This is a genomic window from Natrialba taiwanensis DSM 12281, assembly GCF_000337595.1.
Classification (GTDB): domain Archaea; phylum Halobacteriota; class Halobacteria; order Halobacteriales; family Natrialbaceae; genus Natrialba; species Natrialba taiwanensis.
The window spans coordinates 57,139-114,248 of record NZ_AOIL01000069.1 but is presented as its reverse complement, the minus strand read 5'-3'; the positions used below and the strand labels follow the sequence as shown (position 1 = coordinate 114,248).

Here is a 57,110-nt window from a genome sequence, read left to right as displayed (position 1 = left end):
CGACGTGTTCGTCGGGGTCGGCGGCACCGTGGACTTTCCCGAAGGTGTGGCCGCCGGCGATGAGCGCGGCCGTCTCCTCGTCGCTCATCGCCATCAGGCCGAACGACTCTCGAATCCGCTCCGCCGACTTCTCCGGATCCGGCTCGCTGTCCGGGCCTTCCGGATTCACGTAGATGAGCCCCATCACGGTGGCGGCGAGCGTCCCTTCGAGGTCGCCGTCCTCGTCGAAGCGGTCGGATCCTTCCCACTCGTCTTCGGGCCCCCAGTCGACGGCATCGTCGGGCTGGTATTCGTCCTCGCGTCCGCCGGCGAAGCCGAACGTCTCGAATCCCATCGATTCGAGGGCGACGTTACCGGCCAGAACGATCAGATCGCCCCACGAGAGCTTGCGGCCGTACTTCTGCTTGACCGGGGCAAGCAGCCGGCGCGCCTTGTCGAGGTTCGCGTTGTCGGGCCAGCTGTTGAGGGGCGCAAAGCGCTGTCGACCGCCAGCCGCGCCGCCGCGGCCGTCGCTGGTGCGGTACGTGCCAGCGCTGTGCCACGCCATGCGAATAAAAAGAGGGCCGTAGTGGCCGTAGTCGGCCGGCCACCAGTCCTGCGACGTCGTCATGATGTCCTCGATGTCTGCCTTCACTTCGTCGAGGTCGAGTTTCTCGAACTCCTCGGCGTAGTCGAAGTCCTCGTCCATCGGATTGGACGTGGGGACGTTCTGATCGAGGAGGTCCACGTTCAACCGGTTTGGCCACCAGTCTCGGTTTGACTTAGTCATCAGTGTGTAATTGCTACGTTCGCCTATTAAGATTTGCTAATCCGGTATGATGTCTTCGCTACGACCCAAGCAATCTTCTGAACAGAGGAATTTTTATCAGTGGTCTATTCGCACTGTGTCTTCGGGACAACCACTGAGACTGGTACTGGATGAGCGTCGATACGATCGGCTGTTTGAAAACCAAGATACCTCCCGCGATCGCTTCGAGGGAACGATCGGTGTGGCAAACGAAACTGTCGATTCCGGTTCCTCCCGAGAGAGTTCTCGAAACCGAAACGTGGATTCTCGGACCGGTCGGCCGGCCGCCCGTCTACTCTTCTTCCTCCGGAAGATCATCCGCGTTGCGGTCTGCACGCCGGCCGACGTCAACGCGGTAGTGTGAGAGAATGTCCCGTCCGAGTAAGACCGGGTAATCCATGTGGTCCCGATCTTCGACGCTCGCCGTCACGGTGTGTTGGTTCCCGCCGATGCCAACGACGACGTCGACGACCGGACGGCTCCGCGTGGTCTTGCTGCTGCCGGATTTGACCCGCGTAATCGACTTGATCGGCCCGGCTCCGATCTCGGCTGCGAGGCCGGTGTCGATACTCGTTCTGGTCGCGCCCGTGTCCGATTTCGCCAGGACCCCCGTCGACCCGCTCGTTCCCGAGAGGATAACTTCCTCGGTGTAGCCGATCACTGTCGGCTCCGTTTCGGGTTGCGTTTGCCTGATCGGTTGTGCGCCCGGCTGGGAGTCGTCGAGTTCAGTTGCGAGTTCGTCGACGCGGTCCTGGTCGACGGTGCCGCCGGCGTGTTCGATGGCGAGTTTGGCGATGTAGGGGGCGGGGCTGATCCGGGTGGCTTCGTAGAGGCCTTTGAAGCCGGCCGTCGGGTTTACTTCGAGGACGTACCAGCCGTCGTCGCTTTCGACGAGGTCGACGCCGGCGTAGTCGAGGCCGATGGCGTCCGCGGCGCGGGTGGCGAGCCGTTGAGCGGGTTCGGGGAGGTCGTCGGTTGCGTCCTCGACGGTGCCGCCGAGGGCGACGTTCGTCCGCCAGTCGTTGTCGGGCGCGTAGCGGTACATCGCCCCGATGATCGTGCCGTCGACGACGTAGATGCGTACGTCGCGGTGGCGTCGATCGTCGCGGTCGATGAGTTCCTGGAGGAACGCATAGCGGTTGCCGACTTTGGCGTTCACGGGATCGCCGGGGCCGACTTTCCAGGTGCCGCCGCCGTGGGTGCCGATCGCCGTCTTATAGACTGCTTCGTCGCCGTATCGATCGCGGACCGCGTTCAGTTGGTCGCTGCTGAGGGCGAGGACGACGTTGGGGACCTGCACAGCAGCCGTTGCGAGTGCCGTCGCTGTCGAGAGTTTGTGCATTGCAGTGAGCACCGTCGCCGGGTCGTTGAGCATCGGGACGACCTGGGCGAACGTGTTCGCGAGACCGAGTTCTTCGGCGGGTTGTTCGGTGTTCGAAAGGAGCATTCGGTTGGCGATGACATCGACGGCGGGTTCGAGGTCGACGCGGCCATCCGTGACGCTGATCGAGGTGTTTTCGTGGCGGAGCCACTCGGTATCGTGTCCGAGTTCATCGACGGCGTTGAGTATTGCTTTTGTCTCCTTGCTCGTGTGAAGACTCAGTACGCCGACAGTGACGGGCTCGGCAGCGGCCATACCACTTCCACACCAACGGACGGGAAAAGTATTGGCTGGCGCTGTTCGCAGTGAGAGAGTCGTGCAGGCGTGACTACCCGCCGTATCACATTGCTGTCTCACCGGATCGCTGCACGGACCTCACGTGGATCGACGAGGCCGCTCACGACGGCGAGAACGGCCCACGTGGCCGCACCGAGTGCGACTGCACCACAGAGCATTACCAGGTTCGACACCATCGGCGTGACGAGCAAGACGGCGACCGCCATCACGCCGGTAATGACACAGATCAGGCCCATCGACCGCCCGAGCCGATCGAGGTGGAGCGAGAGTTCGGCGTGAACGATGTAGAGGTTCACGGCGACGTAGACCGTGTGGGTGATGACGGTTGCAATCGCGGCTCCGACGACGCCGAGCATCGGGATGAGAAGGAGGTTGAGGCCGAAATTAGCGGCTGAGGTCCCTCCCTTCGCGATGGCACGAGCGCGTGCGCGACCGAGGTAGTCGAGACTGTCGCTGGTCAGGTTCGTAATCGCCTGCAGGACGACGAACCCGGCGAGGACCTGCAAGACAGGGACGGCACCGGCGTAATCGGCACCGAAAACCATTCTGACGAACGGCCCGGCGACGATCACGAGACCGGCTGCGGCCGGCACGTACAGGAGCATCGTCTGTACGAGCGAGGTTTCGTAGATCTGTCGGGCCTGTTCGAGTTGGTCCGCGGCCTTCTGTTCCCCGAAGTTCGGCGAAATCGTAAAGCCGAGCGCCTCCGCGGGTGCGAGGACGAAGTCCGTAATCTGCTTGCCGAGCGTATAGAAGGCGACCGCGGTCGGCGTCAGGAGCGCCCCGACCAGTACCGTGTCGATTTGCTTGTCGATGACGTTGGCGCTTCGCGTCGCCGTCAGCGGAACGCTGTACTTGAGGAGGCGACGCGACAGTCCGGGTTCGAACTCGTCGGCCGGCTCGTACGTGCGGTAAAACCGTTCGTAGAGGATGGTTATCCCGACCGCGGCGGCGATCGTATAGCCGATGACGTAACCGAAGAGCGCGCCGAGCGCGCCGAAGCCTGCGAGAACGAGCGCGATGACGAAGGCGAACCGAGCAACGCCGGCGATCGCCTGAACCGCAGCGCTATAGCCCAGTGCGTTGAATCCCTGGAACGCAACCTGCGAGAAGGCGTTGAACGAGTTCACCACAATGTAGAGCGCACCGATAGCGAGGAACGAGGCGACGCCGGGATTGCCGAGAACGGCGGCGAGGTCGTCGTAGACCAGTAGGAGAACGAGGGCGACGACGCTAACGACACACAGTTTGGCGATGATCGTCGTCCGGAGGAGGTGGGGTATCTGTCCGGGGTCTCGCTCGCTGTATTCGGAGATATACCGGGCGCTCGACTTGCCGAGTCCGATGTCGGCGAACAGTTGGATGACGGCGAGGATACCGATCACCCAGTAGAGCGCGCCGTAGCCGTCCGGATCGAGCAGAAACCGGGCGAGGACGAACATCAGCAGGGCGCTCGAGACCATATAGATGGCCCGAGCGACGAGCGTTGCCTTGAATCCGCGGACGATGTGATTCTGTGTCTCTGAGCTCATGGAACTGATCCGGTAATCCCGATGTGCAGTAGGCGAGAGGCTGCGTCAAGCGGTCGAGCGAGTCCGACGAACCGGTTGCAGTGGCGCGACCACAGCCGAGTACGCACTGCGTGTCCGAATGCGAGAGGTGCCAATTGTAATGCACAGACAACAGGAGTAGGCTCGGCGTACCGACCGGAAAAGAGACCAGCGTGACGGCTCTCAATCAGTAGTCCGGCGCACAATCCACACGACCCACCGCGAGTTCCCCTCCAATCACGAGTTCTCCTGCGGCCGAGTTCACCGCACTCAGATCACGGATTACGACTGCTGGTGATCACAGATACGACGCATCCCAGCGCGTCGCCTTCCGCCGATTCCCGCAGACGTTACACTCGATCTGTCCCATCGAACCCATCGCGTTTTCGAGCGAATCGCAGTTCCCGCAGAACCAGCCGTACTGCGTCGTCCGCTCCTGGTCCTCGTAGGCGACGTAGAACGGCGACTTCGATCCGCGGGCCGCCTCGCCGTAGTTGACGTAGACCGTCGTCCCGTCGATATCGAGTTCATCGACAGTTCCCCACCCCTCGTCGCCAAGATCTTGTTCGACGTAGACGTTCTCGGTGAACGTCTCTTCGCCGATGTCGACCTCGCGCTGGCCGGCCTGTTCGAACCCGTGTTCCCGGTAGAACTCGTTGCCGCCCTCGTTGTCCGCGAGGACGAAACACTCGATCTGATCGGCCCCCGAATCGAGCAGTTTCTCGCGAGTGCGGACGAGCAGGCGGACGCCGGTGCCGCTGCCGCGCGCAGCCGGGTCGATATGAAGCCAGAGAATCCGCCCGGTGCCGTACTGCTGGCCGACGAGGTCGCTCTGGGAGTAGCCGACGAGTTCGTCGTCGCGTTCGACCACCAGGATGACCGCATCGTCGCTCTCGAGTTCGTCGGCGAAGCCATTGCTGTACCACTGGTCGATGGCGTCATCGATCGTCTCGCTGTCGAGAAAGTCGGTATACGTCGAGTGCAGTGAATCACGTGCGATCGATCGAATCGTCTCGACATCGTCGATAGTTGCTTCGCGCAGTTCCATGCGCGAGTGTATCATGACCTCGTATAAAACGTATGCCCCGGCTTGAACAATGTCTCCACTGCGCGCCAGTACGGACGAAGATTCACGTCACTGCCGGTCGAGAAACGCCCATGGGAGGCGACACGCCGACCGATGGCTCGTCGAACACGGATACGGACACGGAGCTGAACTCGTCGGCGGCGACGGGGGGAGATGGCACCGCGGCTGAGAGCGATGATGCGTTCACATACAACGGTGGCCGAGTCGATCCCGGTGAATCGGCAAACATCCGCTATGGAATCAGCGAGACGTATCTGGGAGATCCGATCAGGGTGCCGGTGACGATCATCAACGGGGCGAAACGGGGGCCGACGGTCTGTCTCTCCGCTGCGGCTCACGGGGACGAACTCAACGGGATCGAGGTCGTCCGCGAGGTCGCCCACGACTGGGATCATTCGGAGTTACACGGAACGCTGGTTTGTCTGCCCGTGATGAACGTCCCCGGCTTTCTCGCCCAGGAGCGGTACTTGCCGATTTACGATCGGGATCTCAACCGGTCGTTTCCCGGTCGCGAGGGGTCGACGAGCGCCCGGCGAATGGCATACCAGATCTTTACGAACTTCATCGAGCCCTGCGATCTGGGGATCGACTTTCACACATCCACTCGCGGGCGAACGAACATGCTACACGTCCGAGCAGATCTCGATAACCCAACGGTCGTTCGGCTCGCGAACGCGTTCAGTTCGAACGTCATCATCGGCGGCGATGGCCCTTCTGGAACGCTCCGCAGCGAGGCGACTGAGGCCGGCATCCCGACCATTACCGTCGAGATGGGGGAGGCCCACCGGTTTCAACGCCGCCTGATCGATCGCGCTCTGACCGGCGTCGCAAGCGTCCTCGCCGAGTTCGGCTGTCATCGCGAGTCCGCGGTTCACTGGCCCGGCTGGCGGGTCGTTATCACCGACGACGACGAGAAGACGTGGTTGCGTGCGGATGCGGGCGGAATCGTCGATATGAAACACGGACGCGGCGCGCTGGTCGAAGAGGGCGACGTAATCTGTACGATCACCAATCCGTTCAAGGAGGAAGACGATATCGTCGCCGTCGAGGCCCCGTTCACCGGGCTCATCGTCGGCGTCCTCGAGAACCCGGTCGTGTATCCCGGGAATCCGCTCTGTCACCTCGTCGGCCTCGAACGCGACACGCGCACGGCATTAGAGCGCGAACAGCGGACCGAGCGGTCGCGGTCGGAGCTGCGGTAATCGAGATCCACGACCGTTCGAGAGGTGAACTCGGGTGCGAGTGAATTCGGATGGCCGTAGAAAGGGAGACGGGACGAAGAGGCAATGAGAGCGATAAAAGTAACTTCTATACCCCCGCGGTCTAACCGTCCACATGAGCGTATGAGTCAGTCTTACAATCGCGGCCTCATCGAGGACTTCGGTCGCTGGAAGGAGTTCTCGGCCGGCATGTGGGCGTGGATCTTCCACAAGTTCACCGGGTGGATGCTTATCGGCTATCTCTTCACCCACATCGCCGTGCTGAGTAGCGCCATCGCAGCGGCGAACGGAGAAACGATGATGCTCGCCGGAGAACAGGTCAACGCATACACCGGGACGATTCAGGGCCTCGAGGGGCTCTTTATCGTTCGCATACTCGAGGTCGGACTGCTGGCGGTCGCCGTCTTCCATATCTTGAACGGAATCCGACTCCTGATGGTCGATCTCGGTATCGGTCTCACTGCACAGGATAAGAGTTTTTACGCCTCGCTCGTTCTGACGGGTGCCATTACCGTTGCGAGCGTGCCGACCTTCCTCTCGGGGGTGGGCCTCTGATGGCGGAACGGTACTCTTCGTTCACGCCCGGCGGCACGGCGTGGTTCCTCCAGCGCGTCACGGCGGCGTTTCTGATCGTCGTGCTCGCGTTCCACTTCTTCCTCTTGCACTTCGTCAACCACGCCGCCGAAGTCACTTTCATGGGAACCCAGCAGCGAATGGACCACATCGGCTACTTCCTGACGATGGTCCTGTTCCTCGTCGCCGGTGCCTTCCACGGCGTCAACGGCGTCTACAACGCCCTCGTCAACCAGGGGCTGAGCGGCACCCCAAAGAAGGTTGTGCTCGCAGTGCTTAGCCTCGCAGGACTCGCGCTCGTCGCACAGGGAACCTACGTTGCGCTCGTCATGGCGGAGATGATCTAACATGAGTACCCAGCAACAAGAGCCGGAGAGCCAGGAATCGCCACAGGACCCGGAGATGAAAGGCACCGAGTCGCCCCAGCAGCGGCGACTCCGAGAAAAACAGGAGGGTATGGTCGAGGACCAGGCCGAAAAGGAGACCGAGGTCGAGGGTGAGACGGTCCACCTCAAGGTCTTCCGGTACGATCCGGAGGTCGCCGACAAGCAGGAACCTCGCTTCGACGACTTCCACGTCCCCTTCGAGAAGGGGATGACCGTCCTCGACGCGGTCATGTACGCCCGCGACGAGTTCGATTCATCGCTGACGTTCCGTCACTCCTGTCGGCAGGCCGTCTGTGGGTCGGACGCGTTCTTCGTCAACGGCAAACAGCGACTCGGCTGCAAGACACAGATTTCGGACCTACAGCAGCCGGTTCGCATCGAACCGCTGCCCCACCAGGAGGTCGTCAAGGACCTGGTCGTCGACATGGACCACTTCTACGACCAGATGCACGCCGTCGAGCCGTACTTCCAGAACGACGACACGCCCGACTCGAGCGACCTGGAGGAACAGCGCCAGTCCCGCGAGAACCGCGAGAAGGTCAAGATGTCCACGCGGTGTATCTGGTGTGGCGCGTGTATGTCCTCGTGTAATATCGCCGCGGGCGACAACGAGTACCTCGGGCCGGCAGCGATCAACAAGGCCTACAAGTTCGCGATGGACGATCGCGAACCCGAGGACGTCAAGGAGCACCGACTCCGCATCCTAGAGCAGGAACACGGCGTCTGGCGGTGTCAGACCCAGTTCTCCTGTACCGATGTGTGTCCGAAGGACATCCCGCTGACCGAGCACATTCAGGAGCTCAAGCGGGAGGCAGTCAAGAAGAACCTGAAGTTCTGGTAATATGTACGAACACGACGTCATCGTGGTCGGCGCTGGCGGCGCCGGCCTCCGAGCCGCGATCGCAGCGAACGAGGCAGGAGCCGACACGGCGATCGTCTCGAAACTCCATCCGGTCCGCAGCCACACCGGCGCGGCGGAAGGTGGGATCAACGCCGCACTTCAGGAGGGCGACGACTGGGAACTCCACGCCTACGACACGATGAAGGGGTCCGACTACCTGGCCGACGCGCCGGCGGTCGAGACCCTCGCCCAGGACGCTCCCGAGGACACCATCACGCTCGAACACTGGGGCATGCCTTTCTCCCGCGAGGACGACGGCCGCGTCTCCCAGCGCCCGTTCGGCGGCCTCTCGTACCCTCGTACCACCTACGCCGGCGCGGAGACCGGTCACCACCTGCTGCACACGATGTACGAGCAGGTCGTCAAACGCGGCATCCAGGTCTACGACGAGTGGTACGTGATGAACCTGGCAACGACCGACGAGGACGACCCCAACGACCGCCAGTGCGAGGGCGTCGTCGCCTACGACGTGCAGTCCGGTACCGTGGAGGGATTCAAGGCCAACCAGAGCGTCATCCTCGCGACCGGCGGCCCCGGCCAGGCCTTCGATCACACCACCAACGCCGTCTCCTGTACCGGCGACGGCCACGCAATGGCATATCGTGCGGGCGCGCCGCTCGAGGACATGGAGTTCATCCAGTTCCACCCGACCTCGCTCCCATCGACCGGCGTCCTCATCTCCGAGGGTGTCCGCGGCGAGGGCGGTATCCTCTACAACAACGAAGGCGAGCGGTTCATGTTCGAGCACGGCTACGCGAACAACTCCGGTGAACTCGCCTCCCGCGACGTCGTCGCCCGCGCCGAACTCACCGAGGTCAACGAGGGTCGGGGGATCGAGGACGAGTACGTTCACCTCGACATGCGCCACCTCGGCGAGGAGCGAATCATGGACCGACTCGAGAACATTCTGCACCTCGCGGAGGACTTCGAGGGGGTCGACGGCCTCATCGAGCCGATGCCGGTCAAGCCCGGCCAACACTACGCGATGGGCGGTATCGAGGTCGACGAAAACGGACAGACCTGCGTCAACGGCCTCTACGCGGCCGGCGAGTGCGCCTGCGTCTCCGTCCACGGTGGAAATCGCTTAGGTGGCAACGCGCTGCCCGAACTCATCGTCTTCGGCAAGCGTGCGGGCCGTCACGCCGCCGGCGAGGACCTCGGCGAGCCCGAGATTCGGACCGGCTACGGCGACGACGTCGAGGACGAAGACGACACCGAGTTACCGGTTGCTCCCGGTGCGGCCGGACTCGATTCGTCTGACGCCGTCGCCGACGGTGGCGTCGCAGCCGAGACGGGAACGCTCGAGCGCGCCGTCGAACGCGAGCGAGAGCGCGTCGATCGCCTGATGGAGCGCGACGAGGGCGTCCAGCACGCCGAGATTCGCGCAAAGCTCCAGAAAGCGATGACCGACTACGTCAACGTCTTCCGGACCGAAGACGGCATCAAGAAAGCGCTGAAGATCATCCGCGAGTGCCGCGAGGAGTACCAGAACGTCTACGTCGACGATCCATCGCGGACGTTCAACACCGACCTCCAGCACACGATCGAGACGCGCAACCTGATCGATGTCGCCGAGACGATCGCACTCGGCGCACTCGTGCGAAACGAGTTCCGCGGCGCACACTGGCGACAGGAGAACCAGATCCGCGACGACGAGAACTGGCTCAAACACACGCTCGTCTCCTGGGACGACGGTGCGCCCGACATCTTCTATCGCCCGGTCATTCTCGAGGGCCAGGACAAGACCTACGAGCCGAAAGTGCGCAGTTACTAACGGCTCACGGCTCGCTGCGGTTTTGCCCGCAACCGATGCGCTGAACTCGCTTTTCCGTTTTTCTGTTCTTCCGTTCTCCAATTCCCGTTTCACGTTTCCGATTCCCGTTTTCGATTTTCCCGGTCTCGACGCCCACCAACCACCAGAGCTAAGGCACCCGCAAGGCTATCCTGGGCCGGTATGTTGCTGTCGGGGACCGTCGTCGCCGACGCCGACACCGTGATTCCGGACGGTGCCGTCGTCGTCGAGGACGACATCATCGTTGCCGTTGGAGACCGTTCGACGTGTCGCGACCAGTATCCGGGCCACGAGCACCACGCCTGTGACGTGCTCGTGCCAGGCACAGTCGGCGGACACGTTCACTCCGTCCAGAGTCTCGGTCGCGGCATCGCCGACGACACCGAACTGCTCGAATGGCTCTCCGATTACGTCCTCCCGATGGAGGCCTCCCTCTCGGCCGACGGGATGCGCGCCGCCGCCGAACTGGGATATCTCGAACTGATCGAGAGCGGGACGACGACCTGCATCGACCACCTCTCCGTCGCTCACGCCGACGAAGCCTTCGAGGCGGCCCGCGAGTTCGGTATCCGCGGTCGACTCGGGAAGGTGCTGATGGACAAGGATTCACCGGCCGGCCTGCTCGAAGAGACCGACGCGGCACTCGAAGAGAGCGAACGGCTCATTCGACGGTATCACGGCGTCGACGACGGCCGTATTCAGTACGCCGTGACGCCACGATTCGCCGTGAGCTGTACCGAGGCGTGTCTCCGCGGCGCGAGAGAACTCGCGGACGCCTACGACGGGGTGATGATCCACACGCACGCGAGCGAGAATCGCGGCGAGATCGAAACTGTCGAGGACGAAACCGGCAAGCGAAACATCCACTGGCTCGACGAGGTCGGGCTGACCGGTGCAGATGTCGTGCTCGCTCACTGCGTTTGGACCGATGAGGGAGAACGCGAGGTGCTCGCGGAGACTGGGACCAACGTCACCTACTGCCCGTCGTCGAACATGAAACTCGCAAGCGGGATCGCGCCGGTGCTCGACTACCTGGACCGCGGGATCAACGTCGCGCTGGGGAACGACGGGCCGCCGTGTAACAACACGCTCGACCCGTTCACGGAGATGCGACAGGCCAGTCTACTCCAGAAGGTCGACCATCTCGATTCCGAGGCGCTGCCGGCTAAGACGGTGTTCGAGATGGCAACAGTCAACGGTGCGCAGGCGGCCGGCTTCGACTGCGTCGGGAAACTCCGCGAGGGCTGGAAGGCGGACATCGTCGGTCTCGAGACTGACATTACCCGCGCGACGCCGCTTCACGATGTCCTCTCACACCTCACGTTCGCCGCTCACGGAGACGACGTGCAGTTCACGATGGTCGATGGGGAGGTCCTCATGCGGGACGGCGAGGTGCTCGTCGCCGACGCCGACGCGATCAGGAACCGAGCCCGCGAGTTCGCGGCCGAGATGGATGTCACCGCGTGACGAATAGTCGTTCGACAGTCGACGTGAACTAGCGCCAGAAACCGATCGAGTCGAGAACGGAGGCTGAGGCTGGTTGCGGTAACGACGTTGTAGCCGAGAGAGATTCCGACGATACCCACGAGACCGGGGAGCTCGGTCGGGACCGGAATCGGTACGTCGACCAGTGCGAAGAACGCGCCGGTGAGTGTACCGGTGAGCAGTCCCAGAACGACGAGTTGGAAGTCAATATTGGTGTGAACGGTGGATGCGACAAAAGTACGCTGGCTTCTGCTCGGACCAGCGTTTTCTCCGTCGACGCGATATTCCCCGTTCTCGTCCTACGTATTTCGACGAACGACGATACTCAATTTTAATATCGTCGAACAAGGGATGGTGTAGTATGCAACTCAGCGAACGATCGACGGCAGATGTCTCGATCCCGGACGAGTTCGATTCGGCCCAGGCGAAAGTCGTCTATCTCTATTTGCACGTCTGGCCGGAATCGACAGCCGACGACCTCTGTGCGGCATTGAGTATTAACAAGGGGACCGTTCTTTCGATCATCCGGACGCTTCGCAAGCGCGGCTACGTCGAGCGGGATGAGGGCCAGTATCGGCTCTGTTGACGGCTATAATTGGCAGTGGGTGGAAACCGGACGCTGATCGATCAGGGAAGCGCCTAGAGTTCGATCCGCTCGACCAACTGATCGTGGTTCTCGTTCGTGTTGACCGCGACGATACGGATCTCGTCCTCCAGCCCCGAGTCGCGGAGTTTTGCCTTGAGGAGATTGTCCACCTGATAGACGCCGGCGGCGTTGGTCATCGCGATTTCGACCATCACCGGACTGGTTTCACCTTCGTAGAGCGAAACGCGGCTGATCGCCTGACTCGAGAGCGTGTTGATCCCGCGACCGCCGTGTTCGTAGGGGATGCGCGAGCGGCCGCTTTCCATGTCCAGCGCGTCGGCGACGCGGATGATGCCGGCCTCGGTCGTCAGCGGCGTCTCGGCCGTGTGGTGACAGAGGATCGCGTGCAGAACCTCCCCCTTCATGCGGACCTGTTCGGCGAGCTCGTAGAACTCGGGGAGGATCCGGTCGAGAATGTCGGCAGCGAGCGGAATCGAGTAGTAGACGTGTTCGTCCCGATGGACGACGTGGCCGATGTCGTGCAGCGTCGCCGCGAGGGCGATGATCACCGATTCGTCCGCCTCGGCGAGTCCTTGCTGGCGTGCGCCGTTGAAGTCGACGTTGCCCGCTTTGAGGAGGTCGTACAGACAGAGTGCGCGGTTGCGAACGATCTCGATGTGCTTCTGTCCGTGATCGTTGTACCGCATCCGGTCGACGGCGTTGACGTTCTGGGCCTCGAGATACGTCTGGATCTCCTCGTCCTCTTCGATGCGTTCGAGGACCGTATTCAGTTTCTCGTCGGGGAAGTTGTGCTCGCTCTCGGGAACGTAGACACGGCTTCCGTTATCGTCACCAGCAGTATCACTCATACCATCCACGTCGGTTGCAGGCTAAAAAAGCGCTACGCCGGTTGCCGATTTGGTGACGACGCGCTTAGGCGACGTCCTCGACAGCCGCCTCGACCTCCGCGTATTCCGGTTCGACGCCCGGATCGTCGCTGACCCAGGAATACGTAATTTCGCCGTCTGCATCGACTACGAACACCGAGCGCTTGGCGACACCGTAGACGCCGAGATCGTCGAAGTCCATCGCGATCCCGTACTCGTCGATGATCTCCTTGTTGAAGTCACTGATCAGGCCAAACTCGAGGTCGTTCTGCGCGCGGAACTTGTTAAGCGCGAACGGCGAGTCACGGCTGATCCCGTAGACCGACGCGTCGAGTTCATCGAAGGCAGACAGCCGATCCTGGAACGTACACATCTCCTCGGTGCAGACGCCCGTGAACGCACCGGGGAAGAACGCAAGGACGATCGGTGCCTCCTCGTCGAGTTCAGCCGAGAGACTGAACTCGTCGACATCGCCGTTTGCGAGCGGTGCGGTAAAGTCGGGTGCGGCATCACCAGTTGCTGGCATCGTCACCACCTTATGTACAGGCAGGAAAGACAGTTTCGTTCGCGGACCGAAACCACATGGCAGATTGTGATGAGTTCCGTGAGATACCGTTTGCATAGATCATCCGCTTTCTCACCGGTACAACACTGAACAGACTGGAGAGAGTTGCTTACTGACTCTCAGTTTCTTTCTTACCGGCTGCTCAGTGCGATTCACTGGACAGAACCCGTTGTGAATACTGGTGGTGATCGCTGGCTGAATTCATCAGAGAGTGACCTGTTGGCGGTCCCTGCAGGACTGGGAGGTCCAAAAAGGTTATAATTGCCAGCGGGTAAGCCACGCATAGAGATGGTAGCCGAAATCGCACCGCTGTTCGCTCCTGTTCCAGGGGGCCCAGAACTACTGATCATCCTTTTCATCGCCATTCTGCTGTTCGGGGCGAACAAGATCCCGCAACTAGCACGCTCGACCGGCGAGGCCATGGGCGAGTTCCAGAAAGGGCGTGAGAAGGTCGAAACAGAACTCGAAGAGATGCGCGACGGTGACTTCGAGGGCGACCTCGACGACGAGGACGACGATTTCGTCGACACGGAGCCGGTCACCACTGAAGACGACGAGACGGAGACGGAAACCAGCACAGACACCACGACCAACTAACCGTCTTTTGCGGGGCGTGTGGCCTAGCGGAGAGGGCAGGAGGTTCCTAACCTTCTGATCGTGGGTTCGAATCCCGCCACGCCCGTGCAGCAAGGAACAAAGTGACGAGTGAACCGGCATGGCGGGATTCTTGAACCCTGCAAGTCGCAGCGCCGAGCGAAGCGAGGTGATCGTCTTGCTCCGGTTCGAATCCTGCCACACCTGGTCTATACCTGCCCGGCCGGCCTATACAAATGACTAACTGCCGTGTTGAGATATCGATTCTACGCACAGCGGCGCGTCTCAAGTACGAACCCCGCCACCTCACTCAACGGCTACCACAGCGTCTCTCCGGACGTCTCTACCGATCCGACCAACCGAGTTCACCCCCCGACTCCGACTGTTCGCGCCGATGCGACGGTCCTTCACCGCGCAGTCCATCCGCCATCGACCGCCAGACACGACCCCGTGACGTAACTCGCCGCTGAACTCGCGAGGAAGACGACGGGGCCGGCGATCTCTTCCGGATCGGCGAACCGATCGAGTGGGGTTCGATCGAGGATCGATTGGCGGAGGCGGTCGTTCGACTCGAGTTCGGTGGTCAGGTCGGTCGAGACGTAGCCGGGGGCGACGGCGTTGACGCGGACGTCGGGGGCCCAGTCGAGTGCGAGGCTCTTCGTGAGTCCGACCAGGCCGTGTTTGGAGGCGACGTAGGGATGCTGGCGCGGGAGGCCAACGAGTCCGCCGACGCTGGCGACGTTGACGACTGCGCCGCCGTCGTTTTCGTGGAGGGACTGGGCTGCAGCGGTTGTCACCTCGTAGGCACCGGTGAGGTTGACGCCGAGTGTCCGCTCGAAATCCGCGGTCGAGACGTCTTCGGGTCGGCCGAGTGCGTCGTCGGGGTTGAAGCCGGCGTTGTTGACGACGACGTCGACGCTGCCGAACTCGGCTTCGGCTCGGTCGACGGCGTCCACAACGGCGTTCGGGTCGGTAATATCTGCGGTGACGGGAAGGGCGTCGCCGCCGTCGGCGGCGATTTCCTGAGCGACTGCTTCGAGTTCAGGTGTCGAGCGAGCGGCGGGGACGACGGCAGCGCCGGCGGTTGCGAGTTCGAGTGCGATGGCGCGGCCGATGCCGCGGCTCCCGCCGGTAACCAGTGCGACGGTGTCGTCGAGGTCGAACGGGGTTGTCATGGGGTCTCATTTGTAGTCCTGTGCGGGGCGTATATCAAACTGGCTTCGGCTCCGAGGTGAGCAGTCGATTCCGAAAACATATGACATCTAACAACTGTGCGAGAGAGACATACCGACGAGTTCCGAAAGGAGACACCCGGATCGCAGTACATGTTGATTCCTTGACTGCCCAAGTTATCAGATATGGTAATGAGCGGATGAATTTTTTGAAGGGTGACTGAGAGGGTAGGTGCAATGGCTATTGACGAAGCCGACCAACCGGATGCAAAACAGGCGTCTGCGGCTGGGGCGTCCGCATCTGGGTCGGGGGACGTGGTCTCCGACGAGTCGGATGCCGGTTCGGGATCCGGCGTTCGTGTCGGCGAGTATACGTGGGAGGATTTTATGGAGGAGTATAGGTACGGGGACGAGGTTTCGACGCTCTATTCGGCTGTGCGGGATACCGACGAGCCGACGGATCAACTCGGTCTCGACACCGACGAGGAACCGGAGCCGGCGGTTCCCTCGGGCGGAGACTGGGATCGCGTTTCGTTCGATCCGGAGCCGTATCTCGGCTACCAGCCCGAGGAGTTAGTCGACCGGGTATTGCCGATCGCCGGATCGAACGCGGACGCTCTCGAGACGCCGTTCTTGGAGTACGTCGACCCGGAGACGACGCCGGTCGTCAAGGACGTCTGGACCTGGGAGCACTACAAGTGGGAGTACTACTACGACGAGGACGGAAACCGACCCCTCGATGACGAGGGTGACCTCGTTCGCCACGACAAAGAAGAAGCCCTCGGCTTCGATCCCGACACGCTCGAGGATCGGCTCTCGATCGCCGACGATATCGCGATGGAACTCGACGACGTCGTCGAGGAACGGACCGTCAACATCCAGGAGGACATCGACGAGGACGAGTTCTTCTCGACCGCGGCCGGTAACACGACGGTCAGCAATCGCTACGACCTCGAGAAGACGGTGCCGTTCGAGAAGAAGACGCACTTTCGAGAGGTCGAGCGCTACTGGGTGAACAAACCGTACGCCTACGTCGTCGTCTTCCACTCCGAGAAGGAAAACGAGAAGAAGTACTACATGGTCGAGCCGTACCTGAACGAGATCGAGGTGGAACTCCAGGAGTTCCTCTCGGGCAAGCTCAGGAAAGCGATCAAGTACTCCGACGACGGTGTCAAGGAGAAGGCAAATGAGGACGGCCGCCGGGTCGTCATCGAAGACGAGACGCGGGAGTTACTGAAGCGCTACGATCTCTTCGAGAAGCAGTCGGGGAGCAAGAAAGCGGGGCTTCTGGAGACCGTCCAGACGCTGCTGGACGATGATGAGGGTGATGAGGATGCCGACAAAGACGAGGAGACAGCGGACGACGACGTGGCTCTCTCCCAGAACCAACTCGAGGGTATCGAAGTCCGTCCGGAACCGATCCTCCTCGCGGAGGACCCGGATACGCTAAACGAGTACCAGGTCGAGAAGCTCCTGTACTTCCTCAAACGGAACTTCATCGGATACGAGCGCATCGACGGAATCAAACACGACATCAACGTCGAGGACATCTCCGTCGACGGCTACAACTCGCCCGTCTTCGTCTATCACTCCGAGTACGAACAGATCATCTCGAACATCTACCACGGCAAAGATGAACTCGACGACTTCGTCGTCAAACTCGCCCAGCGGTCGGGCAAGGGGATCAGCAAGCGACTGCCGCAGGTCGACGCGACGCTGCCGGACGGCTCGCGTGCGCAACTGACGCTCGGACAGGAGGTGTCCGACCACGGGACGAACTACACCATTCGTCAGTTCAAGGACGTGCCGTTTACCCCGATCGACCTCATCAACTGGAACACCTTCAGCTTAGACGAGATGGCGTTCCTCTGGCTCGCGATCGAGAACCACAAGAGCCTGATCTTCGCTGGGGGTACCGCATCCGGGAAGACGACCTCCCTCAACGCGGTCTCGCTGTTCATCCCGAGCAGCGCAAAGATCGTCTCGATCGAGGACACACGCGAGGTCGAACTGCCACAGCGTAACTGGATTGCAAGCGTCACTCGCCCCTCGTTCGCCGACGACGAGCAGGGCGACGTCGACGAGTTCGATCTGCTCGAAGCCGCCCTCCGCCAACGGCCTGACTACATCGTGATGGGCGAGATCCGCGGTGAGGAGGGACGGACGCTGTTCCAGGTCATGTCGACGGGCCACACGACTTACACCACGTTCCACGCGGACTCCGTTGACGAGGTGCTCAAACGATTCACGACGGACCCGATCAACGTCTCGAAGACGATGTTCACCGCGCTGGATCTGGTATCGATCCAGACCCAGACCCGGGTCCAGGGCCGGAAGGTTCGCCGGAACAAGTCGCTCACGGAGATCAACCACTACGAGGCCGAACACGACGAGATCAACGTTCAGGACGTCTATCAGTGGCAGGCCGAAACGGACGAGTTCCTCAAGATGGGGGACTCGAACACCTTAGAGGAGATCCAGTTCGACCGCGGCTGGAGCACGGAGAAACTCGAGGAAGAACTGTTCAAACGCGAGGTCATCCTCGCCTACCTCATCAAGAACGGTCTCAACACCTACGCCGAGGTCGCCGCGACGGTCCAGGCGTTCATCAACGATCCTGACACAATTCTTACACTCATCGCGAACGGTCAACTCGAGGAGAGCCTCGACGACCTCCGGGAGATGGAAAGCGTCCTGATCGACGTCGACCGGGAGAAAGAAGAACTCGTTCCGCGTCCGGATTCGACCTCCGAAACGTACAACCTCTCTATGGACCTCCTCGAGCGAGCCGAGGAGTCGCTGTTCGAAGACTATCGCGGGAAGGTGCCAAGCGGCCTCGCGAGCGCACTGGGAGAAGTTGCCGACGAAGACCCGATCGAAGTCGACGGAACGGACGACGAGTTCGACTTCGAGAGCGGTATCGAGGACGGCATCGCAGAGGAGTGGACGTTCGGCGATGGGGCGACTGACTTTGCGGAGACGGCGGCGACGATGCCGGTCGGTGAGGACGACGACGACGAGCCGGACTGGTTCGCAGAGACGGACAGCAGCGGGTTTGGTATCGAGGCGACGACTGCTGAGACGACCGCTGGCAGTGGTGCCAGTGCGGGTGCCGGTGACGGTTCTAGTGCGGACACCGGAGCGGCCGATTCCGGTGTCAGCCCCGGAACTGAGACCGGCACCGGAACCGACACGACGACTGAACCCGCGTCTGCGAACTCGACATCCCCCGAGATAGACAGCCTGGAGACGGCGGACGAGTTCGCTGCGGGCGAAGCGCCGGCCTGGAGCGATGGGACTGCCGGAGCAACAGCGTCCGGTTCCGGAGAGACAAGCGACGTTACCGTCTTCCCGTCCGACGATGCCGACGGTGATCTGGGCGGTCTCTTCGACGACATGGGCGAGACGCTCGATGAACTCGAATCGGCTACTGCGGGTGCGGAGTCAGCGGACCGGACCGTCGATACAACCGCCTCGGATGAGGTGTTTGCCGGCGACGAGTTCGATGACGTGTTCGATCCGGATCCAGGTTCGGGTCCAGATCCGGATTCGATGGACGACTCGGCAGGTGGCGAAACCAACGAGGCATCGTCACAATCGCCGAGCGAGACGTCATCTGCGTCGAGCGGGTCGGCCGATCCGAATGGTGCCGAGGGCGACCGCCGGACTACCGACGAGTCGGTAACGGAGCCGAACGCGCAGTCAGGGTCAGGATCAGGGTCAGCATCTGCGGAGGCCGACAAAACAGCCGCTGACTCGACTGCTGCCGACGAGGCGACAGAATCGGGGCAGCCGACGATTCCCGAAAGCGCCGTTCCGTCGATCGAACTCGGCTCTGGAACACCGGTCGAAGAGCGAGGGCCCGGACCGACGACGGAGGTTTCGACGGGGTCGCCCGATTCGGCGTCAGATCAGGACTGGCCAGACAAGCATGAACACGAGCACGAGGCGGCTGAGGACCCTGAATCAGAATCTGAGTCCGACCCCGATCCAGATCCGTCATCGCCGTCTTCGATCCCTGCTAACGGGACGGAGGACGATCAAACGGACGACGCAGGTGACACAGGCGACGTGGTGACGTTCGACGAGGCGACGATCGAATCATCCGCTGACACGGGTGCGGACATGGACACCGATACAGATACGGATAGTGATAGGGAGAGGGAGAGGGAGAAGGCCGTAGAGACGAGTGACCGAACTGCTGATCCGAACGCGAACGAGACTGGCGACACATCGAACTCGATCTTCGGCAAGCAATCGGAGTCGGTCTTTAGCGACGCCGAGGACGAGAGTCGCGCCGATTCCGGCGGCGGGTCGATGTTTGATGTAGAACGAACGAATGAATCCGACTCGAGTATTTTCGCAGCCGAGGACGAGACGAGTGCCGGTACGGACGACGAGACCCCGACTGAACCCGCCAGCCAAACCGACGAAGACGAGGCGGGCGACGAATGAGCCTGCAAACCGACACGGGCGACTCCGGAAGTGTCACCGGTGGATCCGATATCCTCGGTGAAACGTTCTTCCCGCTGTATAGTCGCCTCTTCGGCGAGGACAGCGAGTTCGTCGCCGACGTCGAGACGAAACTCGCCCAGGCCCGGATGACCGACACGGTTGAACTCTATCTCTCTCGTGCGCTCGGCATCGGGTTCATCAGCGGCCTCGCACTGTGGCTGATTGGTCTCACACTCGGGTATACGCTCTTTGCGACCGGGCTGATCGCCGTCGATACCATCATCGGGTTCCCCGTCGGGAACGATACGCTACTCGCGATTATCGAGGCGCTTCGAGTGCCGGCGCTCGTCTTCATCACCGGAATCATATTCGGGACGATCGGCTTTGTACTCGGCTTTGGCTCGCTCACTGCGATCCCGTACTCGCGCGCGTCGGCACGGAAGCGCGAGATCAACATGTTGCTGACCGACTCCGTCTCGTTTATGTACGCACTGTCGGTTGGCGGGCTAAACCAACTCGAGATCATCGACGCGATGGCCCAGGCCGACGACACCTACGGCGAGGTCGCAAAGGAGTTCCAGAGCATCGTCAAGGAAACCGAGTACTTCGACGTCGACTACCGGACTGCAATCCGCACCCAAGCGATCGAAACGCCGAGTGATGAACTCTCGCAGTTTCTGACAGACATGCTCTCGATCGTCAACAGCGGCGGTGACATGGAGAGCTTCCTCGAAGACAAGAAAGAAAAGCACATGCGCACGGCCAAGCAGGAACAGGAACTCACCCTCGAGACGCTCGAACTCTTCGGGGAGATGTACATGACGCTGTCGCTGTTTCCGCTCTTGCTCATCATTATCATGGTCGTGATGCAGATGATTCCACAGGCGGATGTCACCAACAATATGCTGTATATGACCGTCTACGGCCTGATTCCGCTTACCGGGATTGGCTTCCTCATACTGGTCTCGACGGTCAAACACGACGAGCCCGGCGACGGCTACCTCTCAAATGCGACCGGCAACAGATACGTCGAGAGCAAGGCGGAACAGGGACTGCTCAATCTCGGCCTCGTCGAACAGTTCACCGGCGAGCACAGCGTCTTCGATCGGATCAAGAACCGCGAGGGAACCCACGAAACGATCGAGGTCGTAAAGCGACCGCACATCTTCTTCAGGGACAACCCCCTGTACACGGTCGCACTTACTATCCCACTCGCGCTTGTCGTCGTGACGACAGCGATGATGACCGGTTCCGCACCACTCTCGTGGAGCGCCCTGCTCGATAACGTCATCTGGGGAACCGTCATCTACGTATACATTCCGTTCTATATCGTTGCAATCCCGCTCTCGATCTTCCGCGAGTGGAACGTCCGCCACCGAAATACCGTCGTCAACACGCTCTCGGAAGACCTGCGGAAACTCTCGAGTGCAAACGACACCGGACTCACACTCCTCGAATCATTCAAGTCCGTCGCCGACACGACGAGTGGCAAACTCGCCCGCGAGTTCGAACTCATGCACACGAAGGTCAACTACGGGACGAGTCTGAAGTCGGCGCTCATCGAGTTCAACAACAAGTACCACATTCCGCGACTCGCCCGGACGACCCGGCTCATTACGGAGGCACAGGAGGCCTCGAACCAGATTACGGACGTGCTCCGGACGGCCGCAAGCGCGAGCGAGAATCACGACGACATCGAACGCGAGCGCAAGTCCCGCACCCGGATGCAGGTCGTCATCATCGTCATGACGTTCCTGACTGTCCTCGCCGTCATCGCGATCCTCAAGACGCAGTTCATCGATACGATGGCCGGTCTCGAAACCAACAGCGGCGGTGCCGGCGAGGCCAACAGCGAACTCGCACAGGCCGACCTGAGTGACAATATCCAGATCGATATGCTGTCGGCGCTGTTTTTCCACGCGGTGACGCTGCAGGGAATCATCTCCGGATTCATCTGTGGCTATATCCGTGATGCAGACGTACTGAGCGGGCTCAAATACGCGATCATCCTGGCGACAATCGCCCTTCTCGGCTGGACGATGGTGGCCTGACATGTACGGGAAATGGACAGAAACGAGTTCGGTCGAGACGGAAACGAGAACGCGAACTAGGATCGGAATCGGAACCGAAACAGGAACCGAAACCGGAATCGAACGCCGGTCTCTAACCCGCGGACAGCGTGGACAGACCACGCAGGACTTCGTGGTCGGGATCGGAATCTTCATTCTGGCGATGGCGTTCGTGTTCTCGTTTCTTCCCTCGCTGATCACGCCGTTCGATTCGTCGGCCGGCGGTGCGGAGATCGCACAGGCCGACCGAATCGCAGACCAGGTTGTCACGAACCTCTCCGATAGTGACCGGCCAAACGAGATCAATGCCAGCGAGTTCGAAGCGCGCTATACAGGACACTCGGCCGCGGAGTTGCGAACTGAACTCGGATTGCGTGCGAGTGAGAACGGGGGTGAAACGGTGGCTTTCGACCGGGTAAACGTAAGCGTTGAGACGCTCACCGATGGACCACCCGACGAGCAGTTCGTTGACCCGACGGCACTGGCTGCCGGAGAGACGTACAACAATCAGTCAGCAGCAAGTACTGCGAGAATCGTTACGGTGGCCGATGAAGAGGGAATCCTCGACGACGGTGACTGTGAGCCAGCGTGCAGACTCGTCGTGAGGACGTGGTGATCGTATGAGTAGCCGACAGTCACTACCCACGGACTCCACTCACACCGATCGCGGTCAGGCCTACACGCTCGAGGGGTTCATCGGCGCGATGGTCGTGCTGCTGGCCGTCCTCTTTGCGCTCCAGTCGGTGGTCATCACGCCATCATCCGGTGGACTGGCCGACCGATCGGTCCAGTCGCAGGTCCAACAGGAAGCACAGGATGCACTCGTCGTCGCCGACCACGACGAGAATGTATCAGCGTTGCTCCGCCACTGGGACGAAGACGGCGGCTTCGCAGGTACAAACGGGTCCGTTGCACCCGGTGAGGACCACGAGTATGAGACGTTCACGCAGAACGATCTGGAGAACGCTTCCGTCCTGGGCCTGATCCTGAACCAACGATTCGCAGCCCAGGGCTGGAACTACAACCTCGAGTTCCACTATCTGGATAAAGGGAACGACATGACACACAAAACGGCTGTCTATCAGGGCAGTCCGTCGGCAGACGCGATTACAGCGAGCTATACTGTAACGCTTTACAATGATCAGTATATCAAACCGGACGGAAAACAGATCGAGGACTACGACGACGCCAATCAGACGATTCCCCCTGCGAAGGGAGTTGAAGATCCGATATACAATGTTGTGGAGGTTCGTTTGATTGTATGGTAGCAGATGAACTTTCTCACGAGAGTGCACATCGCGACGACTATGCTCAATCATATAACCGCGGTCAGATCATTCTCATCGGCGCTATCGCACTCGCGTTCATCATCCTCGGTATCGTCGTCGTCTTCAACGGCGTTCTCTACACCGAAACCATTTCCTCGAGTTCAACCAGCCAGAGCGCTGCCGATGTCGAGGTGACCCAACACGAACTCGAGACGGGTGTTGCCGGGATCGTTCACCGGTCGAATATCGCTGGAAAGGATCTTGATGATGATAATCTCGATATCGGTGAATACAATAATCTATTCCGAAAGGTAACAACAAATAATACGCCGACGATCACTACCGTCGAATATATCGACAGAAATACGTCAGCAACAAGCGCTGTTGGAAACGTCAGTGATTTTGATGGGCTAACAGATAGTAATATTTCAGATGCGAGTCGCGATACATCGCAGGTCGGTCACTTCACTCTTCGTCTCAATACGAGCAATGACGGGACGCTTGTCATCAATAACTCGACCTCTGAAACAACGTTCGAAGTTGATGGCAGTCAGATCAACGTCGATGGTGAGTCGGTCTCAACGGGCACAGCCCGCGTCGATCTCGTAGCGGGAACGGTAAATGGAACCCCACATCAGCGAGTTCCAGAACTCTTCGATCCGTCGGAGTCATATGAGGATATAACGATCGACCTCAACGGCGTTGACGGGACCTACGAACTTGTAACGAATCGGAGCGGTGGACATGATGATGCGCTATCTACACGGACCACGGAGGGCGCGTGGAAGGTAGACACAAGAGTGATCTACGAATCGAACTCCATCACGTTCCAGCAAACCGATGATGTGCCGATCTACGGCGGTGACACGTGATGCTGAGCCGAGAGCACAACGATGCCGATCGAGCGATGTCGATCGCGGTTACGCACGTGTTGACGATCGGGATCACGACGATTTTGATCGCGCTCTTGCTCACCAGTGCTGGCGGGTTGCTCGATACGGAGACGGATCGGTCTGCAGAGCACTCGTTAGAGACGATCGGTGAGCGAATTGCCGGTGAAATCGAGAGTGTCGACCGGCTTGGCGACGATACCGTGACGATTAGAGCGCCCCACCCACGAACGGTCGCGAACTCCGGATACACCGTCGAGATAGCCGAAAAGTGCGAGGCACCGCTTCTCGACGGCGAAACGGACTGTGTCAAACTCACGTCGAACGGAGCCGATACTGTCGTTTACGTTCCCGTTGTCGTCACCGAATTAGATATCGACGAGAGTTCAGCACCGGGTGGAACGATCGAGATCAGCGCCGATGGGGACTCCCTTACGATCGACGGTGGGAACCGATGAGCAGGCACGATCCAAACCCGCCGCGTTCGTTCCACACCGACGAGCGCGCGATTTCCGAAGTCGTCGCGTTTATCCTCGTCTTTGGGATCATCCTCTCGTCAGTCGCGCTCCTCTCGGTGACCGGCTTCCAGGCGATGGAAGACTATCAGGAGAACGAACAGTTGCGAAACGCCGAGCGGGCGATGGACGCCCTCGCGGAGAACTTCAACGACGTACTGCAGTACAGCGGGATCGAAGAACGCGATAGTGAACTCTCGTTACGAGAGGGGACAGTGACAACCGGAAGCGGCGGAACCGAACTGAATATTTCCGTCGATGGAACTCCGATCAAAAACCGCTACGATAGCGAGTTCTATGATCCTGATACGGAGACCGTTACGCTCGGCGAGTTCAGATACGAGGCCGGCTCGGAGACGATCGCCTACGATGGCGGTGCCGTCGTTCGAGAGGGCGAGACCGGCAGTGCGGTCGTAAGACAGCCGCAGGTGATGTGTTCGCCAGAACGCGATCGCGCAGTAATCTCGCTGGTGGCGCTCAATGCGACCGAGCGGTCGATCCAGAGCAGTGATGGACTGCAGTTCACGCTGACTCCCACTGATCGGACCGTCGAGACTATCGACGATTCGAGTACGGTCTCGATCACCGTGGAGGAGTCGTCAGCCGACCGAGCCTGGGAAGAGGGCGTTCTCGATCGCAATGGCTGGAACAGCGGGACGTGTGACAATGTCGATGAAGTGCTCGTGATGGTTGTGGAAGCGACGATCGAGTACTGATCTGAGATACTGCATCTACCCCCACGCTTCCGTCAGCATCGCTCGCAAGCCGGCCCGTGCCGTAAGGGACTCGACGCGAGCAGCGTGCTCGTCAGCAGTGCCCGCCGTCTCGAGATACAGTCCGTTCGAGAGTTGCTGTGGCGACTCCATCGGAGACCCATCGGCGACGATCGGTTTACCGTTCAGGACCGTCCGCTCGCCATCCGGCGGCTGCCACGGCACGGCGACACCACTCAGTCCGCGTTCGAAGAGGTACTCCGCCGCCTGAACGAGCGCCTGGCGTGAACTCGAATGGCCGATCGCGCCGATCGAACCGCGGTCATTGAAAAAGCGGACGACATAGCTGCCGTTGCCGTCGGTCGTTTCGGTTTCCGTCTCGGTTCCGGATTCAGTTTCGGTATCGATCGCTTCGGTCTCCGACTCCGTTGTCTCCGTCGGGCGATCGGTGTCACTATTAGTGTCCGACGAGCCTTGCACATCCGGCGTCGCTGTCCCTGCCCTCGTTCCTGGTGTCTCCCCGTCGGTTGTTGACGAGTCAGTCGTTGACGAGTCGGTAAACTGAAACGATATTTCGGCCGAGTCCTCGCTGGCTGTCGCTACATGGCTGTCGTCGTCCGCAAACACCACGATGAGTTGTTCGACGAATCGCTCCGTCAACGCCTCGAGTTCGTCAGCCCTGTCGCCTTCCGACCGCGTTGTCGAAACGAGTTCAGCGACGATGGCGTCGACGACTGTCCGGCGCTCGAGGGCAAGTTTCCGGGCTACTGTAGCGCGGGCGCTGGGGTCGAGTTGCTGGGCGATGGTCGATCGGGTGAAGTGATCGACCGAGGTGGCGTGGTCGGCGAGCGAGGTGAGATCACAGACGAGATGGTCGACACCGACGGTGACAGTGTCGGTGTCGGTGCCGGTACCGGTGCCAGTGGTTCCAGTACCGTCGGCAAGCCAGATGAACTCGTGGCCGTTCGTGTAGAGAGCGCGGTCGATACCGCTCCAGGTCATCGTTTCGAGGAGGGAGGCGGCACGGGATTGGTCGAGTGTGGCCGCGGCTGGTTCGACGGCGACGAGGAGGGCGGGGACGCCTTCGATTTCGAGGACGTACTCGAGTGGCGTGCCGTCGATGGTCGTATCGGTCGTACACGAGTCTGCGTGGACGTTCCAGCCGAGCGTTTCGAGGAGTGGATCGACGAGCCAGACGCGTGTCGAGGGGCAGTCGGCTGGCGGCGAGGAGTCGATCACGGACTGTGATCGAGCGATGAACGACTGAAGCGCAGCGCCAGTCATGAATCTGTCTCGAGAGGGCGTACTCGGTGGAGGATCATGTAACGCTCGACTACTCTCAGGTGTGGAGGACGGATCTTACGCGCACTGTTACTCGCCTCTTACTCTGAGCTGCCTGTTGACTCGACGACAGCGGTCTCGGTGTCCATTTCGGAGTCAGAATCGGTGTCGCCGTCGGCATCGTCGGCATCGTCGGCGTCATCGGTGGTGTCTGCCTTGCTGTCGGCTGCGGAATCTGTGTTCGTCGCCAGAGCCGCGTCACCAGCCGTATCGGTGTCACCCTCGTTTCCGGCCGATCGTGTCTGGGTCGGTTGCTGGCGAGTCTGTTGAGCATCGCCCCGCTGGTAGATCCGAAGGCGGGCATCACGGACCTCGAAGGCGGATTTGAGCGTCGGTGGAATCGTCTCTGCTTTCCCGATCACCAGATAGCCGCCCGGCATGAGCGATCGGGAGATCGTCTCCAACATCGGCCGTTTGTAGGCGTTGTCGATGTAGATAAACAGGTTTCGGCAGACGACGAGTTCGAATCCGGATTTGGGAGCGTCGTTGATTAGGTCGTGTCGTTCGAACGAGACGGAGCGGCGAATCGTCTCATCGACTCGGTAGGTGCGGTCGCGTTGCTGGATGTACTGATCGGAGGGCCCGTAGTCGTCGAGAAACGACAGTTGGTCACCCAGATCGACGGTGCGTGGTTCCTCGTAGATGCCCGTCCGGGCCGTCTCCAGTGCGGGGACACTGATGTCCGTTCCGAGAATCTCGACCCGCTCAGCATCGATCGCCGGATCGACGTGTGCGAGCAACGATAGCGAGTACGGTTCGCGGCCGTCTGCACAGGCGGCACTCCAGATTCGGATCGGTTCGTCATCTCCCACGGCGCTGTAGTGGCGAAGGATCTTCCGGATTCCGTCCCAGACCTCGGGGTTCCTGAAAAAGCCGGTTACGTTGATGCTCAACGCCCCGAGCAGCGCCTCCCGCTCGTCCGGGTCGGTGCGCAGCGTCTCGAGGTACTCGAGATACGTATCGCTGCGCGTTCGGCGCATCCGCGAAGCGACCCGTCGGTCGAGATAGCTGTCGTTGTAGTGACTCGTCGCGAACGCGAGTTCGTCCTCGATGTAGCCGATCAGGTCGGCGAATTGCTCGGGATCGCCACGGATGTCATCGGGGTCGACGTCGGTATCACCGCTCATAGTTCCGTCACACCCTGATCGCCGTTCTCGTCGGAACTTTTTACGAGCAGGGTTCCCGTTTCAGGTGTGAACTCGACGGTTCGGCCGCGGTCGCCGCCGAGATCCGACGCGACGAGCGGGACGCCTAACTTCTCGAGTTCAGCTTTGGCGGCGTCGATATTGCGCTTGCCGACGCCGTCACCGAAGCTATCGAACTCGAACATGTCGCTGCCGCCGGCGAGTTTCGCCTCGACGGTGGTGTAGCTTGCGCCGCGTTCGACCATGCGCCGCAAAAGGGCCCGGATAGCGGTATCTGCGTACTTTCCGGGTTTGCGGTCGCTGTTTTCGGCCTCGTCGCCGTCGGGTAACATGGTGTGGGCGAGGCCGCCGATCTCCGTTTCCGGGTCGTACAGTGCGATCGCCACGCACGACCCGAGCCCGTAGGATTTGAGTGTATCGTCGCCGTCGCTGACGGTCAGTTCGGATATTCCGACCTGAACCGACGTCGGCGCGCCCGGTTCTGTGCCGTAGGTCTTCATGTGTCGGTATCGGTATCCGTGCCAGTACCAGCGCCACCGTCAGTGCCAGTACCGGTAACGTTCTGGAATTCGGCCGTCGTCGGTTCCTCTTCGATCCGATCCACGTCGAGATCGTTTAGCGCCCGTTCGAGGTCAGACTCGTCCGGAATCGCATAGACTTCACAGTCGAATTCGCGTCCGGCGGCCACGATAACGGTATCGAAGACGAACGCAAACTCCTGGTCCTCGCCGAGTTGGATCACGACGGGATCGACGGCCGCAGCCCCGATATCGTGGATGAACTCGGGCGTCGAGTGGTCGATCGTCGTATCGAGCACGTTCGCCCAGCCGTCGAGAAACCCGCTCGCCATGATGTTGCCCAGTTCCTGGATTGCGCTCTGGCCCATCTGGCCGAAGCCGTCCGTCTCCTCCGTGTCACCAGCACCCGTCGGCACCATGGCGTCGACGATTTCGTTCGCGGATTCCTCGTCGAACAGGAATAAGAGGTAGCCACTTGGCACGCCGTCGAACTCGAAGGCGACGCCGACGAGTCGCTCGTCGGGCACCTGCTCGGGAATCGTCTCCAAGGAAACGAAATTGAGCCGGCGAATCTCGACGCTCGTATCGATGCCGGTCAGCGTCGTCGCCGTCTTGGCAACTTCTTCGGCACCGCGTTCGGCCATCCGGTCGAAGCCGTCGAGTTTGTCGTACTCGATACCGCCGCTGGTCCGGAGCCGATCGAGCAACGCCGCCATCGACTCGCGCTCGGGAAACAGATAGTGGCTGAACCCGACCTGGGTCTCGACCGTCTCGATCTGACTCTGAAAGAGCAACGCGAGGTCGTCGCCCGCAGGTGCCTTCTCGACCTCGTCGAAGAAGGTATCCGCTGACCGTCCCTCGACGAACTCCGGCGTCGAGACATCGATAACGGTTTCGAGCACGTCGGCCCAGCCGTCGATGAACCCGTTGTTCATGATGTTTCCAACCTCCGTCGCAGCGCTGCGGGTCATCTCGTTGAACTCGTCGAGTTCACCGGCCTCATCCGACAGATCGGAATCCGTAGCTGACTCCTCGAGTAAACTCTCGACGATCCGCAGGGCGTTCTCGCGCTCGAAGACGATGACCGAGTAGCCCTCGATCGCCCCGGTGAGTTCGACCCGAACGCCGACTTTCGATGTCGAATCCTCGAAGTCGCGCCGGATCTCCCGGCCGCGCATGAAGTTGAGTTTCGTCACGCCAGCCCGCGTCTCGACGTCAGTCATGTGTGTCAACCGCCCCGCTGCCAGGCCGGCCCCCTCTCGAGCCATTCGGTAGAACGTCCCGAGTGCGTTGACGTCGAGTTTCATGCGGTTTGAACGTCGATGCCGTTGACCAGTTCGACGAACTCTTCTAGGTCCGGGAACGCGTAGATCTCGGCCTCGATCTGGTAGCTCGGCACCGTCAGGTCCGAGTCGAAGAACAGGGCGAGATCGTCGTTTCCAAGCCCGGCTGTCCGGGTGACGATTTCTTCGCCAGGGGCGTAGACGAGCTGTGGTGCCGCGGTATCGATCATCCGCCCCATCACGTCGGCCCAGCCGTCGATGAAGCCACTCGCCATCATGTTCCCCATCTCCTCGACGGCGCTTCTGGCCATTTTTCCGGAGACATCGGACATATCATCGACGACATCGTTGAGCATGATCGCCGTGATCTTCTTCGCGCTCTCCTCCGGGAACAGGATAAGAATGTGCCCGTGTGGCGGGTTGAGAAGGCGAACGCGCACCCCGACCCGTTTGCCGGGTTCGAGTTGCGAATCGATGTCGTCGACATCGATAAAGTTCGTCTTCATCACCTCCATCTGGGCGTCCTCCCCGGTTAGTTTGGTCATGTTGTCGGCGACGCCGTTCGTCCCGACCTTTGCCATTTCGTTAATGAAACTCAGTTTCCGAATGTCGACCATCAGCGTCATGAATTCCTCCGTCGATATGCGTCAGTGTCTGCGTCTGCAACGGCAACCGGTTCTCCGTGTCTCGATTTCGATACCGTTCCGTTCATAGTGTCGTCACATCTAGAATATTGACAATCTTCCCGCGACCGCGAACCGTTGCCCCGCTGAGTCCCGGCAGATTTGCCATGAACCCTTCGAAAGGCTTGACAACTACTTCTTGCTGGCCGTAAACGGCGTCACAGCGAAGCGCGATCGGTCGCACATCTTCGCGGATCCGAACGACCATCCCGCGTGCCGGACTTCGCGGCCCCGGCCTGTCGTCTCGGCTGCCCGTCGCAGCCAGCCCAAACCGTGCTTCGGTCGTGGCTGTGTCAGGCGCTCTACCTGAACTCGTCTCGGTGCTGGCACTGGTATCCGTCTCCGAGCCGGCTGCCGGCTCGTCGGTTACACCGAGTTCTTTGTCGAGTCGAACTACCGGCGTTCCCCGTTCCTGCGTACTCTCGTCGGTATCGTCATCGTCGGTGGCTGTCGCATTATCATCATCGTTACCAACATCATCTCCGTCGGTCTCTACAGCCTCAGCTCCGGCCCCGACGCCGACACCACGGTCCGCCTCGCTACTTCCAGCACTATCCAGCAAGACCGCCTCACCATCGACGTCCTCGATCAGCTCGAACGGAACGATATCCGAAACCGCCTTCGTCGGAATACCGAACTCTTCGCCGCCGCTTTCGACGAATAGCACGTCGTCGATCGCGATAGACACAGGAACCGACATCGTTACGGTCGTTCCCTCCTCCGGTTCGGTCTCGATCGAAACTGACCCATCGAGGTCCTCGATCGTCCGCTTGACGACGTCCATGCCGACGCCGCGGCCACTGACATCCGTGACCTCTTCGGTCGTCGAGAAGCCAGGGTGGAAGACGAGATCTGCAACCGACTCGTCGTCCAGTGCAGCGGCGTCATCCGCAGAGAGAACGCCTTCTTCGACCGCTTCAGAGCGAAGCCGCTCGGGGTCGAGACCACTGCCGTCGTCCGACACCGTGATTACGACTCGATCCCGCGAGCGAGACGCCGAAACCTCGACAGTCCCCTCTTCCGGTTTGTCGGCGGCGTCCCGCTCTTCGGGGGATTCGATCCCGTGATCCACCGCGTTTCGGACGAGGTGGATCAACGGATCTCGAAGCCGGTCGAGAATGCTCCGGTCGAGTTCAACGTCCTCGCCGCTCATCTCGAAGGCGACGGTCTTGCCCTGGTCGCGGGCGATGTCGCGCACGACGCGCGGCAGTCGGTTCGCGACCGTCCGTAGCGGAACGAGTCGAACGTCCATTACCGTCTCCTGAAGGTCCGTCGTCAGGTCCTCGAGGTCGTCGAGTTCGTCGGTGATCGCACCGGCGTCGGCGACGGACTGGCCGAACTGGCCGGATTCGACCTCGTGGCGGAGCCTGACGCGACTCGTCACCAGCCCCTCGACGAGCGTGAGCAGTTCGTCGATCTGCTCGACATCGACCCGGACGGACTGGATTTCGTCAGTCTCCTGGTCCGTGTCCGGCCGTTCGACCGTTTCGGGGACGGTGATGTCGGGGATCTCGAGGGCCGGTTCGTCGATGCGTGGCGGATCCGTCGCGGAGGATTCTCCGCTGGATGCAGCGCCACCGTCCGAACTGTCTGCGCTCGATTCGGGTATCGTCTCGAACCCGGAATCGGTCCCGACATCGGCGGCTGAATCGAAGTCGGATTCGAACGGCTGTGGCTCGTTCTCGAGTTCTTCGTCGAGATCCGCGAACGCGTCGTCGTCGAAGCCACCGAATCCGTCCAGGTCGTCCGTTGCGGAGTCACTCCCGGGATCTGATTCGGCTGGCGTTTCTGTTTCCGCCGTCGACGAATCGTCGACTTCTGCATTGAGGCCGTTCGTGAACGCCTCGGCATCGGCGGCGTCCGCTCGATCGATGTCGTCGAACGCGATGTCATCGTCGGTGACTGCCGGATCGAAAGCGGTCTCGACTTCGCTGAACGCGCTGTCTCCATCGGCCTCCTCATCACTGCTGCTCTCGACATCGGTGGTGTCGAAGTCGGCGTCCGTGGGTTCGAACTCGGGGGCTGTCGATCCCGACGGCGAATCGAACCCGGACGCCTCGGTGACAGGTTCCGACTCGTCCAAGGCCGTGGCATCGCTGTCTTCGGCGTCGAAACCAGTTGTAGCGGTTGTCTCGGTTGTGTCGGCTGTATCGGTTGTGTCAGCTGTCTCGACTGTGTCGGCTGTACCGTCTGTATCAGCTGTCTCGGTCACCGCTGGCTCAGCTTCCGACTCGATCTCCTCGCCCTCCTCGCTTGCCACAGCCTCATCAGTCGAGTCATCTGCCGGCGTCGACAGCGTCGAGTCGGATTCGAATTCGTCGCCACGAGCGGCTTCACTGAACTCTCCAGTATCGCCCTCAGCGTTCAGCTCGATATCAGCATCCGATTGCTGGGTACTCTCTGCTGATTCGGCATCGACCGCGGACGCAGTGTCAGCGGCGACACTGGTGTCGTCAGTGGCGGGTGATGCCGTCTCATCTGACCCGATTGTCTCGTTCGTTTCGTCCGTCTCGGCTGTCTCGTCCGCCTCGTCCGTCTCGTCGAACCACGCCGTAGTCTCACCCTCATCAATCGCCGAAACATTGAGCGGATCGGTGTCAGTCTTAGCCGCCGTCTCCGATGCCGTCGCTGACTCCTGTGTTGTGGCCGCTGGAGACTCGGCATCCGACTCGAACTCGAACGCGGACGCTGTTTCGGGTGCGGTGTCGTCCGCACCAGACGTCTCTACAGACGTTTCTGAATCGAACTCGAACGTATCGTCAGCAACCGATTCGGCCGCCTCCTCGAGAGATTCGGTTGACTCGGTTGACTCGGTTGATTCGGCCGACTCAACCGATTCGACCAGTCCGTCCGCAGCGTCGGTCTCGGAGTCGGATTCGGCATCACATTCGGCCGCAGACTCGGATGTGGATGCGGATCCAGATGCAGATGCGGACTCGGCGACCCCACCAGCACCAGTCTCGAGTTCCTGCGCATCGGCTGTCTCGTCTGCACCAGCAGACTCCTCACCGACAGTAGCATTGGATGCCAGCGTCTCACCACTGTCATCGTCCGCAGATACCGACGCGTCGTCAGCGATCACCAACTCATCGAGTTCAGCATCGGACACGGACTCGACTTCGTCCGTGCCCAGGGAGTCACCGGCGAGGAACGGCTCGTCTGCGTCGGCCGCATCGCCGAGAAGCTCGTCCATGCTGACCTCGTCCTCCTGGTCGAACTCGTCGAACTCGAGTTCAGCGAGTTCCGCCTGGAGTTCGTCGAAGCCGACGGTGTCGACCTCGTCTTTGAGTTCTGCGAAGACGGCCTCCGCGTCGTCGACATCGTCGCTTTCGTCGGGGGCAGCCGTCGCAGAGGCCTGTTCCGTCTCGGTCGCCGTAGTCGAGGTGCCGGAGGTGTCGGAGGCGTCGGTTTCTGTGCTCCCGTTGGCTGACTCTGGGTCTGCACCCGTATTTACGCCCGTATCTGCCGTTGCAGATGGCTCCGACGGTGCCGGACTCCCGAGGTCGAGATCGTCGACATCCGCGTCGGCGTCTGCAAGCAAATCGTCGAACGCGCCCGCATCGCCCATGTCGTCGAAGACATCGAGGTCGCTATCGTCGACCTCCTCGACTTTCTCGTCTAAGTCGTCGAACTCGGTGAACTCGTCAAGAAGGTCATCGACTTCAAGATCCTGTGCCTCGTCGGCGCTGAGTTGGCTGCCGGGTTCGGTGGTCGTTGTGTTGGCTGTCGGCGATGAGATTGTCGAACTGTGTCGTTACGTCGACGAGTTCGAAGTCGGCGACTTCGCCGACGGGATCGAGTCCGGAGGCGATCGCGCCCTTGCCGACTGCACTGCCGAAGACGGCGTCGAAGGTCGTGCCGTAAGCGCCGTCCGCGACGGTCGATCGATCGGGGTCGGTCCCGATCAGATTGAACGCGTCGATCAGCGCTTCGACGACCAGAATGCCGTTGTCGATCTCCTCGTGGTCGTCTTTTTCTCCATCGTCAGCCACCTCGATTCGCGCGAGGTAGGCGTTGTGGTTGTCGTCCGCCGGGGGCTCGAACTGCGAGAGAACGCGCTCTATTTCGGCCGTCGAGGGTGAGGAAAGACCGTCCGTTTCCGTGGCCGGCTCGAGTTGTGCCCGGAGGGAGTCGATCGTCGCCGAGGGATCGGTTTCGACCTCGCCTTCGAGGGCGACCTCCTCGACCATCCGTTCGAGTTCGTCGACGGCGTCGAAGATGGCGTCCATCAGTTCCGGCGAGACCGTCAGCCGGTTTCGGCGAACGGCATCGAGAACGTCCTCGATTGCGTGTGCGAGGTTACTTGCGGATTCGAGCCCTGCAGCACCGCAGTTTCCCTTGAGCGTGTGCGCGATCCGGAAGATATTGTCCATCGCTGCTTCGTCGTCCGGGTTGCGCTCTAAGGTCAGCAACGCGTTGTTCAGTTCGGTAATCCGGTCTTCGCTCTCGCGAACGAAATCGCTCCAGTAGTCAGTCATCGGTCTCACCCTCGCCGCCGTTGCCGGTATCAGCGGCCGTAAACGCATCCAGGATCGTCGGCACGACTTCCGTGTCGGGAACGACCGTGTCGACGCATCCCGTTTCGATCGCCTGACAGGGGATGCCAAAGACCGGGCTCGTCGCCTCGTTCTGGGCGATGGTGTGGCCGCCGCCGGCCCGGATCGCTTCGATCCCGGCGGCTCCGTCGCTGCCCATTCCCGTCAACACGACGCCACAGAGCGGTCCCGCGACCCGCTCGGCGGCGGTCTCCATCGTCACGTCGATCGCCGGCCGCAGCCCGTGGCGACGCTCGCCATCATCGAGTGCAACGCGAAGCGACTGTGTACGCGTTTGGCCCGCCGTCGTGTTGGGATCGATCTCACGCTCGCTATCCACGACCTGCAGATGGGAGCCGCCCGCGGCGACGACCGCCTCGCCGGGTCCGATCCGAGCACCGTCCGTCGCCTCGCGGACCGCATACTCGCTGTGCGCGTCGAGTCGCGCCGCGAACCGATCGGTGAACTCGGGCGGCATGTGCTGGACGACGACGACCGTCGCCTCGAGCGCAAGCGGCAACCGAGCGAACAGTTGTTCGACGATCTTCGGGCCGCCGGTCGAGGCACCGATAACGATAACCGGCGCATCGGTCGCGCTGAACTCGGCCGTGTCGGATCGAGCGCGGTCAGTCGCCGGCGTTGCGGTCGCCGGCGCTGACGGCGTCTCGGGGCCTGCCGGAGACGAGTTCACCGACGAGGCTGTTGAGCCGATACTCGTACTCGTACTCGCATCCGCTCTCGCCGTCCTCGCCGGTGTCGCGGATCGAGACGGTGCGTCGGCGACGTGCGTCGATGTCGCGTGTGCATTCGCCGCAGTGCGGGCGAGTGCGAGCGAGGACACGTCGGCGGCCGCGAGTTCGTCGACCTTCGCGACGACAGCATCGGCGAGGTGGCCGATGTTTCGCGATCCCGAGCCGTCGGGCTTGTGCAGGAAGTCGATCGCCCCGCGTTCGAGGGCGTCTAGCGTCGCGTTGGTGCCCTCGCCGGTGTAGGCGCTGAGCATGAGAATCAACGTCGGATCATCGGCCATGATCCGTTCTACGGCCTCGATACCGCTCATCTCGGGCATTTCGACGTCCATCGTCACGACGGCTGGGTCGAACGACGCAACGATATCGACCGCTTCGACCCCGTTCGTTGCCGTTTTAACCTCGTAGCCGGCCTCGGTGAGCGCGTTGCCGATGACTGTTCGCATGAATCTCGAGTCGTCGACAACGAGTACTCGCGTCATGCCGCAATAACGTCTGTCAGCGCCTTCCTGACGCTTGGCTCCTCGAACGGTTTCGTGACGTAGCCGTCAGCACCGGCCTTGACGGCGAGTTTCATCTTCTCTCGCTGCCCGACACTCGTACACATGATGACGCGAGCGTCGGGATCGATCTTCTTGATCGCCGCCGTCGCCTTGATCCCGTTGCACTTGGGCATCACGATGTCCATCATCACGATGTCGGGATCGTGTTCTTTGTACAGCTTGACCGCTTCAGCACCGTTTGACGCCTCCCCGATGATGCGGTGATCCTGTTCCAGGATCTGTCGCAGTAAATTCCGCATAAAATGTGAGTCGTCTACGATGAGCACCCCTGTCGACATTCACTAGTACACCACAGTCCGGTAGCGATACAACTACCATAAATGCTGTCTCCCGATTATCAGACGTGATAAGTGTCGATACCAATCCGACGCCCTCTCGGGTCAGGACTCGAGTTCAGCCGACGAGGGCTCGATCGGGCCGGAGGCGAGCAGGAGTTTCTCAACGTCGATAACTGGCGTCACCTCGATGACCGTCCGCGGATCGTCCTCGCGTTCGTTTTCGCGGTCGTCTTTGGCGCGATCCGCGCTGGCGGCCGTCGGTGGTTCCAGCGCAGTGTCGACGTCGGCATCACTACCAGGTTCGTCACCCTCGGCGCTGAACTCGTCGGCCGATTCGATGACGGCTGCATTGCTCGTTCCGACGCTGCCCGCGTCGGGTGCTGTCGGTTCCGAGCCCCGCGTTCGGTCGCCGGGTCGTCGCTCCGTTCGCTCCGTCGTGACGAGTTCGTCGACGAGCGGGTGTTCGAGCGCGTCGCCGGAGAGGTCGCTGTCGTCGATGGCGGTCGAGTCGAAGACGTTGCTTTCGGGGACGGCATCGACGCCGTAGACTTGCTCGACGCGGATCGCAGCGGACTGGTCGTCCGAGCCGCGGTCGAAGACGAGGAGCTGTTCCCGCTCGGCAGTGTGCGTGGCCGTTTCGGACGGTGACTGGAGCGCGTTTTGCGCTGCACCGGCAGCCGCTTTCGAGGCGGACGCATCCGCCGCCTTCGGCGGGAAGTGCACGGTGGGGTCGATTACGGCCGTGATCTCGCCCCGAAGGTCCGTGATGCCAGCGATCGCCTCGGGGGTACGCGGGACGCTTGTCAGGTCGTCTGGCCGGTCGGTCGTCGTCCGCACGTCGGCGACGGGAACGGCGAGCCGGTAGCCGCCGACCCCGAACCCGACGACCCGAACCTGGTCTTCTTCTTCCTCCTGATCGATCGTCGACTGCTGTGAACGGGCGTCTGCATCGTCAATATCGATTCCAAGCAGTTTCTCGGGCAGATCCGGGGCCATGTTCCTGTTCGTGTATTCCAGTCCAGTGGTAAAACGTTGACTCCTGTGGATGTCCGCTTTGCTGACTTGCTGACCTCTCTCGAGTTATCGAGGCGTCATTCCGCCGGTGTGCTCATCTACACCTCGCCACACCTACACCCACACCGTCTCCCTTTCTCACCGTCGCCGGTTCCGTTCGAACTGCACAAAGTACTTGGCACCGCCCTCGAAGATCACACAGCACTATGACGTCGGCTGCAGACGACCCCACGGTCGACACCGCGTCCTCCAGCGACTCCGACCGGCTCCGCGTTCTCACCTTCGATCTCGGCGACACTCGCTACTGCGTCCGCACCGCCGCCGTCGCCTCCGTTCTCAGTATCGCGGATACCGACGGCCTCGACGCAACCGCCGACCCGTGGAACGCCGGCAGCGTCGCCGTTTCCGGTGAACGAGTTCGTGTCGTCGATCTCCACCGCATCTTCGAATCGACACGTCGCCCCGTCTCCGAACTCTCGGAGCCGCTTCTCCTCGTATTCACCGACACCGACGCCGACGGGCGACACTACGGCTGGCTCGTCGACGATGTGGACGTTACGAAAACCATCTCTCGCACTGAACTCGAACCGACGCGAACGAGTACCCGATTCGTTACCGGACGAATCGAGTTCAGTGCGGCTGGGGACGACGATGGAACGGCGGTCGTCCTGCTCGACGAGGAAGCGATTCACGGCTAACTCGAACCCGTCTCTCGAATAGCGAACTGGTGCAGCCTCGCCGCGTGTGACCGTTACCGGAGTCCTGGCGGCGGGCCGTCGTTGTCGTCGTCTTCGAGTTCGACATCGAGTCCTAACTCCTCGCGCTCCTGCTGGAGTTGCTTGACCTGCCGGTAGTAGTAGGCGATCCCAATCGAGCCGATCACGACGACCAGGCCGACGAGCCCGAGGAACAGCGGGATGTTCCGCGTCTGATAGTAGCGAAGCGAGATCGTACTGTCGAGTTCGTCCCAGGTGAGTCGCTCTCGGTCGTCGATGACCTCCCGATCGTAGCCGCCCGGTCTGGCGTTTCCGAGGAGGAAGTTCGACGTGCGGTGGCCCTCCGGCACGGTGACCTCGTAGGATCCCGAAACGTAAGCGGGCAACTGGAACGTGTTACTCCCGGCCTGCCCCGACAGCGCAAGCGTTCCGTTGCCGTCCGGTACCTGGACAGTAGTACTGGACTGACCCTGGTCAACTTCGAGTTCGGATCCCGTCACTTCGGTGCCGTTCGGATACCAGTAGCGGACGCTGTGGATGTCGAGCGGTTCCTCCTGGTAGAACGACGATCGGTACAACGAGAGTTCGTCGGTGTCGTTTAGATCGTAGACGGCGCGGAACTCGCCGTTGCTGATGAGGTTGCCGTCTTCGATGTCGATCGTCACGTCGGAATCGGTGTCGCGGAGATCGTCGTAGGACTGGTTGCGGTCGAGTTCGTCGTCGGAGATGCCGCCACCGAAGGCCGAACAGCCGGCCAGGCCGACGAGGAGGACGACTGCGACCGAAGCGAGAACGAGCCGGCGGTTCATGTTAGGGGACGACACATCGCAGTTCGGCCGGGAGGTACTCACCGATGCTCGCGAGCAACCCGGGTGGGTCCGTGTTCTCGGTGCAGATGACGCTCTGTTCGAGGAGTCCGAGCCGTTCGATCGTGACGTAGTCGTGGGCGTGGCCCGCGCGGTTGAGCGTGGCCCGAACCTCCGCACGGGTCGCGCTGTTGACGTTGAGCCGACCGTCGCCGCGGCTCCACTCGTAGAGGCGGTCGCGTTCTTCGTCTGCGAGCCGCGAGGGGGTTTCGGCTCCGGCCTCAGGTTCGCCATCACCGCCGCTACCACCGTAGACGAACCGCATCGGCATGTGTTGGACCAGCCCGTACCGATCGCGGATCTGCGTCGGCGAGCCGGGGCCCAGCCCGAGTTCGGCCGCCGGAATCCGGACCGGCTGGCCGGCGTCGAGGACGAGCCCGTCCTCGTCCCAGGATTCGAGCGTGCCGACGTAAGTCTCGCCGGCCTCGAGATCGGGGACGATTTCGCCGAACTCCTCGCGGAGCACGTTTCGCGCGACGGTCGCGTCGTCGCCCTCGATGGTCACCGAGGGAAAGTCGTCGTGGCGCACCCCGAGTTCGAACTCGACTTCGAGGTCGCCGATTTCGTTGCCGACCAGCGACCGCAAGGAGTCAAGTGCCCGTTCGCGGGCGTCGCCCTCGACGTACAGTTTGGTTGCGAGTACGACCATTCTATCGATCAGGCGTCCACATCCACGTTGGCATCGATATTGAGTTCGTCCTCCAGCGCCGCGAGGCGGTCTTCCATCGCCGTCACGAGCCGGTCGTTGTCCATCGATTCGAGCGGCGAGCCACACTCGGGACACTCGAAGCCGAAGTCCATGGCCTCGCCGAACTCGAACCGGATCGAGCAGATTTCACAGAGATAGAACTCGTGGTTGCGTTCGTACTCCTGGCGCTGTTCTAAGGCCTCGTGGAGTCGGTACATCTCCGATTCGAGGTTTTCGGGGATGTTGTCGTACTCGAAGGTCCACAGGTAAGTGAGCCAGCCCGAGTCCTCGTCGCGCAGCCGGCGGTAGCTGGCGAGATCGTTCTCGTACAGGATAAACAGCGCACGCCGCACGTCGTTCAACTCGAGATCTAGATCCTCTGCGAGCTCCTCGTCGGTCACTTCCCCGTCCGGTGGTGCCGCCGCGACGGGCATCCCCTTGGGACCGACCAGCTCGTGCAAGTACTTCTGGATGACTGGATCCTCGAGCAGGTCCTCAAAAGCCATTACCTATCCGTAACGCCATGTGGCAATTAAGTCTTTTGAGGGACGCCGCCTCAATCCGGCGGCGGTGTCGATCCCAGCGCGTCGACGGTTCATACGGACTGCTGTAAGTCATTTCCGGCGCAACCGAGCCCGTCCTGCGGTTGCGCCGGTAAATCGTTACAGCAGACCGTATCAGAGCAGGCTGTCGTCTTGCTCGCTCTGGGTTTCGGATTCTCCGCTTCGGTGTGCGGGTTCTTGGCCCATGTCTTGATCTCGACCGTGATCGTGGCTCTGGTCCTGGCTGCGATCGGCATCTTGTTCTTCCTGAGGAGTGGCTTCCTCCCAGCCGAGGGTGACCGTGACCGCCTCGCGCTCTCCGCCGAGCATCGGCGATCGCTCCTCGACTTCGATCGCGTACTCGAGGGGCTCTCCCGGCGAGAGCGCCAGGAGTTTATTGCCGACCTGAATGTCCGCGGTGGGGCCGCTCTCGAGTTCAGCGGCGATCGCTCGCAGTCGGTCGGCGGCCGCTTCCCGTGACGTTTCGTCTTCGTACGTCGTCGTGTCGGCCATAGGACTCCTGGCACCGAACGGACACAAATAGGTTGGCCGGGAAGGGGCAGGCCGCGCGGAGAAACCGTGGTACGAGATTTACGGGGACGCGTCGGTATCGTCGTCTGTTGACACCGATTCGACCCGCTTGCCGGTCTCCATCGGGACGACTGTCCGATCGGCGTCGGCCCACTCGCGCTCGAGTTCAGCGCCCTCGAACAGTCGGTCGAGAAAGACCGCCAGGCCGGCGACTTCGGAGTGGGGCTGGTTGGTGACGCCGACGTTCCAGTCGGCTTCTTCGTAGACGTCGAATGAGACCTTTTCGGAGCCGACGACGAGGAGTAGCGGCTCGCCGTCGTCCCGGTGGGCCTCGCGGATATCGCCCTCGACATCTTGGACGCGTTGGCCGTACATCGTGAGGTGGACGACTTGCCCCTCCCAGTTGCGGATGAGGGAGTGGGGTGAATCCGTCAGTTCGGCCGTGAAAGGGCCGCCGAAGCGATCCGTGATGTCGTCGACGGTTTCTTTCGACTGGCCGGCGTTGTCGGGGAACCAGACGCGGTCGGCACCGAGCGCGCGGGCGGTCAATCCCACGTGGGTCGTCATCCGGTCGTCCCGACCGGGGCGGTGGCCGAGGCGGAGGACGGCAACCCCTGGGCCGTTCGGAGCGTCGTCGTTCATGCTCGTATGCAGTTCCGGATCGGGTTAGGGGGTTTCGCTTTCGAATCAGCCCTGTGCGGCCAGCGATCGTCGGTGAACTACTTTGAGACTCGATGGCAATATACGCGCATGGACAAGATCAACGACGCCGCACTCGAGTGGGACGAGTACGATCACGGAGCCACGGCCTTCCGCCGAAAAGAACTCTCGAACGCCGTGGGCGCGAGTGAACTCGGCTGTAGCCTCTACGAACTGCCGCCGGGAATGCGCTCGTGGCCCTACCACTATCACACGGCGAACGAGGAGGCATTGTACGTGCTGGCAGGGGCGGGACAACTCCGCTGTACTGACGGCGAGCAATCGCTGACCGCGGGCGATTACGTGACGTTTCCGGCCGACGAACGGGGCGGCCACCGCGTCGTCAACGATGGCGACGACCCGCTTCGCTATCTGGCACTGTCGACGATGAACGAGCCTGACGTGACGGTATACCCCGAGATGAACAAATTCGGCGTCTTCGTCGGCTCGCCGCCGGGCGGACGGGGCGAGCGACCGTTTCACGGCTACTACCGGATCGACGACGAAACGGAGTACTGGGACTCCTAACGCGATCCGAAGCGGTTCGCGTTCGGTACGGCCGCCGGCGTCGCCAGTACGCCGGCCGATGGTGAGGCCCGCGGCTGAACTCGGCGTCTCCGCGTTCGTTGACCCGAGTTCCACGTGAGACCCGGAGCGCCGAAGCGATTGATATTAGTTAGCATACGACTAGTAGACGGTATGACCAACGAACCGAGCGACGAGCGGTGGTCGTCGATCACGGGTGGTTTCGTCGTTCCGATTGCCGGTCTGCTGGCGCTGCTGTTCGCCGTGATGGCCGGAATGAGTGTCCAACCGGCTCTTTCCGGGTCGCCGTCGGATCTNGGTTTCGTCGTTCCGATTGCCGGTCTGCTGGCGCTGCTGTTCGCCGTGATGGCCGGAATGAGTGTCCAACCGGCTCTTTCCGGGTCGCCGTCGGATCTGGCGACGCCGATCATTTTCGCCGGCGTTGCGCTGCTGTGTTTCTGGGTGAGACAACGAGGGATCGCGGCTCGAGCGGACGACTGAGACCCCGGCGCCTCGCCTCATTACTGAGCGGTTGTGAACGGGCGCGGACGGTGAACGAGCACAGACAGACAGGCAGAGAGACAGTTCCTGCACTGTTGCGTTCTGTGCCGCCACACCTCACTGCTGTTTGGCCTGCTCGAGCGAGAAGAAGAATCCGTAGTAGGCGACGACGCCCGAGAGCATGAACATGTAGTAGGCCCACGTCGGCGCGTCGAGGAAGACGAACTCGAAGAGGAAGCTCACGAGCCCGACCCAGACGACGGCAAACAGCAGATCGTAGACCATTCCGGTCCCGTTCTCCGTGACGTGTTCGCGCAGCCGGTCAGCGACGCTCATGAGCAACCTCCTCTCGACTGGATGACTGCTGTGCGTATCATGTCGAAATAGTGTGATCGATTGGCTGTTGTCGCGTGTCCGGTTCAATCGTCCTCAACGTGGTCGACGACCAGCACCGGAACGTGCGTCGAGCGGAGCACGCGTTCAGTGACGCTACCGAGCAATGCTCGTCGGACGCCCGATCGACCGTGGCTCCCGATCACGATCAGGTCGATGTCGTTGTCCTCGGCGTAGTCCGCGATCATTCGATGTGGCTGTCCGCCGGCGTGGCGCTCGTAAGTGGTCAGCCCGGCCGCTTCGGCCGCGTCCGTGACGTAGCCGGTCGCCGCCTCAGCGTCCTCGCGTAACTCCGTCATCTCCCTGAACTCGCCCTGTCGAATGCGGTCGACCTGTTCGGTGCCGAGTCCGTAGGCGATCGCGTCGGTGTCGGCGACGAACAGCGAGTGAACCTCCGCGTCGTACTGTGTGGCGATATCGATCGCCTGTTCAACCGCCGCCTGTGCGACCGTACTCCCGTCGGTCGGAACGAGTATACGCTCGTACATGATTAGTCGTCCGCGGGCGCGTTAGCATTGCCGTTCTTTTCGGCGACGATGTCCGCCGCGGTCTTGTCGCTGGGCATCGGGTCAGGGCTGTGACACTGCCGAACCATCTGTTTGGTCTCGAGCGGCGGTTCGGTGGTCACGAGCGAGACGACGATCGTGATCGCGAACACGATCGGCGTCCCGATGAGCGCCGAACCGATAGCCGGCATCCAGGTCGTGAGCACATCGATCCCCCAGCCGGGGCCGAAGTGGCCCTCGTTGAACATCGGGATGAGCCAGATGATCAGGCCGGAGATCATCCCGGCGAGCGCGCCCGGTCGGTTGGTGTTCTCCCACCAGAGACCGAGGAAGAACATCGGGAACAACACGATGGCGGCAAGCGAGAACGCGAACGAGACCAGCGCGGCGATCGCTGCCGACGGGTCGAGCGCGAAGATGATCGTGAGCGCCCCGATCAGGATGATGCTCAGGCGACCGACGAGGACCTGCTGGCGCTGGGTCGCGTCCTCGTTGATGATGTTCGCGTAGATGTCGTGGGAGATCGCCGACGAGGCGGCGATGAACAGCCCAGCCGTCGTCGCGACCGCCGCGGCGATGCCGCCGGCGGCGACGAAGCCGACGAACCACTCGGGTAATCCTGCCAGCTGCGTCGCCAACACGACGAGCACGTCACCGGCCGCGCCGGTCATTCCGGGATCGCCGTAGACAGCACCGATCTGGTCGCCGTACAGCGCGGTTCCGAACGCGGCGAAGGCGGGTGCGCTCAGGTACAACAGCGCGATGAAGAACAGCCCCCAGGTACACGACCAGCGGGCGACCCGTTCGTTCTCGACCGTGTAGAACCGGACCAGCACGTGCGGGAGTCCGCACGTCCCGAAGACGAGGCTGAAACAGGTTGCGACCCACAGGTAGTAACTCCCCTCCGAGAACGGTTCGGAGAACTCGGAGGCGAGACTGTCGATCATCATGCCGTACTCGAGCTGCGGTAACAGCGTGGAGAATCCTGCGGTCCAGCCGGTAACCAGCAGTCCGAGCAGGAACGCGCTGATGAGGATGACGTACTGCAGGACCATGTTCTTGGTCGCGCCGAGCATCCCCGACAGCGAGAGGTACGCGACGGTGATGACCATGAAGATCACCATCATCGTCTGGTAGCCGGTCAGCACGCCGCCGGTGATCGCCGACCAGTCGCCGAGAATGTACATCCCGACGAGCCCCATCCCGCGGGCCTGCCCGAGCGCGTAGACGAACCCGATCAGGAACGTGGTGATGGCCGCGAGCGCGCGTGCTGTATCGGAGTTGAACCGGTCGCCAACGAAGTCCGGCGCGGTGTACTTTCCGAACCGCCGCATCTGGGCGGCCATGAAGATCAGCAGGACGAAGTAGCCGGTCGTCCAGCCGACGACGAACGCCAGGCCATAGACGCCCGAGACAGCGACGGTGGCCGCCACTCCGAGATACGTCGCGGCCGACATCCAGTTGGCCCCGATCGCCATTCCGTTCTCGATATTCCCGATCGATCGGCCGGCGACCCACATGTCGTCCGTGTTCGCGGCCTTGAACATGAAGCCGGCCACGATGAACAACAGCATCATCCCGATGACGATAATCGATGGCACCAACTTGAACGAAATATCGAGCCCTTCCGGGAGCAACGCTTCGTCCGACTGCAACGGGATCGTCTGTAGTGCACCGACCGCAAAATCCGCCAGCAACGGGACGTTCCCGCTCATTCGCCGATCCCCCCATCAGCCGCGGCCGCGTCGTCCGCAACGGTCTCGGTCATCTCCGGTTCGGCAACGTCCTGTGAGATTCCGTACTTTTCGTCGATCTGATCGCGCTTTCGCGCGTACCAGACCGAGAGGACGAGCGCCGCCCCCGGTCCGACGACCGCAAGCAGGAGGTAGTGCAACGGGAATCCGATTACCGGTATCTGCGTCGTCATGATCTCGGGTGCGAGACGCGTCGCCGTAATCGGCGCAAATGTCGTCAAGACCCAAATCGTGAAGCCGATCCATATGATGCGGAGGTGATCCCGCATAAATGGGGTCGCCGGCTTCAACAAGTTGATTTCGACGTCCATGTAGTCGATTTGCTGTTCGCGCTCGACGTCGGTCATCCCCCCGTCAGTCGCAACGTCTTTGTCACCGTCTTCCGCGTCATGAGTGTTTTCATCTGGCATGGGAATATATGTCGTATTGCGTCAGTGGTTGTGTGTCAGTCCGAATGAACCGATGGAAACGAACTGATTCAGTCCGTTTCGACCTGTGCTGCGATGTCGTCGACGACCTCGGGGTTCCGAAGCGTCGACGTATTTCCGAGTTCGTTTCCGCTCGCGATGTCTTCCAAGAGTCGGCGCATGATCTTGCCCGAACGCGTCTTCGGGAGTTCGGGCGTGAAGATCACGTCTTCGGGTTTCGCGATGGGGCCGATGGAGTCGAGGACGGCCTCTCGGGCTCGTTCCTCGAGTTCAGCGTTGCCCTCGTAGTCGTCCTCGGGAATGGCGTAGACGTAGACGGCTTCACCTTTGACCTCGTGGTCGCCGCCGACGACGGCGGCTTCGGCGATGCCGTCGACGCCGACGACGGCGGATTCGATCTCCATCGTGCCAAGGCGGTGGCCGGAGACGTTGATCACGTCGTCGACGCGGCCGAGGATCGTGATGTAGCCGTCGTCGTCGATTTTGGCACCGTCCTCGGGGAAGTAGACCCATTCGTCGGCGTCCTTGTCGGAGTACTCCTGCCAGTACTCGGAGAGGAACCGTTCGTCGTTGTTGTACAGCGTCCGGAGCATGCCAGGCCACGGTTTGTTGACGGTGACGTAGCCGGCCTGACCGGCGTCGACCTCCTCGCCTTGTGCGTTGACAACGCGGGCGTCGACGCCCGGCAGCGGCGGCCCCGCGGAGCCGGGTTTCATGGTGTTGACGCCCGGAAGCGTCGTGATCATCATCCCGCCAGTTTCGGTCTGCCACCAGGTGTCGACGATCGGGCACTCCTCGTCGCCGATGTGTTTGTAGTACCACTTCCAGGCGCGCGGGTTGATCGGTTCGCCGACGGTGCCGAGCAGGCGCAGCGACGAGAGGTCGTGTTCCTCGGGGTAGTCGCTGCCCCACTTCATGAACGCCCGAATCGCGGTCGGCGCGGTGTAGAAGACGTCGACACCCTCGCGTTCGACGATCTCCCATAGGCGGTCCTTGTCGGGATAGTCCGGCGTCCCCTCGTACATCACTGATGTCGTCCCGAGCGCGAGCGGCCCGTAGACGATGTAGGAGTGACCCGTGATCCAGCCGATATCGGCCGAACACCAGTAGGTGTCCTCGGGTTCGAGGTCGAGCACGGCGTGGCTGGTCCAGGCCGTGTAGGCGAGGTAGCCGCCGGTCGTGTGTTTCACCCCCTTCGGCTGGCCCGTCGTCCCCGAGGTGTACATCAGGAACAGCATGTCCTCGGCGTCCCGCGAAACCGGCTCGACCGACTCGCCGTCGTACTCGGCGACGAGTTCGTCGTAGTCGCGCTGGTTGTCGGCGAGCGAGTGGTCGAGGTCGTCGCCCAGTCGGTCGACCACGACGACGTCGGAGACCTCGTGGTCGACGCCGTCGAGGCCCTCGTTGGTCTTCGAGAGGTGATCGAGCGCGTCCCCGCGGCGGTAGTAGCCGTCGCAGGTGACCAGGAACTCGCTGTCGGCCGAGTTCATTCGCGTCGCGAGCGCGTCCGCGGAGAAGCCGGCGAAGACGACGCTGTGGGGTGCCCCGAGGCGGGCGCAGGCAAGCATCGCGATCGGCAACTCCGGAATCATCGGCAGGTAGAGCGTGACGACGTCGTCTTCCTCGACGCCGAGACCGCGAAGCGTCGCGGCGAACGTCTCTACCTCCTCGAGCAACTCGCCGTAGGTGTAGCTGCGGGTCTCCCCGAGTTCACCTTCCCACTTGATCGCCTCGCGATCGGCCGCGCCGTCCTCGACGTGCCGGTCGAGGCAGTTGTACGAGGCGTTGAGTTCGCCGCCGGTGAACCACTCGTAGAACGGTTCGTTTCCGTCGTCGAGGACAGTATCGTACGACTCGTCCCATGAGAGGAGATCGGCGGCCCGCTCCCAACACTCGGGCCAGTTCTCCTCGAACTCGTCGTAGATCCCCGGATCCGTAACGTTAGCCTGCTCGACGAACGACTCGGGCGGTTCGAACGCCTCCTGCTCCGCGAGCCGCGCCTCGAGCGTGGCATCCTCTTGTGACATGATACAGACTATCAATGCGGGACTGCCATAGTAAAGCCAGCCTCTAGGTGTACAAACCAACGCGACCGGTTTTGCGGACAGAGCGCCACAGTCGCCGCGAGAACTGACCACAATCGGCGAGATCACACAGCAGATTCGTCGACAGACCGAACGAATGATCGCCGTCTGAGCCGCGCTGTCCGGCCGATAGCTGGTCCACCCTAGAAGCCTAGTCGATCGCTGCGGTCACTCGTGCCGTTCCGTTTCCGACGGATCGTCGAAGAACGTCTGCAACAGTTCGTGTTGGCCCTTTCGCAGGTGATTGTGCAGCGTCGGCGAGGAGATCCCCATCGCGTCCGCCACCTCCTCGGCCGTGCTCTCCCGGGGCCAATCGTAGTACCCCCCGAAGTACGCGGCTCGCAACGCTGCAACCTGTTTGTCAGTTAATCGATCCTCGAGCCCCTTCCTGAACTCACGGGCCGTCTGAACGGTCCGTTCGGCCTCTCGCTTGCCGATCAGCGACGACTCCGGAAACACCGACTGTAGCCCCTCGAGAATCGTCCGCAGGTCGGCTTCGGCCGCACACTCGGCCGTGATCGTCGTCGTTCCGTCGTCGGTAACCGCCTCGCGAACGGTCACGCCGTACTCGGTCAGCGTCCGCGTCGGCGAGGACCCCTCGACGACGACTTCGATGCGCCAGCCGTCCGGTTCGGTCTCCAGGAGGCGACAGTCCTCGATCCCCGGATCGGCCGCCGCCAGGTCGAACACGTCGGCGGGCGGCGCGTCCGCGAGCCGAAGATAGTAGAGTTGCGTCGACTCCGAGATCGGCACCAACGAATCGAGTTCGAACCGGCAGCCACACCGACGGGAGGCCTCCACGAAGAACGAACTCGCGTCCTGGCAGCGGATGTCGACCTCGACGACGCGGTCCGAGAGCAGCAGGTTCCGCCGCCGAACGGCGGTGATCGCGTAGCCGGTCTGCCGACCGATCGTCGCAAGCCACCGTCGCTCACTCTCCGTAAACGCGTCCTCGCGGGTCGTCCCGACGCCGAGCGTACCGTAGGTCGTATCGCCGTAGGTCAGCGGGACGCCGGCGAGTTCAGTGCCGGCGAACTCCTCGACGGATTGATCGACGACCGTCGTCACAATCGGCGTGTCGGAATCGGACTCCCCTGACTCCGTCGCCGCCTCGCTGACAGCCACGGCGCTGTCTGCATCTCCGGTGTCTATCCCCCACTCCGCCGGCACGAGGCGATCGATCACCGCCGCATCGACGCCGCTCGTCGTCCGCCACTCGTCGCTCTCGGCCGTCGCCGTCGTCCGATCGATCCAACTGAACTCGTAGGGCTGACCGTCCGCGAGCGCGTGACAGGCCGCCGCTTCGACCGCTTCGTGGTCGCTCCCATCGAGCAGTCCCCGCGTCACCGCCCGGTACCGGCGAGCAACCGCCGCCTGGCGCTCGAGAGCGGTACGCTCCGATCGAACCGCCTCGAGTTCGTCGTGGTGGGTCGAAATGTCCCGGACGAAGACGGCGTAGCCGTCGTGTCGACCCCGCTCGTCGCGCAGCGGTGAAACGACTTCGGTCGCACGAACGCGGGAGCCGTCCCGGTGAACACGCCAGCCCTCCTGTTCGATTCCGGACTCTTCCAGTGCGGTCGCAAGCGTCCGCTCGGGGACGCCGTCTTTGACCGCCTCGTCGGTGTAGAAGGCAGAGACGTGCGTGCCGACGATCTCGCCGGCCCGATAGCCGAACAGGGCGGCGGCACTCCGATTCCACCGTTCGACGTACCCCTCCTCGTCGAGTCGGACGAGGGCGTACCGGTCGCTTGCGGCCAACAGTAAACGGACGACGCTGTCGTCGCTCATCGGCCGTCCAGAGCGAGCGTTCGACACTCCGAGTCGCGGTGCCGACGGGCGTTCGACGGCGTCGAACGCCTCGACGAGTTCGGAATCGGTCGGCGTCGGGAAGTAGGATTCGAGCGCCTCGAAGCTCTGCCAGCCGCCGGCGGCCTTGACGGCGCGCGGATTGATGTCGCGGTCGACGAGTGTTCGGCGCGCGAAGTATCGGCGCAGATCGCTCGAGGAAACGTCGGCGAGGGCCGGCTGATCGAACCGTTCGCTCGCCCGCGTTGCCACCTCGGCGACGAGCATCTGCAACCGCCGGGCCGTCACATCGAAAATCCGGTCGTCGGCCCCCAGCCCGTTGCTCCGGGCGTACCGACGCGCCTCCTGCTCGACCCGCGTCGGGAGGTATGCAGTGTGGCCGGTCTCCTCCCGATCACCGACGGCGGGGACGCGAACCACGTATCGCGGCGGATCGATCCGCACCTGCTCGATGTCGCCGACGGTGAGCGCGGCGAGTTCAGCCGGGCGGAGACCGACTTCGCCACAGCAGCGCACGACGAGTCCCTCCCGGTAGGTTTCCGCGGCATCGAGGATGAACTCGTACTGGCGGGGCGAGAGCGGGGCCGCGTCGGCTGCCTCCGCAGTCATGTTTCGCGCTTTCAGCTGAGAGGAATATAATTGTATCGGCTATGATCGCCAAATTCGGGAGATATCTGGAGTGGGTGTTATTTGATCCTCTGTTCTATTTCGCTGTATTTGAAATCGCGAAACTCAAGATCGATCTCGTTCGCTCTGGATTTCGCCGACGATTTCCGGGTTCCGGAGCGCGCTCGTATCGCCCAATTCTTCGCCGTTGGCGATGTCCTCCAGGAGGCGACGCATGATCTTGCCCGAACGCGTCTTCGGGAGTTCGGGCGTGAAGACGACTGCTTCGGGGGTTGCGATCGGACCGATTGCATCCGCGACGCTCTCGAGAATTCGCTCGCGGAGGTCGTCACTGGGGTCGCCTGCAGCGGAGACGTACGCGTAGATTTCGGTGCCGCGGCGCTCGCTCGATCGGCCGACGACGGCCGTCTCGGCGACGCCGTCAACCTCGGCGATTGCGCTCTCGATCTCCATCGTGCTCAGGCGCTGGCTGGCGACGTTGATCACGTCGTCGACGCGTCCCAGCACGGTGACGTAGCCGTCGTCGTCGACGGAAGCGGTATCGCCGCTGAAGTAACACCAGTCGTCGGCGTCGGGGTCGGAAAACCGGTCCCAGTACTCGGCTCGATAGCGCTCGTCGCCGTCGTACAGCGTCCGCGCCATGGCGGGCCACGGGCGGGGAATCATGAGATAGCCCGCCTTTCCGGGATCGACCTCGTTGCCGTCTTCATCGACGACTGCGACTTCGATCCCGGGGAGCGGCGGTCCCGCAGCCCCGGGTTTCATCGGGTCGATGCCCGGCAGCGTCGAGACCATGATCGCCCCGGTTTCGGTCTGCCACCAGGTGTCGACGATCGGACACTCCTCGTTGCCGATGTGCTCGTAGTACCAGCGCCAGGGTCGCGGACTGATCGGTTCGCCGACGGTCCCGAGGAGCCGTAGCGACGAGAGATCGTGGCGGTCGGGGTACTCCGTTCCCCACTTCATGAACGCGCGAACCGCCGTCGGTGCCGTATAGAAGATGTCGACCGCGTTCCGGTCGATGATCTCCCAGAGCCGATCCCGGTCGGGATAGTCCGGCGTGCCCTCGTACATCACCGTCGTCGTCCCGAGTGCGAGCGGCCCGTAGACGATGTAGGAGTGGCCCGTGATCCAGCCGATGTCGGCCGCACACCAGTAGGTATCCGCCGGCTGGATGTCGAGGACGGATCGAGCGGTCCAGGCGATCTGTGCGAGATAGCCGCCGGTCGAATGGACGACCCCTTTCGGATCGCCCGTCGTCCCCGACGTGTACATCAGGAACAGCATGTCCTCGGCGTCCCGCGAAACCGGCTCGACGCTCGCACCCGCAAACTCCGCACAGAGGTCGTGATAGTCCCACTCGTCGTCGCCGAGGACGTGTGGAAGCTCCTCGCCCAGGCGGTCGACGACGACCGTCTCGACGTCCTGCTCGACCGCGAGTCGGGCGTTATCTGCCTTGCTCTTCTGGTTGAACGCATCACCGCGGCGGTAGTAGCCGTCGCAGGTGATCACGAACTCGCTGTCGGCCGCGTCCATCCGCGTCGCGAGCGCATCGGCCGAGAGCCCCGCGAAGACGACACTGTGGGGTGCGCCGATCCGAGCGCAGGCGAGCATCGCGATCGGCAACTCCGGAATCATCGGCAGATAGATCGTCACCACGTCGTCGGCCTCGACGCCCAGCTCTCGGAGCGCTGCGGCGAACTCGTTGACCGCGACAAAGAGGTCCTGGTAGGTGTAGGTCTCGCGCTCGCCGCGCTTTCCCTCCCAGCGGATCGCGGCGTAGTTCTTCCGGCCGGCCTCGAGATGCCGGTCGATGCAGTTGTACGAGGCGTTGAGTTCGCCGCCGGTGAACCACTGGTAAAACGGCGCGTCGCTGTCATCAAGGACAGTGTCGTATGCCTCGTCCCACGAGAGCAGGTCGGCAGCCCGTTCCCAGCACGCGGGCCACGCGTCCTCGAACCGGGCGTCGATTGGCCGGTCGCCGGCCGCGTTCGTCACTGTGGCTTGCTCGACGAACGACGTGGGCGGGTCGTGTGGTGACCCGGTGGGCTCGGGACGGTTCCGTCCCCACCCGTTCCGATCGTCCATATCTCGTTCGGACCGAAGTCGGTCAACGGAATAAACGTTCCTCCGTCGGAAAGGCAGACGGCGACGCGACTAGTTCGACCGAACCGGTTCGGCATCGTCCTCGACGACGAGCACCGGCCGATCCGCAAAGCGAACGACGGCATCCACGGTACTCCCGAGTAGTGCACGCTTGAGTTCTGAACTCCCGCGAGCGCCGATGACGATCACGCCTACGTCGCACTCGGTCGCAACCGCGAGAATCTCCTCGTGTGGCACGCCAGAGCGGATCCCCGTCTCGACCGGCACGCCGGCTGCAGTCGCTTCGTCCGCGAGTTCAGCGAGTGCGGATTCGGCCGCCGCGCGCCGTTTGCGCTCGCGTTCGTCGGGGTCGACGATGTCGTTGTCGTACTCGGTGCGCGATTCGAGCACGGCGAGCCCGTACACGGCCGCATCCAGTTCGGTCGCAAGGGAGATGGCGTGATGGGTGGCCGTCGTTGCGGCGTCGCTGCCGTCCGTCGCGACGAGAAGTGAGTCGTACATACCGGCCCGTATGCGGTCCTCGGTGAAAGAGGTGAACCCGGATCCGGTATCGACAGCGCGTCCGGTGGTCAGTCCCGTTTCGGCATCGTCGAAAACCGGGCCGGTGTCTTCATGTCCGCACGATCGGACGGCGATGGTGCAACCGTCGAGTGGCGGGCGACGCCGCGCGAGGTCCGTTCGTCGGCCGAATCGGAACCGAACTCCGAGCTGAGATCCGGCTCGAGGAGACCGTTCTCATCGTCACCATCAGTCTCGTCGACATCGCTCTCACCGCTCTCTTGGCCGCCTGATTGTTCGGACTCTCCGCTCTCGCCGCCACCGTCCGCCTCCTCATCGCCTCCGCTATCGACATCGACGCCAGCCGCAGCGAGTCGCTCCTGTAACCCCTCGATATCCTCGCTAAACGACGCCAGTCGCTCGCCCACCGCCGACCCGAGTTCGTCTTCGATGAACTCGAGCGCGTCGCTGTCGGTGTTGGTGTCGGTGTCGTCATCCGCGTCCGCGCCGTCAGCTGCAGCGGCTGTAGCGTCGCTCTCAGATGTATCGTCGCTCCGGTCGCCATCGCCGTCGGTGTCGCCGTCTGCATGAATCGCCGCCTGCAGTTCACCGACCGCGTCGGAAAGCGTCTCCTCGTCTGAACGCTCGTCGAGCCGTGCGAGGCGCAACAGGCGCTCGAGATCCTCGACGTGCGACGGGTCGCCGCGCGTAATCGCCTCCGGAAGCGTCTCCGGTTCCGTTCCATCCGGCAGCGTCCCGAGACCGATCGCCCCGAGTAGCTCCCGCGGGTCGGTCGACGCGAGCAGGTCGCTGGCATCGGCCGCAGCCGCCGTTACCGTCGACTCGCTCGGAGAATCGTCGTCAACCAGCGACCCCGCCTGGGCATCGGCCGTCTCGAGTATCTCGGTCACCCGCGTCCGGAGGTCGTCGTCACTCATGATTCTCACTCGGTCCGTGTGGAGTGCTCGGGTGCGAGCGTCGTGAACGTTTCCCGGCCAGTTCCGGGTTGGGGGTGGAATTTCGTTCCGGCGTCCACGCACGCACCTCGTCGACTCCGGCATCGCCGCCGTTTTTCCGCCTCGATTACTCACTCGGAGTCGCTACTCTCCCCGTCGGTGTCGTCGCCACCGTCTCCACCGCCACCATCTTCCCCACCACCGCCAGAGTCACGTCCATCCGCGTCTCCATTTGTCCCGTCGCCCTCCTCGGCGGCCACCGTCTCGATAATCTCGTCCGTCATCTCCTCGCGGCTGAGGTTCGCCTTGACGCCGACCTCCTTGGCAACGGACTGGAGATCCTGGTACGACATCACGCCCAGGAAATCCACCAACGTCTCCCGTCGAAGGTTCTCTAGATCCTCCGGTGCCTGCTCGAGTTCAGTATCGGCGTCGGCGTCTTGGTCACCCGCATCAGCAGTCCCAGCCTCCTCGTCACTGCTCTCATCCTCATCGTCCGCCCCCTCCTCCTCCTCCTGCGTCGGCTCCGTTTCTGAACTCGTCTCGAAAACGCCCTCGAGACTGGTTCCCTCGGTGACGTTCTGGGCGATCGACTCGACCGAGTCGCGCGCGTTGCTATCGTCGAGCGCCGTCACGAATCCGGTCCGCATCGCCGTGACGAGTTCAGCGAGGAGTTGTTTGAGTGTGAGGCTGTCGGCTGTCGTTTTTGTGTCCCCATCTCCGTTCCCATCTCCATCTTCGCCTTCCTCTTCACCTTCGCCGTCGGCCGCATCCGTCCCCGATTCGAACGCACTCGAGAGCGTGTCGTGGATTTCGCCACCGACGGAGGCACCGATGGTTCGCCCGAGTTGCTCGCCGAACTGGCGGCCGACGGAGGCACCGATTTCGCCGGCGTCGATTCCGTCCTCGATGGAGCCGCCGTCGATGAGGTCGGCGACATCGAGTTGTTCGGTGACTTCCTCGGCGACGAGTTCCTGAAGCCCGGTGTCCTCACTCACAGGCCTCACCTCGATTCGTGGGGCAGGGCTGCTGGCGGTGTCGACGGTGGTTGTGTCGATGATGAGGGTCCTGAGAGCATGGATCGAGATGGGACTGGTGGGAGCGGTTAGTCATCCTCTGTGTCGGTGTCTTCGCCGTCGTCACTCTCGGTGTCACTGGTCTCGTCCGAGTCGGCTGTGTCGGTGTCCCCGTCTCCGTCTTCGTCTTCGTCGTTGCCCGAAGCGTCGTTATCTCCGTCATTCTCCTCGTCATCGTCCTCGCTCTCTGCATTTCCGTCACTCTCCTCGGCGTCATCGGTGTCTTCAGCATCCGCAGTGTCGGACTCGCCTTCGACCGCTTCCTCTTCCGCCTCGTCCGTCTCCGAACCGCCTTCGTCTTCGTCCGCTTCCTCGTCTTCGCTTCGGCTCAGAATCTCCTCGAGCGAGAGTTCACCGATCGTCCGCCCGAGACTCGCACCGAGCTTGCGTCCGATAATCGCCCCGAGTAACGCGCCAAGCGCCTCTCCCAACGGTTTGTCGTCGTCGATCTCGTCCTCCCACTGCGTTCCCTCGAGCAGTTCGTGAAGATCGATGTTTTCGGCGATCTTCTCGTAGTCGATCCGTTCGGTTACCGAGTTCGAGTTCGCGTCCGCGTCTGTGTCCGTGTCCATGTCCATGTTTGTGTCCGACTCCGACTCCGAATCTGACTCTGAATCCGTCTCAGTACTCATACTTAGGCCTCCGGCTGTGCATCGGCGTCCGCAGATTCCTGTCCGCTCGATTCCTCACTAGCCGTCTCCGCCTGTTCGACCAGTTGCTTGATGACCTCGCGAACGACCGTCGCGATGAGTTCCTCGACCGGCAGCCCGGGAAGCAACCCGACCGCCTTCTGTTTCGCCGTGTCTCCCGCCGACGAAAGCGAACTCGTGATCGGGGCGAGCGGCCCGGTATCCGACTCGGTATCGTCGCTTTCGCCGTCTTCCGCGTCGGAGTCGTTGTCACCGTCCTCGGCTGCAGTCTCCTCGTCTTCACCCTCGGCTTCGTCACCCTCGAGTTCCTGCTCGCCGTCCGCGCCGCTACTTCGAAGTCCGCCGAGCAACGACTTCACCTTCCCCAGCAGCGCCCCCGGGAGGAATTTCAGCCAGGTTATCGGCTTTCCAAGCGCCGACTGCAACATGTTCACCGGCTTTTCGACCAGCGACGTGACCTTGTCCAACAGCGCCGCTGGACCGTCTAGCAGCCCGGTCACGCTCGAAAGCAGATTGCCGAGTAAGTTGTTCTCGCCCGGCCGGGCCGACACGTCGAGCGTGACCGGGTTCAGGTTGACCTCGAGCCCGAGCAAATCGAGAAACAGGCCGTCGAGATCCAGGTGGAGGACGCCGTTCGCCTCGTCACCCTCGTAGACGTCTTCGGCGTCCTCGACGTGGGCGCTGGTCGGGTCCTCGTCTGCTCCGTCACCTTCGCTTTCGTCGCTCTCATCGCTCTCCGAACCGTCACCGCCGGCCTCGGATTCCTCACCGGCCTCCTCATCCCCATCTTCGGCTTCGTTCGGTTGCTCCTGATCCTCGTCGTCCGCTTCGTTCTCGTCGGCGGTGCTGTTCTCGTCCTCTCCCTCGTCTTCGCTGCTCTCCTCGCCGCCATCGGTGACGAGCCGCCGTCCGGTATTCGTCGTCTCGATCCCATCTCCGTTTCCGTTTCCGTTTTCGCCTCCGCCTCCAACTCTCCCTCGCACGCGCGTCTCATCGCTGGGGACAACCTGTTTACTGGTGTCACCGCTGTCTGTCCCATCTATCATTATCTGGAACAATACACAAGAAACAGCGCTGTGGTAATTTCCCTTGCGTGTGCACCCGTTTTGGCCGATCAGTGGAGTACTCTCCGTCACCGGTACTGCGATCGTGATAGTCGCCACTGAGAACTGGTGACCGGAACCGCCGAGTTCAGCGCGGCGACGGCGGGACGAAACCGGTCGGCGAGTGCTGTACTCGCCTACTCGCGGGTGCCGGCGGCGAACGCGAGGAACCGATCGAACGCGCCGCTCTCAGGATGGACGTGGGCGTAGGTGCCGAGCGAATCGTACGCCATCAGCCCGTCGTGGTCGCCATCGATCCCCGACCCGCGGACCGTTTCGAAGGCGAAGCGCGCGTCCGAATCGACGGTCGCGCTCGAGTAGTGGAACTCGTGGCCCCGGATCGTTTCGTCCGCCCGGGCGGTCAGCGTGTCGTCGACCGCCGCGAGTTCAACGTGATCGAGCGACTGGTAGCGATCGTGCATGGTTACGTCTGCGGGCAGGATTCCGGCCATCTCGTGGGTCGTCCCGATCCCGGATTCTCGCTCGGCGTCGTCTTCGCCAGTCGTGGTCAGCGACTGGCTCATCGCCATCAGGCCGCCGCACTCGCCGAAGACCGGCAGTCCCTCGCTCGCCCGCGCCCCGAGTTCGGCGAGCGTCCCCGCGGATTCGAGTGCAGCGGCGTGCAATTCGGGATAGCCGCCGGGGAGGTAGACGCCGTCGCAGTCCGGCACGGGATCGCCGGCGACCGGCGAGAACGTCACGAGTTCGGCGCGCTCGCGGAGCCGTTCGATCGTCGCGGGGTACCGAAAGCAAAAGGCCCGATCGCTGGCCAC

53 protein-coding genes, 1 tRNA gene and 1 pseudogene (2 of these 55 only partly in view) are annotated in these 57,110 nt (G+C 62.1%); 19 read left to right on the top strand and 36 right to left on the bottom strand.

What is annotated here, in order from left to right; genetic code table 11:
- The 4 genes from katG to C484_RS20825 form a co-directional block, all read right to left on the bottom strand.
- Nucleotides 1–769, bottom strand: the 5' end (the start) of a protein-coding gene (gene katG, locus C484_RS20840; RefSeq protein WP_006827841.1) for a catalase/peroxidase HPI. It extends 1,415 nt beyond the left edge of the window; 769 of the gene's 2,184 nt are visible here — the first part of the coding sequence; its start codon is at nt 767–769; its stop codon lies beyond the left edge, outside the window.
- Between the two features lie 310 nt (nt 770–1,079).
- Nucleotides 1,080–2,423 carry a RimK family alpha-L-glutamate ligase gene (locus tag C484_RS20835; protein ID WP_006827840.1) on the bottom strand — a complete coding sequence of 448 codons (1,344 nt, stop codon included), beginning with the start codon at nt 2,421–2,423 and terminating at the stop codon, nt 1,080–1,082.
- A 98-nt stretch (nt 2,424–2,521) separates the two neighbouring features.
- A complete protein-coding gene (locus C484_RS20830; RefSeq protein WP_006827839.1) occupies nt 2,522–3,997 on the bottom strand; it encodes a flippase in 1,476 nt (491 codons plus the stop codon).
- A 316-nt stretch (nt 3,998–4,313) separates the two neighbouring features.
- Entirely contained in the window at nt 4,314–5,063 is a 750-nt protein-coding gene (locus C484_RS20825) for a GNAT family N-acetyltransferase (RefSeq protein WP_006827838.1), read from the bottom strand.
- 110 nt (nt 5,064–5,173) lie between these two features.
- On the opposite strand from C484_RS20825, the gene C484_RS20820 reads away from it, so the two are divergent.
- The 6 genes from C484_RS20820 to C484_RS20795 all read left to right on the top strand — a co-directional run bounded on the left by C484_RS20820 (nt 5,174) and on the right by C484_RS20795 (nt 11,441).
- Nucleotides 5,174–6,304, top strand: coding sequence for a succinylglutamate desuccinylase/aspartoacylase family protein (locus tag C484_RS20820; RefSeq protein ID WP_006827837.1), 1,131 nt, complete (start codon nt 5,174–5,176; stop codon nt 6,302–6,304).
- 141 nt (nt 6,305–6,445) lie between these two features.
- Nucleotides 6,446–6,877, top strand: a complete 432-nt coding sequence (sdhC, locus tag C484_RS20815) for a succinate dehydrogenase, cytochrome b556 subunit (RefSeq protein WP_006664120.1) — start codon at nt 6,446–6,448, stop codon at nt 6,875–6,877.
- Nucleotides 6,877–7,242 carry a succinate dehydrogenase subunit D gene (locus tag C484_RS20810; protein WP_006664119.1) on the top strand — a complete coding sequence of 122 codons (366 nt, stop codon included), beginning with the start codon at nt 6,877–6,879 and terminating at the stop codon, nt 7,240–7,242. The genes sdhC and C484_RS20810 overlap by 1 nt, the downstream gene beginning before the upstream one ends.
- 1 nt (nt 7,243) lies before the next feature.
- Entirely contained in the window at nt 7,244–8,122 is an 879-nt protein-coding gene (locus C484_RS20805) for a succinate dehydrogenase/fumarate reductase iron-sulfur subunit (RefSeq protein WP_006664118.1), read from the top strand.
- A 1-nt stretch (nt 8,123) separates the two neighbouring features.
- Nucleotides 8,124–9,956: an FAD-binding protein gene (locus tag C484_RS20800; RefSeq protein ID WP_006827836.1), complete on the top strand. Its 1,833-nt coding sequence runs from the start codon at nt 8,124–8,126 to the stop codon at nt 9,954–9,956.
- Between the two features lie 180 nt (nt 9,957–10,136).
- Nucleotides 10,137–11,441 (top strand): 5'-deoxyadenosine deaminase, encoded by a 1,305-nt coding sequence (locus C484_RS20795; RefSeq protein ID WP_006827835.1) that lies wholly within the window; start codon nt 10,137–10,139, stop codon nt 11,439–11,441.
- Nucleotides 11,442–11,469: 28 nt separating this feature from the next.
- Here C484_RS20795 and C484_RS22635 read toward each other — a convergent pair.
- Nucleotides 11,470–11,668, bottom strand: a pseudogene (locus tag C484_RS22635) (XapX domain-containing protein).
- Between the two features lie 152 nt (nt 11,669–11,820).
- Here C484_RS22635 and C484_RS20790 point away from each other — a divergent pair.
- A complete protein-coding gene (locus C484_RS20790; protein WP_006827834.1) occupies nt 11,821–12,045 on the top strand; it encodes a helix-turn-helix domain-containing protein in 225 nt (74 codons plus the stop codon).
- Between the two features lie 53 nt (nt 12,046–12,098).
- Here the strand turns inward: C484_RS20790 and C484_RS20785 are convergent, their stop codons facing one another.
- Together C484_RS20785 and C484_RS20780 are read right to left on the bottom strand one after the other, a co-directional pair.
- Nucleotides 12,099–12,914: an HD domain-containing protein gene (locus tag C484_RS20785; protein WP_006827833.1), complete on the bottom strand. Its 816-nt coding sequence runs from the start codon at nt 12,912–12,914 to the stop codon at nt 12,099–12,101.
- A 64-nt stretch (nt 12,915–12,978) separates the two neighbouring features.
- Nucleotides 12,979–13,458 (bottom strand): redoxin domain-containing protein, encoded by a 480-nt coding sequence (locus C484_RS20780; RefSeq protein WP_006827832.1) that lies wholly within the window; start codon nt 13,456–13,458, stop codon nt 12,979–12,981.
- A 327-nt stretch (nt 13,459–13,785) separates the two neighbouring features.
- Between C484_RS20780 and tatA the strand changes: the two genes are divergently transcribed.
- Together tatA and C484_RS20770 are read left to right on the top strand one after the other, a co-directional pair.
- Nucleotides 13,786–14,094, top strand: coding sequence for a twin-arginine translocase TatA/TatE family subunit (tatA, locus tag C484_RS20775; protein WP_006109581.1), 309 nt, complete (start codon nt 13,786–13,788; stop codon nt 14,092–14,094).
- 12 nt (nt 14,095–14,106) lie between these two features.
- Nucleotides 14,107–14,179: transfer RNA gene (locus C484_RS20770), tRNA-Arg, on the top strand.
- A gap of 319 nt (nt 14,180–14,498) precedes the next feature.
- Here the strand turns inward: C484_RS20770 and C484_RS20765 are convergent.
- Nucleotides 14,499–15,266, bottom strand: coding sequence for an SDR family NAD(P)-dependent oxidoreductase (locus tag C484_RS20765; protein WP_006827831.1), 768 nt, complete (start codon nt 15,264–15,266; stop codon nt 14,499–14,501).
- Between the two features lie 234 nt (nt 15,267–15,500).
- Between C484_RS20765 and C484_RS20760 the strand changes: the two genes are divergently transcribed.
- The 7 genes from C484_RS20760 to C484_RS20730 all read left to right on the top strand — a co-directional run bounded on the left by C484_RS20760 (nt 15,501) and on the right by C484_RS20730 (nt 25,176).
- The gene (locus tag C484_RS20760) at nt 15,501–19,718 is read left to right on the top strand and encodes an ATPase, T2SS/T4P/T4SS family (RefSeq protein WP_049915823.1); all 4,218 of its coding nucleotides are present in this window, start codon (nt 15,501–15,503) and stop codon (nt 19,716–19,718) included.
- Complete coding sequence (locus tag C484_RS20755) at nt 19,715–21,769, top strand: type II secretion system F family protein (RefSeq protein ID WP_006827829.1); 2,055 nt, start codon at nt 19,715–19,717, stop codon at nt 21,767–21,769. Before C484_RS20760 ends, C484_RS20755 begins: the two co-directional genes overlap by 4 nt.
- A 1-nt stretch (nt 21,770) precedes the next feature.
- Nucleotides 21,771–22,403: a DUF7287 family protein gene (locus C484_RS20750; protein ID WP_006827828.1), complete on the top strand. Its 633-nt coding sequence runs from the start codon at nt 21,771–21,773 to the stop codon at nt 22,401–22,403.
- A 4-nt stretch (nt 22,404–22,407) separates the two neighbouring features.
- Entirely contained in the window at nt 22,408–23,055 is a 648-nt protein-coding gene (locus C484_RS20745; protein ID WP_006827827.1) for a DUF7288 family protein, read from the top strand.
- Nucleotides 23,056–23,246: 191 nt separating this feature from the next.
- Nucleotides 23,247–23,927 carry a hypothetical protein gene (locus C484_RS20740; RefSeq protein ID WP_239641026.1) on the top strand — a complete coding sequence of 227 codons (681 nt, stop codon included), beginning with the start codon at nt 23,247–23,249 and terminating at the stop codon, nt 23,925–23,927.
- On the top strand, nt 23,927–24,403 hold the full coding sequence (locus C484_RS20735; protein ID WP_006827825.1) for a DUF7266 family protein: 477 nt from the start codon (nt 23,927–23,929) through the stop codon (nt 24,401–24,403). The genes C484_RS20740 and C484_RS20735 overlap by 1 nt, the downstream gene beginning before the upstream one ends.
- Nucleotides 24,400–25,176, top strand: coding sequence for a DUF7289 family protein (locus C484_RS20730; protein WP_006827824.1), 777 nt, complete (start codon nt 24,400–24,402; stop codon nt 25,174–25,176). Before C484_RS20735 ends, C484_RS20730 begins: the two co-directional genes overlap by 4 nt.
- Before the next feature lie 15 nt (nt 25,177–25,191).
- On the opposite strand, the gene C484_RS20725 is transcribed toward C484_RS20730, so the two are convergent.
- From C484_RS20725 to C484_RS20685, 10 genes are all read right to left on the bottom strand, one after another.
- Nucleotides 25,192–26,457 carry a hypothetical protein gene (locus C484_RS20725; protein WP_006827823.1) on the bottom strand — a complete coding sequence of 422 codons (1,266 nt, stop codon included), beginning with the start codon at nt 26,455–26,457 and terminating at the stop codon, nt 25,192–25,194.
- Nucleotides 26,458–26,555: 98 nt separating this feature from the next.
- Nucleotides 26,556–27,641, bottom strand: coding sequence for a CheR family methyltransferase (locus C484_RS20720; protein WP_006827822.1), 1,086 nt, complete (start codon nt 27,639–27,641; stop codon nt 26,556–26,558).
- Nucleotides 27,638–28,159 carry a chemotaxis protein CheD gene (locus C484_RS20715; protein WP_006827821.1) on the bottom strand — a complete coding sequence of 174 codons (522 nt, stop codon included), beginning with the start codon at nt 28,157–28,159 and terminating at the stop codon, nt 27,638–27,640. Before C484_RS20715 ends, C484_RS20720 begins: the two co-directional genes overlap by 4 nt.
- Entirely contained in the window at nt 28,156–29,484 is a 1,329-nt protein-coding gene (locus tag C484_RS20710; RefSeq protein ID WP_006827820.1) for a chemotaxis protein CheC, read from the bottom strand. The genes C484_RS20715 and C484_RS20710 overlap by 4 nt, the downstream gene beginning before the upstream one ends.
- Nucleotides 29,481–30,086 carry a chemotaxis protein CheC gene (locus C484_RS20705; protein WP_006109569.1) on the bottom strand — a complete coding sequence of 202 codons (606 nt, stop codon included), beginning with the start codon at nt 30,084–30,086 and terminating at the stop codon, nt 29,481–29,483. Before C484_RS20705 ends, C484_RS20710 begins: the two co-directional genes overlap by 4 nt.
- Nucleotides 30,087–30,168: 82 nt before the next feature.
- Entirely contained in the window at nt 30,169–33,711 is a 3,543-nt protein-coding gene (locus C484_RS20700; protein ID WP_239641025.1) for an ATP-binding protein, read from the bottom strand.
- Between the two features lie 94 nt (nt 33,712–33,805).
- The gene (locus C484_RS24505) at nt 33,806–34,621 is read right to left on the bottom strand and encodes an Hpt domain-containing protein (RefSeq protein ID WP_152422765.1); all 816 of its coding nucleotides are present in this window, start codon (nt 34,619–34,621) and stop codon (nt 33,806–33,808) included.
- Nucleotides 34,614–35,909 carry a chemotaxis-specific protein-glutamate methyltransferase CheB gene (gene cheB, locus C484_RS20695; RefSeq protein WP_006827819.1) on the bottom strand — a complete coding sequence of 432 codons (1,296 nt, stop codon included), beginning with the start codon at nt 35,907–35,909 and terminating at the stop codon, nt 34,614–34,616. The genes C484_RS24505 and cheB overlap by 8 nt, the downstream gene beginning before the upstream one ends.
- Entirely contained in the window at nt 35,906–36,268 is a 363-nt protein-coding gene (cheY, locus tag C484_RS20690) for a chemotaxis protein CheY (RefSeq protein ID WP_004214542.1), read from the bottom strand. Before cheY ends, cheB begins: the two co-directional genes overlap by 4 nt.
- A 102-nt stretch (nt 36,269–36,370) precedes the next feature.
- Nucleotides 36,371–37,264, bottom strand: a complete 894-nt coding sequence (locus C484_RS20685) for a chemotaxis protein CheW (protein WP_006827818.1) — start codon at nt 37,262–37,264, stop codon at nt 36,371–36,373.
- 224 nt (nt 37,265–37,488) lie between these two features.
- Between C484_RS20685 and C484_RS20680 the strand changes: the two genes are divergently transcribed.
- A complete protein-coding gene (locus C484_RS20680; protein ID WP_006827817.1) occupies nt 37,489–37,980 on the top strand; it encodes a chemotaxis protein CheW in 492 nt (163 codons plus the stop codon).
- Between the two features lie 53 nt (nt 37,981–38,033).
- On the opposite strand, the gene C484_RS20675 is transcribed toward C484_RS20680, so the two are convergent.
- The 5 genes from C484_RS20675 to C484_RS20655 form a co-directional block, all read right to left on the bottom strand.
- Entirely contained in the window at nt 38,034–38,807 is a 774-nt protein-coding gene (locus C484_RS20675; protein ID WP_006827816.1) for a DUF5803 family protein, read from the bottom strand.
- Between the two features lies 1 nt (nt 38,808).
- Nucleotides 38,809–39,513, bottom strand: coding sequence for a DUF2110 family protein (locus C484_RS20670; RefSeq protein ID WP_006827815.1), 705 nt, complete (start codon nt 39,511–39,513; stop codon nt 38,809–38,811).
- 8 nt (nt 39,514–39,521) lie between these two features.
- Nucleotides 39,522–40,058, bottom strand: a complete 537-nt coding sequence (gene tfe / locus C484_RS20665; RefSeq protein WP_006664092.1) for a transcription factor E — start codon at nt 40,056–40,058, stop codon at nt 39,522–39,524.
- Nucleotides 40,059–40,229: 171 nt separating this feature from the next.
- On the bottom strand, nt 40,230–40,607 hold the full coding sequence (locus tag C484_RS20660; RefSeq protein WP_006827814.1) for an amphi-Trp domain-containing protein: 378 nt from the start codon (nt 40,605–40,607) through the stop codon (nt 40,230–40,232).
- A 78-nt stretch (nt 40,608–40,685) separates the two neighbouring features.
- The gene (locus C484_RS20655; protein ID WP_006827813.1) at nt 40,686–41,267 is read right to left on the bottom strand and encodes a tRNA (cytidine(56)-2'-O)-methyltransferase; all 582 of its coding nucleotides are present in this window, start codon (nt 41,265–41,267) and stop codon (nt 40,686–40,688) included.
- Nucleotides 41,268–41,375: 108 nt separating this feature from the next.
- On the opposite strand from C484_RS20655, the gene C484_RS20650 reads away from it, so the two are divergent.
- Together C484_RS20650 and C484_RS20645 are read left to right on the top strand one after the other, a co-directional pair.
- Nucleotides 41,376–41,852, top strand: a complete 477-nt coding sequence (locus C484_RS20650; protein ID WP_006827812.1) for a cupin domain-containing protein — start codon at nt 41,376–41,378, stop codon at nt 41,850–41,852.
- A gap of 273 nt (nt 41,853–42,125) precedes the next feature.
- Entirely contained in the window at nt 42,126–42,350 is a 225-nt protein-coding gene (locus C484_RS20645) for a hypothetical protein (RefSeq protein WP_049915838.1), read from the top strand.
- Between the two features lie 117 nt (nt 42,351–42,467).
- Here C484_RS20645 and C484_RS20640 read toward each other — a convergent pair whose 3' ends face one another.
- The 13 genes from C484_RS20640 to C484_RS20580 form a co-directional block, all read right to left on the bottom strand.
- On the bottom strand, nt 42,468–42,686 hold the full coding sequence (locus tag C484_RS20640) for a hypothetical protein (protein WP_006827810.1): 219 nt from the start codon (nt 42,684–42,686) through the stop codon (nt 42,468–42,470).
- A gap of 83 nt (nt 42,687–42,769) precedes the next feature.
- Nucleotides 42,770–43,231 (bottom strand): universal stress protein, encoded by a 462-nt coding sequence (locus C484_RS20635; protein WP_006827809.1) that lies wholly within the window; start codon nt 43,229–43,231, stop codon nt 42,770–42,772.
- A 2-nt stretch (nt 43,232–43,233) separates the two neighbouring features.
- The gene (locus C484_RS20630) at nt 43,234–44,964 is read right to left on the bottom strand and encodes a sodium:solute symporter family transporter (protein ID WP_006827808.1); all 1,731 of its coding nucleotides are present in this window, start codon (nt 44,962–44,964) and stop codon (nt 43,234–43,236) included.
- Nucleotides 44,961–45,413, bottom strand: a complete 453-nt coding sequence (locus C484_RS20625; RefSeq protein ID WP_006827807.1) for a DUF4212 domain-containing protein — start codon at nt 45,411–45,413, stop codon at nt 44,961–44,963. Before C484_RS20625 ends, C484_RS20630 begins: the two co-directional genes overlap by 4 nt.
- A gap of 68 nt (nt 45,414–45,481) precedes the next feature.
- Nucleotides 45,482–47,458: an acetate--CoA ligase gene (gene acs, locus C484_RS20620; protein WP_006827806.1), complete on the bottom strand. Its 1,977-nt coding sequence runs from the start codon at nt 47,456–47,458 to the stop codon at nt 45,482–45,484.
- A gap of 225 nt (nt 47,459–47,683) precedes the next feature.
- Nucleotides 47,684–49,930 carry a bacterio-opsin activator domain-containing protein gene (locus tag C484_RS20615; protein ID WP_006827805.1) on the bottom strand — a complete coding sequence of 749 codons (2,247 nt, stop codon included), beginning with the start codon at nt 49,928–49,930 and terminating at the stop codon, nt 47,684–47,686.
- Between the two features lie 123 nt (nt 49,931–50,053).
- Complete coding sequence (gene acs, locus C484_RS20610) at nt 50,054–52,036, bottom strand: acetate--CoA ligase (protein WP_006827804.1); 1,983 nt, start codon at nt 52,034–52,036, stop codon at nt 50,054–50,056.
- A 69-nt stretch (nt 52,037–52,105) separates the two neighbouring features.
- Entirely contained in the window at nt 52,106–52,555 is a 450-nt protein-coding gene (locus C484_RS20605) for a universal stress protein (RefSeq protein ID WP_006827803.1), read from the bottom strand.
- Between the two features lie 68 nt (nt 52,556–52,623).
- The gene (locus tag C484_RS20600; RefSeq protein ID WP_006827802.1) at nt 52,624–53,490 is read right to left on the bottom strand and encodes a hypothetical protein; all 867 of its coding nucleotides are present in this window, start codon (nt 53,488–53,490) and stop codon (nt 52,624–52,626) included.
- Nucleotides 53,491–53,639: 149 nt separating this feature from the next.
- Entirely contained in the window at nt 53,640–54,506 is an 867-nt protein-coding gene (locus C484_RS20595; RefSeq protein ID WP_006827801.1) for a hypothetical protein, read from the bottom strand.
- A 107-nt stretch (nt 54,507–54,613) separates the two neighbouring features.
- Nucleotides 54,614–55,216, bottom strand: coding sequence for a hypothetical protein (locus C484_RS20590; protein WP_006827800.1), 603 nt, complete (start codon nt 55,214–55,216; stop codon nt 54,614–54,616).
- A gap of 2 nt (nt 55,217–55,218) precedes the next feature.
- Entirely contained in the window at nt 55,219–56,280 is a 1,062-nt protein-coding gene (locus C484_RS20585) for a hypothetical protein (RefSeq protein ID WP_152422764.1), read from the bottom strand.
- 194 nt (nt 56,281–56,474) lie between these two features.
- A protein-coding gene (locus C484_RS20580; RefSeq protein WP_006827798.1) for a cobyrinic acid a,c-diamide synthase crosses the window boundary here: on the bottom strand, nt 56,475–57,110 show its final stretch. Its footprint extends 765 nt past the window's final position; the window shows 636 of its 1,401 coding nt (coding positions 766–1,401); its start codon lies beyond the right edge, outside the window — the gene reads right to left on this strand; the stop codon is at nt 56,475–56,477.

What these genes read in the sequence shown, in the direction of transcription:
- C484_RS20835 (WP_006827840.1), bottom strand. Translation starts at nt 2,423, where the DNA reads ATGGCCGCTGCCGAGCCCGTCACTGTCGGCGTACTGAGTCTTCACACG.
- C484_RS20830 (WP_006827839.1), bottom strand. Translation starts at nt 3,997, where the DNA reads ATGAGCTCAGAGACACAGAATCACATCGTCCGCGGATTCAAGGCAACG.
- C484_RS20825 (WP_006827838.1), bottom strand. Translation starts at nt 5,063, where the DNA reads ATGGAACTGCGCGAAGCAACTATCGACGATGTCGAGACGATTCGATCG.
- C484_RS20820 (WP_006827837.1), top strand. Translation starts at nt 5,174, where the DNA reads ATGGGAGGCGACACGCCGACCGATGGCTCGTCGAACACGGATACGGAC.
- sdhC (WP_006664120.1), top strand. Translation starts at nt 6,446, where the DNA reads ATGAGTCAGTCTTACAATCGCGGCCTCATCGAGGACTTCGGTCGCTGG.
- C484_RS20810 (WP_006664119.1), top strand. Translation starts at nt 6,877, where the DNA reads ATGGCGGAACGGTACTCTTCGTTCACGCCCGGCGGCACGGCGTGGTTC.
- C484_RS20805 (WP_006664118.1), top strand. Translation starts at nt 7,244, where the DNA reads ATGAGTACCCAGCAACAAGAGCCGGAGAGCCAGGAATCGCCACAGGAC.
- C484_RS20800 (WP_006827836.1), top strand. Translation starts at nt 8,124, where the DNA reads ATGTACGAACACGACGTCATCGTGGTCGGCGCTGGCGGCGCCGGCCTC.
- C484_RS20795 (WP_006827835.1), top strand. Translation starts at nt 10,137, where the DNA reads ATGTTGCTGTCGGGGACCGTCGTCGCCGACGCCGACACCGTGATTCCG.
- C484_RS20790 (WP_006827834.1), top strand. Translation starts at nt 11,821, where the DNA reads ATGCAACTCAGCGAACGATCGACGGCAGATGTCTCGATCCCGGACGAG.
- C484_RS20785 (WP_006827833.1), bottom strand. Translation starts at nt 12,914, where the DNA reads ATGAGTGATACTGCTGGTGACGATAACGGAAGCCGTGTCTACGTTCCC.
- C484_RS20780 (WP_006827832.1), bottom strand. Translation starts at nt 13,458, where the DNA reads ATGCCAGCAACTGGTGATGCCGCACCCGACTTTACCGCACCGCTCGCA.
- tatA (WP_006109581.1), top strand. Translation starts at nt 13,786, where the DNA reads ATGGTAGCCGAAATCGCACCGCTGTTCGCTCCTGTTCCAGGGGGCCCA.
- C484_RS20765 (WP_006827831.1), bottom strand. Translation starts at nt 15,266, where the DNA reads ATGACAACCCCGTTCGACCTCGACGACACCGTCGCACTGGTTACCGGC.
- C484_RS20760 (WP_049915823.1), top strand. Translation starts at nt 15,501, where the DNA reads ATGGCTATTGACGAAGCCGACCAACCGGATGCAAAACAGGCGTCTGCG.
- C484_RS20755 (WP_006827829.1), top strand. Translation starts at nt 19,715, where the DNA reads ATGAGCCTGCAAACCGACACGGGCGACTCCGGAAGTGTCACCGGTGGA.
- C484_RS20750 (WP_006827828.1), top strand. Translation starts at nt 21,771, where the DNA reads ATGTACGGGAAATGGACAGAAACGAGTTCGGTCGAGACGGAAACGAGA.
- C484_RS20745 (WP_006827827.1), top strand. Translation starts at nt 22,408, where the DNA reads ATGAGTAGCCGACAGTCACTACCCACGGACTCCACTCACACCGATCGC.
- C484_RS20735 (WP_006827825.1), top strand. Translation starts at nt 23,927, where the DNA reads ATGCTGAGCCGAGAGCACAACGATGCCGATCGAGCGATGTCGATCGCG.
- C484_RS20730 (WP_006827824.1), top strand. Translation starts at nt 24,400, where the DNA reads ATGAGCAGGCACGATCCAAACCCGCCGCGTTCGTTCCACACCGACGAG.
- C484_RS20725 (WP_006827823.1), bottom strand. Translation starts at nt 26,457, where the DNA reads ATGACTGGCGCTGCGCTTCAGTCGTTCATCGCTCGATCACAGTCCGTG.
- C484_RS20720 (WP_006827822.1), bottom strand. Translation starts at nt 27,641, where the DNA reads ATGAGCGGTGATACCGACGTCGACCCCGATGACATCCGTGGCGATCCC.
- C484_RS20715 (WP_006827821.1), bottom strand. Translation starts at nt 28,159, where the DNA reads ATGAAGACCTACGGCACAGAACCGGGCGCGCCGACGTCGGTTCAGGTC.
- C484_RS20710 (WP_006827820.1), bottom strand. Translation starts at nt 29,484, where the DNA reads ATGAAACTCGACGTCAACGCACTCGGGACGTTCTACCGAATGGCTCGA.
- C484_RS20705 (WP_006109569.1), bottom strand. Translation starts at nt 30,086, where the DNA reads ATGACGCTGATGGTCGACATTCGGAAACTGAGTTTCATTAACGAAATG.
- C484_RS20700 (WP_239641025.1), bottom strand. Translation starts at nt 33,711, where the DNA reads ATGGGCGATGCGGGCGCGTTCGACGATTTGCTTGCAGACGCCGACGCG.
- C484_RS24505 (WP_152422765.1), bottom strand. Translation starts at nt 34,621, where the DNA reads ATGACTGACTACTGGAGCGATTTCGTTCGCGAGAGCGAAGACCGGATT.
- cheB (WP_006827819.1), bottom strand. Translation starts at nt 35,909, where the DNA reads ATGACGCGAGTACTCGTTGTCGACGACTCGAGATTCATGCGAACAGTC.
- cheY (WP_004214542.1), bottom strand. Translation starts at nt 36,268, where the DNA reads ATGTCGACAGGGGTGCTCATCGTAGACGACTCACATTTTATGCGGAAT.
- C484_RS20685 (WP_006827818.1), bottom strand. Translation starts at nt 37,264, where the DNA reads ATGGCCCCGGATCTGCCCGAGAAACTGCTTGGAATCGATATTGACGAT.
- C484_RS20680 (WP_006827817.1), top strand. Translation starts at nt 37,489, where the DNA reads ATGACGTCGGCTGCAGACGACCCCACGGTCGACACCGCGTCCTCCAGC.
- C484_RS20675 (WP_006827816.1), bottom strand. Translation starts at nt 38,807, where the DNA reads ATGAACCGCCGGCTCGTTCTCGCTTCGGTCGCAGTCGTCCTCCTCGTC.
- C484_RS20670 (WP_006827815.1), bottom strand. Translation starts at nt 39,513, where the DNA reads ATGGTCGTACTCGCAACCAAACTGTACGTCGAGGGCGACGCCCGCGAA.
- tfe (WP_006664092.1), bottom strand. Translation starts at nt 40,058, where the DNA reads ATGGCTTTTGAGGACCTGCTCGAGGATCCAGTCATCCAGAAGTACTTG.
- C484_RS20660 (WP_006827814.1), bottom strand. Translation starts at nt 40,607, where the DNA reads ATGGCCGACACGACGACGTACGAAGACGAAACGTCACGGGAAGCGGCC.
- C484_RS20655 (WP_006827813.1), bottom strand. Translation starts at nt 41,267, where the DNA reads ATGAACGACGACGCTCCGAACGGCCCAGGGGTTGCCGTCCTCCGCCTC.
- C484_RS20650 (WP_006827812.1), top strand. Translation starts at nt 41,376, where the DNA reads ATGGACAAGATCAACGACGCCGCACTCGAGTGGGACGAGTACGATCAC.
- C484_RS20640 (WP_006827810.1), bottom strand. Translation starts at nt 42,686, where the DNA reads ATGAGCGTCGCTGACCGGCTGCGCGAACACGTCACGGAGAACGGGACC.
- C484_RS20635 (WP_006827809.1), bottom strand. Translation starts at nt 43,231, where the DNA reads ATGTACGAGCGTATACTCGTTCCGACCGACGGGAGTACGGTCGCACAG.
- C484_RS20630 (WP_006827808.1), bottom strand. Translation starts at nt 44,964, where the DNA reads ATGAGCGGGAACGTCCCGTTGCTGGCGGATTTTGCGGTCGGTGCACTA.
- C484_RS20625 (WP_006827807.1), bottom strand. Translation starts at nt 45,413, where the DNA reads ATGCCAGATGAAAACACTCATGACGCGGAAGACGGTGACAAAGACGTT.
- acs (WP_006827806.1), bottom strand. Translation starts at nt 47,458, where the DNA reads ATGTCACAAGAGGATGCCACGCTCGAGGCGCGGCTCGCGGAGCAGGAG.
- C484_RS20615 (WP_006827805.1), bottom strand. Translation starts at nt 49,930, where the DNA reads ATGACTGCGGAGGCAGCCGACGCGGCCCCGCTCTCGCCCCGCCAGTAC.
- acs (WP_006827804.1), bottom strand. Translation starts at nt 52,036, where the DNA reads ATGGACGATCGGAACGGGTGGGGACGGAACCGTCCCGAGCCCACCGGG.
- C484_RS20605 (WP_006827803.1), bottom strand. Translation starts at nt 52,555, where the DNA reads ATGTACGACTCACTTCTCGTCGCGACGGACGGCAGCGACGCCGCAACG.
- C484_RS20600 (WP_006827802.1), bottom strand. Translation starts at nt 53,490, where the DNA reads ATGAGTGACGACGACCTCCGGACGCGGGTGACCGAGATACTCGAGACG.
- C484_RS20590 (WP_006827800.1), bottom strand. Translation starts at nt 55,216, where the DNA reads ATGAGTACTGAGACGGATTCAGAGTCAGATTCGGAGTCGGAGTCGGAC.
- C484_RS20585 (WP_152422764.1), bottom strand. Translation starts at nt 56,280, where the DNA reads ATGATAGATGGGACAGACAGCGGTGACACCAGTAAACAGGTTGTCCCC.